This window comes from Corynebacterium minutissimum (assembly GCF_000805675.1).
Taxonomy (GTDB): domain Bacteria; phylum Actinomycetota; class Actinomycetes; order Mycobacteriales; family Mycobacteriaceae; genus Corynebacterium; species Corynebacterium minutissimum.
The window spans coordinates 339280-396950 of record NZ_JSEF01000006.1 but is presented as its reverse complement, the minus strand read 5'-3'; the positions used below and the strand labels follow the sequence as shown (position 1 = coordinate 396950).

The 57671-nt window shown below is 59.4% G+C and carries 53 protein-coding genes, 2 tRNA genes and 1 other RNA gene (2 of these 56 only partly in view); 23 read left to right on the top strand and 33 right to left on the bottom strand.

Annotation, left to right across the window (positions count from 1 at the left end; genetic code table 11):
* Positions 1–1357: the 5' portion of an AbgT family transporter gene (locus NX84_RS04860; RefSeq protein ID WP_039674314.1), read on the bottom strand. It extends 314 nt beyond the left edge of the window; the window shows 1357 of its 1671 coding nt (coding positions 1–1357); its start codon is at positions 1355–1357; its stop codon lies beyond the left edge, outside the window.
* A gap of 268 nt (positions 1358–1625) precedes the next feature.
* Positions 1626–2267, bottom strand: a complete 642-nt coding sequence (locus tag NX84_RS04855) for a DJ-1/PfpI family protein (RefSeq protein WP_039674311.1) — start codon at positions 2265–2267, stop codon at positions 1626–1628.
* Between the two features lie 156 nt (positions 2268–2423).
* On the opposite strand from NX84_RS04855, the gene NX84_RS04850 reads away from it, so the two are divergent.
* Positions 2424–2957 carry a hypothetical protein gene (locus NX84_RS04850; protein WP_039674309.1) on the top strand — a complete coding sequence of 178 codons (534 nt, stop codon included), beginning with the start codon at positions 2424–2426 and terminating at the stop codon, positions 2955–2957.
* 72 nt (positions 2958–3029) lie between these two features.
* Here NX84_RS04850 and ssrA read toward each other — a convergent pair.
* Positions 3030–3409: a transfer-messenger RNA gene (gene ssrA, locus NX84_RS12605) on the bottom strand.
* A gap of 212 nt (positions 3410–3621) precedes the next feature.
* Between ssrA and NX84_RS04845 the strand changes: the two genes are divergently transcribed.
* Entirely contained in the window at positions 3622–4893 is a 1272-nt protein-coding gene (locus NX84_RS04845) for an SLC5/6 family protein (protein WP_039674306.1), read from the top strand.
* Positions 4894–4934: 41 nt separating this feature from the next.
* Here NX84_RS04845 and NX84_RS04840 read toward each other — a convergent pair whose 3' ends face one another.
* Genes NX84_RS04840 through prfB form a run of 5 tightly spaced genes read right to left on the bottom strand, consistent with a single transcriptional unit; the run spans position 4935 to position 8565 of the window.
* A complete protein-coding gene (locus NX84_RS04840; RefSeq protein WP_052319666.1) occupies positions 4935–5246 on the bottom strand; it encodes a DUF488 domain-containing protein in 312 nt (103 codons plus the stop codon).
* Positions 5247–5271: 25 nt separating this feature from the next.
* Positions 5272–5778 (bottom strand): SsrA-binding protein SmpB, encoded by a 507-nt coding sequence (smpB, locus tag NX84_RS04835; protein ID WP_039674304.1) that lies wholly within the window; start codon positions 5776–5778, stop codon positions 5272–5274.
* Between the two features lie 54 nt (positions 5779–5832).
* A complete protein-coding gene (gene ftsX / locus NX84_RS04830; RefSeq protein WP_039674302.1) occupies positions 5833–6735 on the bottom strand; it encodes a permease-like cell division protein FtsX in 903 nt (300 codons plus the stop codon).
* On the bottom strand, positions 6736–7425 hold the full coding sequence (gene ftsE, locus NX84_RS04825; RefSeq protein WP_039674300.1) for a cell division ATP-binding protein FtsE: 690 nt from the start codon (positions 7423–7425) through the stop codon (positions 6736–6738). It lies immediately after the preceding gene.
* A gap of 33 nt (positions 7426–7458) precedes the next feature.
* The gene (prfB, locus tag NX84_RS04820) at positions 7459–8565 is read right to left on the bottom strand and encodes a peptide chain release factor 2 (RefSeq protein WP_039674298.1); all 1107 of its coding nucleotides are present in this window, start codon (positions 8563–8565) and stop codon (positions 7459–7461) included.
* 69 nt (positions 8566–8634) lie between these two features.
* Between prfB and NX84_RS04815 the strand changes: the two genes are divergently transcribed.
* Positions 8635–9462 (top strand): inositol monophosphatase family protein, encoded by an 828-nt coding sequence (locus NX84_RS04815; RefSeq protein ID WP_039674295.1) that lies wholly within the window; start codon positions 8635–8637, stop codon positions 9460–9462.
* Positions 9455–10228, top strand: a complete 774-nt coding sequence (gene hisN, locus NX84_RS04810) for a histidinol-phosphatase (protein WP_039674294.1) — start codon at positions 9455–9457, stop codon at positions 10226–10228. Before NX84_RS04815 ends, hisN begins: the two co-directional genes overlap by 8 nt.
* A gap of 156 nt (positions 10229–10384) precedes the next feature.
* On the opposite strand, the gene NX84_RS04805 is transcribed toward hisN, so the two are convergent.
* Positions 10385–11575 (bottom strand): S1 family peptidase, encoded by a 1191-nt coding sequence (locus tag NX84_RS04805; protein ID WP_039674292.1) that lies wholly within the window; start codon positions 11573–11575, stop codon positions 10385–10387.
* A 188-nt stretch (positions 11576–11763) separates the two neighbouring features.
* On the opposite strand from NX84_RS04805, the gene NX84_RS04800 reads away from it, so the two are divergent.
* The 4 genes from NX84_RS04800 (at position 11764) to NX84_RS04785 (ending at position 14078) form a co-directional block, all read left to right on the top strand.
* Complete coding sequence (locus tag NX84_RS04800; RefSeq protein WP_039674290.1) at positions 11764–12192, top strand: NUDIX domain-containing protein; 429 nt, start codon at positions 11764–11766, stop codon at positions 12190–12192.
* Positions 12193–12217: 25 nt separating this feature from the next.
* Positions 12218–12922 (top strand): DUF4232 domain-containing protein, encoded by a 705-nt coding sequence (locus NX84_RS04795; RefSeq protein WP_039674288.1) that lies wholly within the window; start codon positions 12218–12220, stop codon positions 12920–12922.
* Positions 12923–13107: 185 nt separating this feature from the next.
* On the top strand, positions 13108–13674 hold the full coding sequence (locus NX84_RS04790) for a hypothetical protein (RefSeq protein ID WP_039674286.1): 567 nt from the start codon (positions 13108–13110) through the stop codon (positions 13672–13674).
* A gap of 95 nt (positions 13675–13769) precedes the next feature.
* Entirely contained in the window at positions 13770–14078 is a 309-nt protein-coding gene (locus NX84_RS04785; RefSeq protein WP_039674284.1) for a hypothetical protein, read from the top strand.
* 7 nt (positions 14079–14085) lie between these two features.
* On the opposite strand, the gene NX84_RS04780 is transcribed toward NX84_RS04785, so the two are convergent.
* Positions 14086–15291, bottom strand: coding sequence for a DUF418 domain-containing protein (locus NX84_RS04780; protein WP_039674282.1), 1206 nt, complete (start codon positions 15289–15291; stop codon positions 14086–14088).
* Positions 15292–15350: 59 nt separating this feature from the next.
* On the opposite strand from NX84_RS04780, the gene NX84_RS04775 reads away from it, so the two are divergent.
* Together NX84_RS04775 and NX84_RS04765 are read left to right on the top strand one after the other, a co-directional pair.
* Entirely contained in the window at positions 15351–15797 is a 447-nt protein-coding gene (locus NX84_RS04775; protein ID WP_039674280.1) for a DUF1990 domain-containing protein, read from the top strand.
* Between the two features lie 71 nt (positions 15798–15868).
* On the top strand, positions 15869–17872 hold the full coding sequence (locus NX84_RS04765) for a vWA domain-containing protein (protein ID WP_231913699.1): 2004 nt from the start codon (positions 15869–15871) through the stop codon (positions 17870–17872).
* A 30-nt stretch (positions 17873–17902) separates the two neighbouring features.
* On the opposite strand, the gene NX84_RS04760 is transcribed toward NX84_RS04765, so the two are convergent.
* Positions 17903–19660, bottom strand: coding sequence for an alkaline phosphatase D family protein (locus NX84_RS04760; RefSeq protein ID WP_231913700.1), 1758 nt, complete (start codon positions 19658–19660; stop codon positions 17903–17905).
* 225 nt (positions 19661–19885) lie between these two features.
* Between NX84_RS04760 and NX84_RS04755 the strand changes: the two genes are divergently transcribed.
* Positions 19886–22009, top strand: a complete 2124-nt coding sequence (locus NX84_RS04755; protein WP_082013902.1) for a purple acid phosphatase family protein — start codon at positions 19886–19888, stop codon at positions 22007–22009.
* A gap of 368 nt (positions 22010–22377) precedes the next feature.
* Here NX84_RS04755 and NX84_RS12600 read toward each other — a convergent pair whose 3' ends face one another.
* Positions 22378–23604, bottom strand: a complete 1227-nt coding sequence (locus NX84_RS12600; RefSeq protein ID WP_231913701.1) for a tyrosine-type recombinase/integrase — start codon at positions 23602–23604, stop codon at positions 22378–22380.
* Positions 23605–23660: 56 nt separating this feature from the next.
* Between NX84_RS12600 and NX84_RS04745 the strand changes: the two genes are divergently transcribed.
* Positions 23661–24044 carry a hypothetical protein gene (locus NX84_RS04745; protein ID WP_039674274.1) on the top strand — a complete coding sequence of 128 codons (384 nt, stop codon included), beginning with the start codon at positions 23661–23663 and terminating at the stop codon, positions 24042–24044.
* A gap of 989 nt (positions 24045–25033) precedes the next feature.
* Complete coding sequence (locus tag NX84_RS12595; RefSeq protein WP_345968999.1) at positions 25034–25306, top strand: helix-turn-helix transcriptional regulator; 273 nt, start codon at positions 25034–25036, stop codon at positions 25304–25306.
* A gap of 44 nt (positions 25307–25350) precedes the next feature.
* On the opposite strand, the gene NX84_RS04740 is transcribed toward NX84_RS12595, so the two are convergent.
* From NX84_RS04740 to NX84_RS04710, 7 genes are all read right to left on the bottom strand, one after another.
* Positions 25351–25414, bottom strand: a tRNA-OTHER gene (locus NX84_RS04740).
* A gap of 74 nt (positions 25415–25488) precedes the next feature.
* On the bottom strand, positions 25489–26544 hold the full coding sequence (locus NX84_RS04735; protein WP_039674272.1) for an ABC transporter ATP-binding protein: 1056 nt from the start codon (positions 26542–26544) through the stop codon (positions 25489–25491).
* A complete protein-coding gene (locus NX84_RS04730; RefSeq protein ID WP_111689423.1) occupies positions 26544–28067 on the bottom strand; it encodes an ABC transporter permease in 1524 nt (507 codons plus the stop codon). The genes NX84_RS04735 and NX84_RS04730 overlap by 1 nt, the downstream gene beginning before the upstream one ends.
* A gap of 163 nt (positions 28068–28230) precedes the next feature.
* Entirely contained in the window at positions 28231–29289 is a 1059-nt protein-coding gene (locus NX84_RS04725; protein ID WP_039674270.1) for an ABC transporter substrate-binding protein, read from the bottom strand.
* A gap of 89 nt (positions 29290–29378) precedes the next feature.
* Positions 29379–29912, bottom strand: a complete 534-nt coding sequence (locus NX84_RS12590; RefSeq protein WP_082013901.1) for an LURP-one-related family protein — start codon at positions 29910–29912, stop codon at positions 29379–29381.
* A gap of 79 nt (positions 29913–29991) precedes the next feature.
* A tRNA-Met gene (locus NX84_RS04715) sits at positions 29992–30068 on the bottom strand.
* Between the two features lie 156 nt (positions 30069–30224).
* The gene (locus NX84_RS04710) at positions 30225–33209 is read right to left on the bottom strand and encodes a UPF0182 family protein (protein ID WP_039674268.1); all 2985 of its coding nucleotides are present in this window, start codon (positions 33207–33209) and stop codon (positions 30225–30227) included.
* A 123-nt stretch (positions 33210–33332) separates the two neighbouring features.
* Between NX84_RS04710 and NX84_RS04705 the strand changes: the two genes are divergently transcribed.
* Together NX84_RS04705 and NX84_RS04700 are read left to right on the top strand one after the other, a co-directional pair.
* Positions 33333–33896 carry a PPA1309 family protein gene (locus NX84_RS04705; RefSeq protein WP_039674266.1) on the top strand — a complete coding sequence of 188 codons (564 nt, stop codon included), beginning with the start codon at positions 33333–33335 and terminating at the stop codon, positions 33894–33896.
* Between the two features lie 77 nt (positions 33897–33973).
* Positions 33974–34654, top strand: a complete 681-nt coding sequence (locus NX84_RS04700; RefSeq protein ID WP_039674264.1) for a hypothetical protein — start codon at positions 33974–33976, stop codon at positions 34652–34654.
* Positions 34655–34701: 47 nt separating this feature from the next.
* Here NX84_RS04700 and NX84_RS04695 read toward each other — a convergent pair whose 3' ends face one another.
* Positions 34702–35778 carry a YlbL family protein gene (locus NX84_RS04695; protein WP_039674262.1) on the bottom strand — a complete coding sequence of 359 codons (1077 nt, stop codon included), beginning with the start codon at positions 35776–35778 and terminating at the stop codon, positions 34702–34704.
* 93 nt (positions 35779–35871) lie between these two features.
* On the opposite strand from NX84_RS04695, the gene NX84_RS04690 reads away from it, so the two are divergent.
* Positions 35872–37311, top strand: coding sequence for a zinc-dependent metalloprotease (locus tag NX84_RS04690; RefSeq protein WP_039674260.1), 1440 nt, complete (start codon positions 35872–35874; stop codon positions 37309–37311).
* On the opposite strand, the gene NX84_RS04685 is transcribed toward NX84_RS04690, so the two are convergent.
* Entirely contained in the window at positions 37308–37805 is a 498-nt protein-coding gene (locus NX84_RS04685) for a M48 metallopeptidase family protein (RefSeq protein WP_039674257.1), read from the bottom strand. The genes NX84_RS04690 and NX84_RS04685 overlap by 4 nt on opposite strands.
* Before the next feature lie 79 nt (positions 37806–37884).
* On the opposite strand from NX84_RS04685, the gene NX84_RS04680 reads away from it, so the two are divergent.
* The gene (locus NX84_RS04680; RefSeq protein ID WP_039674255.1) at positions 37885–38712 is read left to right on the top strand and encodes a TOMM precursor leader peptide-binding protein; all 828 of its coding nucleotides are present in this window, start codon (positions 37885–37887) and stop codon (positions 38710–38712) included.
* 35 nt (positions 38713–38747) lie between these two features.
* On the opposite strand, the gene NX84_RS04675 is transcribed toward NX84_RS04680, so the two are convergent.
* The 8 genes from NX84_RS04675 to NX84_RS04640 all read right to left on the bottom strand — a co-directional run bounded on the left by NX84_RS04675 (position 38748) and on the right by NX84_RS04640 (position 51050).
* Entirely contained in the window at positions 38748–40799 is a 2052-nt protein-coding gene (locus NX84_RS04675) for an ATP-dependent DNA helicase UvrD2 (RefSeq protein WP_039674253.1), read from the bottom strand.
* Positions 40768–41502, bottom strand: a complete 735-nt coding sequence (locus NX84_RS04670) for an NAD(+) diphosphatase (protein WP_039674251.1) — start codon at positions 41500–41502, stop codon at positions 40768–40770. Before NX84_RS04670 ends, NX84_RS04675 begins: the two co-directional genes overlap by 32 nt.
* On the bottom strand, positions 41502–42614 hold the full coding sequence (locus NX84_RS04665) for a potassium channel family protein (RefSeq protein ID WP_039674249.1): 1113 nt from the start codon (positions 42612–42614) through the stop codon (positions 41502–41504). The genes NX84_RS04670 and NX84_RS04665 overlap by 1 nt, the downstream gene beginning before the upstream one ends.
* Before the next feature lie 42 nt (positions 42615–42656).
* Entirely contained in the window at positions 42657–45878 is a 3222-nt protein-coding gene (locus NX84_RS04660; RefSeq protein ID WP_039674247.1) for an ATP-dependent helicase, read from the bottom strand.
* A complete protein-coding gene (locus tag NX84_RS04655; RefSeq protein WP_082013900.1) occupies positions 45871–48927 on the bottom strand; it encodes an ATP-dependent helicase in 3057 nt (1018 codons plus the stop codon). Before NX84_RS04655 ends, NX84_RS04660 begins: the two co-directional genes overlap by 8 nt.
* Positions 48928–49038: 111 nt before the next feature.
* A complete protein-coding gene (locus NX84_RS04650; RefSeq protein ID WP_039674245.1) occupies positions 49039–49812 on the bottom strand; it encodes a hypothetical protein in 774 nt (257 codons plus the stop codon).
* A gap of 27 nt (positions 49813–49839) precedes the next feature.
* Positions 49840–50796 carry a DUF3152 domain-containing protein gene (locus tag NX84_RS04645; protein ID WP_039674243.1) on the bottom strand — a complete coding sequence of 319 codons (957 nt, stop codon included), beginning with the start codon at positions 50794–50796 and terminating at the stop codon, positions 49840–49842.
* A 32-nt stretch (positions 50797–50828) separates the two neighbouring features.
* A complete protein-coding gene (locus NX84_RS04640) occupies positions 50829–51050 on the bottom strand; it encodes a DUF3107 domain-containing protein (protein WP_039674240.1) in 222 nt (73 codons plus the stop codon).
* A gap of 114 nt (positions 51051–51164) precedes the next feature.
* Here NX84_RS04640 and NX84_RS04635 point away from each other — a divergent pair, with 114 nt between their 5' ends.
* Both NX84_RS04635 and NX84_RS04630 read left to right on the top strand, forming a co-directional pair.
* The gene (locus NX84_RS04635; RefSeq protein WP_039674238.1) at positions 51165–52556 is read left to right on the top strand and encodes a DEAD/DEAH box helicase; all 1392 of its coding nucleotides are present in this window, start codon (positions 51165–51167) and stop codon (positions 52554–52556) included.
* Entirely contained in the window at positions 52553–53854 is a 1302-nt protein-coding gene (locus NX84_RS04630) for an Rv3212 family protein (RefSeq protein WP_039674236.1), read from the top strand. The genes NX84_RS04635 and NX84_RS04630 overlap by 4 nt, the downstream gene beginning before the upstream one ends.
* A 64-nt stretch (positions 53855–53918) precedes the next feature.
* On the opposite strand, the gene NX84_RS04625 is transcribed toward NX84_RS04630, so the two are convergent.
* A complete protein-coding gene (locus NX84_RS04625; protein ID WP_039674234.1) occupies positions 53919–54419 on the bottom strand; it encodes a membrane protein in 501 nt (166 codons plus the stop codon).
* 536 nt (positions 54420–54955) lie between these two features.
* Between NX84_RS04625 and NX84_RS04620 the strand changes: the two genes are divergently transcribed.
* Both NX84_RS04620 and NX84_RS13325 read left to right on the top strand, forming a co-directional pair.
* Entirely contained in the window at positions 54956–55213 is a 258-nt protein-coding gene (locus tag NX84_RS04620) for a WhiB family transcriptional regulator (protein ID WP_039674232.1), read from the top strand.
* An 81-nt stretch (positions 55214–55294) separates the two neighbouring features.
* Positions 55295–55369, top strand: a complete 75-nt coding sequence (locus NX84_RS13325; RefSeq protein ID WP_369707509.1) for a 50S ribosomal protein bL37 — start codon at positions 55295–55297, stop codon at positions 55367–55369.
* Between the two features lie 106 nt (positions 55370–55475).
* On the opposite strand, the gene rsrA is transcribed toward NX84_RS13325, so the two are convergent.
* Both rsrA and NX84_RS04615 read right to left on the bottom strand, forming a co-directional pair.
* Positions 55476–55748 (bottom strand): mycothiol system anti-sigma-R factor, encoded by a 273-nt coding sequence (gene rsrA / locus NX84_RS12585; RefSeq protein WP_082013899.1) that lies wholly within the window; start codon positions 55746–55748, stop codon positions 55476–55478.
* A complete protein-coding gene (locus NX84_RS04615) occupies positions 55748–56383 on the bottom strand; it encodes a sigma-70 family RNA polymerase sigma factor (RefSeq protein WP_039674230.1) in 636 nt (211 codons plus the stop codon). The genes rsrA and NX84_RS04615 overlap by 1 nt, the downstream gene beginning before the upstream one ends.
* A gap of 37 nt (positions 56384–56420) precedes the next feature.
* Here NX84_RS04615 and ybaK point away from each other — a divergent pair, with 37 nt between their 5' ends.
* Positions 56421–56924: a Cys-tRNA(Pro) deacylase gene (ybaK, locus tag NX84_RS04610; protein WP_039674227.1), complete on the top strand. Its 504-nt coding sequence runs from the start codon at positions 56421–56423 to the stop codon at positions 56922–56924.
* A 30-nt stretch (positions 56925–56954) separates the two neighbouring features.
* Here the strand turns inward: ybaK and NX84_RS04605 are convergent, their stop codons facing one another.
* Complete coding sequence (locus tag NX84_RS04605; RefSeq protein ID WP_039674225.1) at positions 56955–57617, bottom strand: SOS response-associated peptidase; 663 nt, start codon at positions 57615–57617, stop codon at positions 56955–56957.
* Between NX84_RS04605 and aroA the strand changes: the two genes are divergently transcribed.
* Positions 57616–57671, top strand: partial view of a 3-phosphoshikimate 1-carboxyvinyltransferase gene (aroA, locus tag NX84_RS04600; RefSeq protein ID WP_039674223.1) — the 5' portion only. 1249 nt of this gene lie beyond the right edge of the window; 56 of the gene's 1305 nt are visible here — the first part of the coding sequence; it begins with the start codon at positions 57616–57618; its stop codon lies beyond the right edge, outside the window. The two genes, NX84_RS04605 and aroA, sit on opposite strands and share 2 nt — an antisense overlap.

Below are 57671 nucleotides of genomic sequence, written 5' to 3'. Positions count from 1 at the left end.
CGGAAATGATCAGCAGGTTCAGGCAGGAGGCCAGCGCGATGAAGGCGAAGATGGCCGGGAAGCCGGTAAGACCGATGGATTCGAGGAAGGCCGCACCTTTGACCGCGGTGAAGGTACCGATGCCGGTCCAAGCAAACAGCGCCACAAACTGGCCCAAGATGAACGCCAGAATAAGGAAGCTCATCATGTCCTTGAGTGCGCCGATCATCATATTGACGACGTCATTGATCCCCTTGACTGTGCCGACAACCCGGCCGTAGACCACACCGAGCACCAAGAAGTAGGCAAAGACAATGAAAACGATGGAGTTCAGCAGCGGCGATTTGGGCAAGAAGCTGCCCTCCTCGTTACGCCAGGGGGATTCTGGTAGAAGGACCGCGAAGAGGATGACGGCGGTGAGAATAACCGTGGCAACACCGGACCAGATAAGACCCTTGTTCTCCTCTGGGCGCAGCTCGGCGGTCAGCTCTTCACCGTTCTCGTCACGATCACCACGCTCAGCGGCGTCCTCGGGATCGATATCCTCCTCAGTAGGAACCTCCTGCTGCCACATGCGCGGCTCAATCACCTTGTCGATGATGAAACCGGCAAGCACACCCAAAACAATGGAAGAGGCCACGTTGAAGTAGTAATTCGACATCGCGTTGACCGGAGCAAACTCCGTGTTCGGCAAGGTGTCCATGACTGCGGTCGTAATTCCTGCAAACAGGGCATCCAGCGAGGTGGGCACCAAGGCGGTCGAATAACCTGCGCCGACGGCGGCGAAACCACCGATAAGGCCGGCAACGGGGTGGCGGCCCGCGGCCTTAAATACCATGGCAGCCAGCGGCGGGACGATGACGAACGCAGCATCTGCCATCACGGACGCCGTCACGCCAATAACGCCCACTGCGTACGGCAACAGCCACGGCTTCGCCGAACCGAACAGCTTGCGGATAAGGGCTGAGAGCATGCCGGAGCGCTCCGCCACACCCACGGCCAACATGATGGGCAGCACCGTGACCAGCGGCGGGAAGTTGATGTAGTTCTCACCCATCGTCGTGGTGAACCACGTCAGCCCCTCACCGGTAAACAGGCCTTTGACCGGCTGGATTTCATCTGAGCCTGGAATCTTAATCTCCACGCCCATCTTCGCCATGATGGTAGACAGCACGCCCGTAATCAGGAAGAGGATTAAGAAGATGGTGAAGGGCTCCGGCAGTTTGTTGCCGATGTATTCCACACCGTTGAGGAACTTGTCCAGCATTCCCCCGCTAGGCTGCGGGCTCTTGTTCTGCTCTGCCTTGACGGAATTCGCCTTGGGCTTCTCCGCGGTACCAGCGCCGCCTTGTGGCGCTGCGTTGGTCGGGCTGTTCATAGGTACTCCTGTCGTAGGGGTCAGTCCCAGTGCTCCACGTCACACTGTTGGGGAAAGGCTACCACGGGAATGTAACTCAAGTAACAAATATTTCGGACCCACGTCACATTTTTCTCCGACTTGCCTTAGTCCGCTTTTCCGGCCCCTACCCCATTACAAGCTTTGCCCCCGCTACATTCACGGCAGATAGCGGCGAAAAAATCGCCCATTTTAGCCCCTTATATACCGTGAGCGTCACAGAATCTGCCCGAGAGCCACGACGCCCCCCTCACTCAGCATCGTCGCCGCTCGACGACGCCAGCCCATAAAGCCGCGCGTAAGGATCCCACTCGCTGTCGCGGTGCGGCTCATACTCTGCAAGGTTGGCAGCAGCCAGCGCCACTTCTTCAGATCTGAGATGAGCAATGAGCGCGACCGTCATATCCATCCCAGCCGCAACACCTGAGGAAGTCCATCGATTTCGGTCGTGTACCCACCGTGCTTCCGGCTGCCAAGCCACAGCCTCCCCAAAGGAGCTCGCCCACGCAAACGCGCGTTTGTTGCTCGTTGCGGCATAGCCCTCCAAGAGCCCCGCCGCCGCTAGGACCGCAGAACCCGTGCACACGGCGGCAACCATAGGCGCCTGCGAGCCCACGCCACGAAGCCAAGCCAGAAAAGATTTGTTCGTTACGAGCTGCCGGGTTCCTTTGCCGCCTGGGACAAGAATGATGTCAGTCTGCTCAATCTGCTCATAAGAAATTGTCGGCACCACTTCCACGCCTTGAGAGCTAGCAACTGGCTCGCCCGTGGGCCCGGCGAAATCCACGATGACGTCAGGGACGGCTTGAAGCAGTTGGACGGGCCCGAAGACGTCGAGAAGCTCAAAGCCCTCGAACAAGACAACAGTGACGCGTTGTGGCTCAAAAGTCATGCAGCAATACTATGTCCGACGATGACCATTCCCCGTGAGGAACAGTTGCCGTGGCGGTTATGGCTAACCTGACTGGCATAACCACTGCCGCACACAAATCCGACGACACTCGCCAGACCTCGAGATCTAGCAGTTTCCTCCCGAAAGGACATCAGCATGAAGAAGCTCACCATCGCGCTTACCGCACTTGCCATCGCCGTGGCTGGGTGTAACTCCAACACTGAGCCTGCTCCGGCTCCACCGAGCAGCGCGGCTTCATCTTCACCTGAGACGTCCGATGCGCCCTCGAGCACGGAGCACACTAGCGCGATAGAGATTACAGAAGCGGAGACCACGAAGCCAGAAGCCAAAGAACCCGATCCCACCATGGCTTCCCCACAAGCTGATAATCCAGTAGCTGAGGCTCCCGCGGTCGAGCAAGCCCCCGCAGAGCCCGTTGTTGTGGAATGCCTCGAGGGCACCCCAGGGTCAGCACGCTGGTCTGACGGCACCGTCTCCTATTCCCAATGGTGTTTCGACACCATGGGTGGTGAGCAGCACCTCGAAGACGAAGCAAACGCAGGCGTTCCGCCCACGCCAGAACAGCAACAGCCGCGCAAGCCTAGCCCATGGGTACAGGGGCAAATTGACTGGGCAAACTGCCTCGACTCCGGCAAGACCAAGGAACAGTGCCGAGAAGAGCTGAACTAAAGCGGCCTCCCCTCACCACATCCCATAAACGAAAAGAAACCCCAGCTAGAACGCTATCTAGCTGGGGCTTCACGGTGGAGCCGCCGGGAATTGAACCCGGGTCCTTCGTCATCTTGCCAGGGCTTCTCCGTGCGCAGTCTGCACAGGATCTCTACTCGGCCCTCCGGCTCGGGCAAACACGCTCCGGATGATGGGCCCAGTTGCTCTAAAAGTCCCCAACCGGCCGAACAACAAACCGGTCAGGCAAGTTCCCTAGTCGATGCCAGGATCTAGGTCAGGAACCAAACCTAGGCTGACAGACACGCGTCGCTGGAATTAGGCAGCGAGGGCGTAGTCACGCTGAGAGTTCTTCTCTGCGTTTATTGGTTGCTACGACGCTTAACGGTGGTCTCTAGCCTGCACCGGCACGCTTCCCCTGGCTCAATGTACGAAGTCGAAACCAAGTCGACCCCTTGTCCGCAACTGTGCGAAAACATTGCTGCGAAAAGCGCTGTAAAGAAAGCTCGCGCTTCCTCTACGGTTTGTATAACGCTAGTGCATTCAGGCTTATTCCCGCAAGAAGCGCGTTCCACAGTCTCTTTAAATCCATCCTTGTGATCTGAAATAAATTCATCGTTGCTAAGGTGTGCTAGTCACATCCGTCAAAATAGTTGAAGGTAGCGAAGTGAGCTCAACGACCGAGAACTCTGCCTCCGTACACACCGACCAGAAACAAGCCAGCAACACCGAATGGGCGATTTCGCTCTTCGGAACCGCCGTGGGCGCCGGCATTCTGTTCCTCCCCATCAACGCCGGCAGTTTCGGATTTTGGCCACTGCTGGTAGCCACCCTTCTTATCGGTCCGATGACGTACTTCTCCCACCGCGGACTGGCACGCATGATTTGTGTGTCACCGCGCCAGGGTGAGGACATCACTGCCGTGGTGACCGACTACTTCGGCAAGACCGCAGGTCGTATCATTTCGGTGGTATATTTCTGCGCGATCTTCCCCATCGTGCTGATTTATGGCGTGTCCATTACAAATACGGTCAACAGTTTCATCGTTAACCAGCTGGATGGTCCCACCATTTCCCGCCCTCTGCTGTCCTTCCTGTTGGTGGGCGTGATGACCATCGTCTTCGCCTTTGGCCAGCGCATCGTGCTCACCGTCACGCAGTTCTTGGTCTACCCGCTGATTTTCTGCCTCGGCGCGCTGTCTATTTATCTCATCCCGCGCTGGGATATTGCCTCCTTCATGGAGGTGGGCAACAATGATTGGCGCGTCGTCGGCGCGGTGGCGCTCATCATTCCGGTGCTGGTGTTTTCCTTTAACCATTCGCCGGCGATTTCGCAGTTCTCCCTCGCTATGGTCGCTGCACACGGCCGAGAGAAGAGCTCCGAGAATGCCTCGCGCGCACTGGCGCTCACCGCGATTCTGCTCACCGTGTTCACCATGTTCTTCGTATGGTCCTGCACGCTCACCCTCGGCGCGGATGGTCTGGCTGAGGCCCGCGAGCAGAACCTGCCGGTGCTGTCTTACCTGGCCAACGTCACCGGTGTGCCGGTCTTGGCTTTCATCTCCCCCATCGTCGCGATGGTGGCCATCATTTCTTCCTACTTCGGCCACGTACTGGGCGCGACCGAGGGCGGTAACTACCTCCTGCGCACCGCAGCTCCTCGAGCTACGAAGAAGCTGTCAGAAAAGCAGTTGACCTCCATCATGCATGGCATCATCTTTGTCTCAGCGTGGGTCGTTGCCATCATCGATCCATCGATTCTTAGCCTCATTGAGGCCATCGGTGGCCCCTTCATCGCCTCGATCCTGTACCTGTTGCCGATGTACGCCATCCACCGAATTGATGCTCTCAAGCAGTTCCGCGGCCGCCCGAGCAACGTATTCGTTGTCGTTACGGGCCTCATCGCCGTGGGCGCCGCCATCTGGGGGCTTTTCGTCTAGCGCTCGTCGAGCCACGCCTTGAGCACGACGGCGTGGTTCACCTAGCGGTCTTTGGCGGCGAAGAGGAGGGTGACGTCGCCAGCCGCGGCAAACTGGCGCAACTGCTTCAGCTCCTCACTGTCGTTGTCGTCGAGCTCCGCACGGTAGCGCTGCGCGAACTCCTCAAAGCTGTCAGCATCGTGTCCCCACCACTTACGTAGTTCCACGCTGGGAGCCACGTGCTTGAACCAGTGGTCGTAATCGAGGCGCTCTTTGGCCACGCCGCGGGGCCAGAGCTTATCGACGAGCACCGCTTCCCCACGCAGCTCCTCGTCACCGTGAATAATGTCATGAACCTTGGCCGTATAAATCATGGCACCCAGGCTAGACGTCCACTGGTTAGGCGTTGATGCCCTTCACGCGGCGGCCCAGCTCACGGGTGATATCGCGGTCTTGGTCGCGGCGCTTGATGGCCTCGCGCTTGTCGTAATCCTGCTTACCCTTGGCCAGTCCCAGCTCGCACTTGGCGCGGCCGTCCTTCAGATACACCTTGAGCGGGATCAGCGTCTTATTGCCATCGCGCACCTGACCCATGAGCTTGTCAATCTCACGGCGGTGCAGCAGCAGCTTGCGGGTGCGCTTGGGCGAGTGATTCGTCCACGAACCTTGGGAATACTCCGGGATGTGGAGGTTGCGGATGTAGACCTCGCCGTCGTCGATAGTGGCGAAGGCATCCGCCAGGGAAATCTTACCTTCGCGCATCGACTTGATTTCGGTGCCCACGAGCACCATGCCGCATTCCAGGGTGTCAAGGATGGTGTAGTCGTGGCGGGCACGTCGGTTGGTGGCCAGTGTCGAATTGTTATCGGCCACTGCCCCTTTTTTCTTCTTTGCCTTCTTCGCCATAGTTCGGACTATATTACGCCACAGCCAGGCAAAAACCACATCGCGTGTGCGAGCTTAGGTCCGAACGTAGGCGCGCATAGTGACCTGTGCCGTGAGCGCCGCCAGAACCAGCGCCACAATGCCGACGAGGGGCAGCACCGTCCACACATCGGACGAGGTCACGGGCGCCAAGAGTTGCTTCTGATACAGGTCCTTGAGTGCCGGGTCAATGACCAGGTTCTTGCCCAAGACGATGCCTGCCCCGGCGAAGATAACGCCGCCAAGCGCACCTAGGAGCGCCTCGACGATGAACGGGGCGTGTGTGATCCAGCGCGATGCGCCCACCATGCGCATGATGGCGGTTTCGCGTTGGCGCTGGAAGGCGGCAATCTGCACCATGTTGGCGATGAGCATGATGGCCGCCAGCGCCACCACCCCGGCGAGGATAAAGGTGGCATTGCGGATCGCGTCCAGGTTGCCTGCGGCGCTGCGCACATCTTCCTGCTGGTCGATGACGTCGGTAACGGCGGGGTCATCCGCGATGGCGTCGATAGGCGCGGTGTCCGTCGGGTCCTTCAGGCGTACGTGGAAAGCCGCGGGCAGCGCGTCCGGTGATGTTTCCTCCACCATGACTGGGTCAGTTTCCTTGAACAGTTCAACGAAGCGCTCATAGGATTCTTTCTGGCTGCGATAGCCCACGGATTCAATCTCATCGTCTGCCTCCAGTTTTTTCTTCAACCCAGCGCAGGCAGCGTCCTTGCACTCTGAGTCGTTAGCAGAGATGTCCTCGTTGAGCTGCACCATGACCTCTACCTGCTCAAGGTAGATATCCTTGGTGTCCTTGGTCATCTGGGCCACGAGCACGCCAGCGACCACCAGTGCCACCGAAATTGCCGTGGTGATCACCATGGCGATGGTCATGGTGATGTTGCGGCCGAGCCCCTTAAAGGCCTCGCGAAAAACAAAGCCTAAGTTCATCTAGAGCGCCTCCCCGTACATCGCGTTCTTTTCGTCGCGCACGAGCGTGCCGTTGTGCAGCTCGATGACGCGCTGGCGGGCGTCGTTGACCGCGCGCGCATTATGCGTCGACATCACCACGGTGGTTCCGCGGCGGTTGATTTTCGTCAGCAAGGCCATGATCTCCGCAGCAGTAGCGGGATCGAGGTTGCCCGTGGGTTCGTCGGCAAGCAACAGCTTGGGACGGTTCACAAAGGCACGCGCAACGGCCACGCGCTGCTGTTCACCGCCGGAAAGCTCGTGCGGCATGCGGTGCTGCTTGGCGCCGAGGCCCACCATGTCGAGGACCTCCGGAACCTGCTTCGCAATGCGCGACTTCTTCTTGCCGATGACCTGCAGAGCAAACGCTACGTTGTCGTAGACATTGAGCTTGGGCAGCAGACGGAAATCTTGGAAGACATAGCCGATGGACTGGCGCAGCTGGTTAATCTGGCGACCCTTGAGCGCGTTGACGTGGAAGTCCCCGAAGTAAATATCACCGGAGCTCACATTTGTTTCGCGTACCATGAGCTGCAGAAAGGTGGACTTTCCCGAGCCCGAGGGACCGATCAGGAAGACGAATTCGCCGTCGTCTATGTCAAAAGACACATTGTCCAATGCGGGCCGGGTTGACGTCGCGTAGACCTTGGACACATTCTCAAAAGTGATCACTTAAGCAACAGTAGCAACAATTGTCACTGAAGCCTAGGCCTCGTTGCCCTCCATGCGCCACCGAATGCCCGCCTCCAAGAAGCCGTCAATATCGCCATCCAGCACCTTGGACGGGTCACCGACCTCAAAGTTTGTGCGCAGATCCTTGACCATCTGATAGGGGTGCAGAACGTAGGAGCGCATCTGGTTTCCCCAGGACGCATTGCCGCCCGCGCCCAGCGCATCGAGCTCCGCGCGCTCCTCCTGGCGCTTGCGCTCCAGCAGCTTCGCCTGCAGCACGCGCATAGCAGAAGCTTTGTTTTGGATCTGGGACTTCTCGTTCTGACACGTCACCACGATTCCGGTCGGAATGTGCGTCAGGCGCACTGCCGAGTCCGTGGTGTTCACCGACTGCCCACCCGGTCCCGACGAGCGGTAGACATCCACGCGCACCTCCGAATCCGGCACCTCGATGGAGTCGGTCTGCTCCACCACCGGAAGAACCTCCACCTCAGCAAACGAGGTCTGGCGGCGCCCCTGGTTATCAAAGGGCGAGATGCGCACGAGGCGGTGCGCGCCCTGTTCCACGGAGAGCTGGCCGTACATGTATTCACCGTGGACAACGAAGGTGGCGGACTTGATGCCGGCTTCCTCGGCATAGGAGATGTCGTAGACATCCACCTTGTGGCCGTTCTTCTCCGCCCAGCGGGTGTACATGCGCATGAGCATTTCCGCCCAGTCCGCGGCATCGACGCCACCGGCGCCGGAGCGAATGTTGATGACAGCCTCGCGCTCGTCATACTCGCCGGAGAGCATGGTGGTGATCTCGAGTGATTCGATGGCGGCGCCCAGCTCCTTCAGCTCGGTATCCACCAACTCCTGGGAGGCCTCATCGCCTTCTTCTTCCGCCAGCTCAGCCATGACGGGTAGATCCTCGATTCTTCCTCGCAGGGAGGTCAGCTTGCGCAGCTTCGCCTGTTCCGCCGAAAGGGCTGAGGTCACCTTCTGGGCATGGCCGGGGTCGTCCCACAGCGACGGATCCCCCGCTTGAGCCTCGAGCTCGCGCACGCGCTCGGACACCGCCTCCGGGTCCATGACCTTCTCAATCGAGGTCAAGGTGGCGCTGAGTTCCTCAAGTCGTGCTGTTTGTTCCGGACGCATAGCCCCCTACTTTACTTATTCTCACTCCCTGATTAGCCATCGGCCGCATTTAGCGCGACAATAGGCGGCATGAGTGACCAGCCAAGCCTCACCGAGATGATCGATGCCATCATCAAGACCTTCATCGTCGCCCACGCGGACGATACCGATGCCCACCTTGCCCAGGCGCTTGTCTACAACGCCGGCCGCCTGGCCTGGCGCCTGCGCGAGCAGGGCGTAGATGTATCCCAAAAGACTGACCGCGCGGATGTCGTCACCAATGCCGATTTCGCCGCCGAGCGCTTCGTCGCCGGAGTACTTGAGGCCCTGCGCGGCGAGGACGGCATCGTGGGCGAAGAAGGCGCCAACCGTGAGTCGAAGTCCGGCCGCACCTGGGTCATCGATCCCGTCGACGGCACCTACAACTTTGCCTCCGGTTTCGACTACTGGTGCTCCGCACTTGCGCTTACCGACGCCAACGGGGTCATCCTTGGCGCCGTCCACCGCCCCGCCATGGGCTACACCTGGTTCGGTGGCCGTGACTTCCCCACCACCTTGGACAGCAAGGAGGTCACCCCGCTGGCCGATGCCCCCGCGGAAGACCTGTGCCTGTCGACCTACCTCCATCCTTCCTGCATCACCGATCCCAAGATTTCCGCAGCGTGGGAAAAGGTCGCCCCACACTTCGCCACCGTGCGCATGCTCGGCGCTGGGTCTGTGGATCTTTCCTCTGTGGCCGATGGCACGTGGGGCGCTTGGATGCAGCATTCTGTGAAGGACTGGGATTGGTATCCAGGCCAGGCGCTGGTCATCGCCGCCGGCGGCGCGGCACGCAAAGTTGAAGCCGGCGGTGTGGAATGGTGTATCGCGGGTAATAAACAGGTAGTCGATCAGATGGAGGAATGGCTCCGTGGGTAAGTACAAAGAAGACCTCGGCCTGGCCTTGGAAATGGCGGGCCATGCGGATGCTGTCACCATGCACCGCTTTGAGGCTGCCGACCTTTCCGTGAAGGAAAAGCCGGACATGACTCCGGTCTCGGATGCGGACTTAGCCTGCGAAAAGGCCATCCGTGAAGCACTCAAGCGTTCCCGCCCGCGCGATGAAGTCTTGGGCGAAGAGTTCGGCGGCGAAGCCTGCTACGAGGGCCGCCAGTGGGTCATCGACCCTATCGACGGAACCAAGAACTTCGTGCGTGGCGTCCCTGTCTGGGCCACGCTTATCGCTCTTCTGGAAGACGGCGAACCCGTCGTCTCCGTCATCTCCGCTCCTGCTTTACGACGTCGCTGGTACGCCGCCAAGGGCGGCGGCGCCTATCGCGTTTTCGGCGGCGAGCCGAAACGTCTGCGCGTCTCCGAGGTGGCCAATCTTGAGGATGCTTCCTTGGCCATGAGCTCCCTGGCCGGGTGGGGGCTTCACCGCGACACCTTCATTTCCCTGACCGACAAGGTCTGGCGCCTGCGCGGCTACGGTGACTTCTGGAACTACTGCCTGGTAGCCGAAGGTGCAGTCGACATCGCCGCCGAGCCTGAGGTTTCCCTCTGGGATTTAGCAGCTCCGGCTCTCCTTGTCACCGAGGCCGGTGGCCGCTTCACCAACGTCCGCGGTGAAGACGGCCCCCACGGCGGCTCGGCACTGGTCACCAACGGCACTCTGCACGAGGCCGCCCTCACCGCCCTCTCCTAACCCCGCGTGGCGCCCCAACGCCACACGCCGGCTTCGCTCCCCTGCGAGCCGCGCCGCGTAGGTCACTTCGATGGGGTCACTTCGATAGGGTCACTTCGATCAAATAAGGCCCCAGATCTTTAAAGATCTGGGGCCTTATTTGTTAGAAACGTACTTCTAGTTCTCCGGAAGCGTGAATCCAGAACCCACCTCACCGCGGCGGTTCAGATCCGCAACAATGGCATCGGTGTTGGAGACGACCGTCGGGTTGTGCAGCGCTCCTTGCCACGGAGTACGGCAGGACGGCAGTCCTGGGAACAGTCCACGGGAGACGGAACCGACGATGCGACCATCACGGAAAACTGGTGCACCGGAGTCACCCACCATGGCGCAGACCTGGTTCACGGAGATCTCCTTGCCGTGCTGGAAGGTCATACCGCAGGTGGTACCAGTGGCGACGCCACGCTTGCAGGCAACCTCACCCGGCTGTGCCGCGCCGCCGACACCGTAGGCGGTCACGCCGTTGTAGCTGCGGGTTACCTCAGCCTTGGAACCAAACTCAATAACCGAGTAGTCCAGGTAGGTGTTCTTAGTCACCAGGGTGCCGGTAGGGCCAACCTGCCAGGAGTCCGCCGACGACACAGGATCACCCACGTTGCCGCAGTGGCCAGCGGTGATGCCAACCTTGCGGCCTTGGGCATCGGTACCTGCTGCAGTCAGCGTGCACATCGTGTCCTCGCTGATATACAGCGGAGTGCCCGGGCCGTAGAGGGACTTACCCTCGGTCATCGCAGTGTTGGATTCCTCGGGTATCTGCGGTGCATCGTAGAAGGAACCAGGTACACGGTGCAGCACGTAATCTGCCTGCGGCTTGCCTGCAGCTAGTTTGGAGAACGAGTCGTTCTTCCACACGTAGTTCGGATCCGTGCCCTTCGGCACGAAGTCCGGCTGCGTAGCCTCCTGCAGCAGCCCAATCGGCTCCGGGTTGGTCAGCGGGTCGCCCGTGATGGCATCAGCACCGGTGTAGGCAGGAGCCTCCGGGAAAGCCGGCATCTGTGCTTGGTCCGCAACCTGGCGTGCTACTGGAGAGTCCGCCGCGGACGCCGCTGCGGCGGAAGCGTCTTGTGCTGCTTGAGCGGCGGCACCGTTGACGGCGGTATCGATGGCGTCGGTAAGCTCGGCGTCCACCGGCTTGGTCTCAATACCCACAGACGCCAAATCCGCTCGCACCTGGTCCACGATGCCCGCCGAATCTAGCTCCGGGATGGTGGGAAGTTCCTGGGCGCCGGCCGCCGGGTTGCCCAGGAAAAACGCACCTGCGAAAGCCGAGCCCACAAGGACTTTCTTAAGGTGCGGGATTCTTCGCATTACGCAATTCCTCTTTCACTTCTTCTCGTATTGGTCTATAAGACCTACCCATGATGGCACGTCCACTGTGGCGTGTGTTTCAACCGCGTGGGACTGTGTCCAACCCGTTACATTACTGACAGCTTTCGGGTGCCCCCTCTTTTCTTTCACCACAGTCCCCTACCCCCGCCCAGACCTACAATGGAGGTATGTCTGAGAACCCCACCTCGCCATCATCAGCTGCAGACATTTCGGAAATTGTCGCCATTGTCCTGCGTGATACTCACGGCCGAGTTCTTGTCATTCGCGCTACGTCCACCCCAGAATTCGTCCTGCCTTTCGGCTCCATTGACAGCACCCTCAATCCCGCCCGCGCGGCCCAGCTCATCGCCCACGAAGCCATACGCGCGGTGGTCGATATGTCCAAGCTGCGCCGGCTTGCCACCTATATCTCCCCAGCCGCCAACGACGCCCCACAAACTATCCACGCGCACGTGTATGTCTACGAAGAAGAAATCTCTGTTGCGCACCCCGACAAAGAGATTGCCGAGCTAGCATGGGTCGATCCCGCCGCTCCGGATGTCGATATCGCCCCATTACTCAAGGAGAGAGTATTCCCCGCCTTGCAGGATCTCTAACCTCCTAAACCCTAGACTCCACCCCATGACTACGCAGCGACTACTCCCCGTTCTCGCCGCCGGTTCCCTTGCCCTCGTGTTGACCGGCTGCAGCAGCGATGACAGCACGGACGCCACGCTTTCCGACGTCTCCCCCGCCCCCGTTTCCCTCTCCCCGAGCCCCGAAAGCCACGCCACTCCGCAGGCTTCCGATGACACTGATGCCGTGTCCACACCGCTTGCGTCAGCAGACAGTCCTGCGTCGGATGCTTCGTCGTCTAAGGCGACGCAGGAGGACACAGCTGAAACAGTTCCAGCCAGCACCGAGGACGGTGCCTGCGCCACAGCGCAGCTCGATATCAGCCTCAACAATGAGCAGGGCGCAGCCGGTTCTCGCTTGGCTGATATCGTCTTCACCAACACCTCCAACGCTCCGTGCACTCTCACCGGATTTCCCGGTGTGTCCGCAGTGACGAACGACGACGGCACGCAGCTAGGCGCAGCCGCTGAGCGCGAAACCGGCCTCCCCAGTGCGACAGTAACCCTCGAGCCCGGCAAATCTGCCCGTGCGGGCCTCAAGATGACCGTCGTCGACGTGATAGATCCCGCCACCTGCCAGCGACAACCCGCCGATGGTCTCCGCGTGTACCCACCAGGCGAAACCGCCAGTGCCTTCATCCGCGTCGAAGGCCTCCAGGGCTGCGCTGGCGAGGCAAACTACCTCTCCGTCCAACCCGTCACCCCTGCCTGAACCCCACCCCCGGGGGCACGAGAAAATAGGCCTTTTCGCTTAACTGGCCACCACTTGAGCGCACCCCTGCACCTCCTGCAACACTCTTCACACCTAATCCCTGACAGCTATTGCACAGTGGACACACAGGAGGCATTATAAATCTGCCACATACTGGCGATTCTCTTCTCTCTCAAGGAGCTCTCATGATTCATCTTTACAGGCTTGAGCAAACCCTGCCGCAGATTATTGGTGCCATTATCACCATCATCGCCATCATCGCCGGTGCCGTTAACGGTGCTGGCAGCTCGAATCCTAACCCCGGCAACGCGACCCAGCCAGCCCCGCGCCCATCGGTGACAAGTGAGAACCTTATTCAGCCAAACTCGAGCCAGTACCTGCTGAACATGGACTACGTCAACAGCATTACGGTCAATGGCCAAACCATTTCCGACACCATGGTCCGTACCCGCACCACATCGGACAGTGAAGCGTACGTCGGACGAGGCGATCTGAATGGCAAGTACAACACCCTGACCTTTAGCCTTGCTTGGGATGAGAACATCAAGCGCAGGGAAGGCATCGACTCTGCCGTCGTGAAGGTCTACCTCGGCAAGAACCGTGCAGAGTACGCGAAGTCTTACGTTGTTAAGCCCGGTCAGGTAGTTAACTCCGGCCCCATCAACATCAGCGGGCTGGACAAAGTGCTTGTTGAGGTGGAGCCAATCCACGGCCCTGGTCTTGCCATCTTTAACGCACGCCTCCACCGCTAAACAATATATTTCCCAGTGACCCAGAACGTTCTAGTTCTGGGTCTTTTCTCTTTCCAGCACAACGAAACCGGTGTCAGAGGTCTACACTCGCGACCATGGAATCCAAGAAGCTGACATCGCTGGTCTTTGGGAACGTAGTGCTGGAATCGCACATGACGAAGACCATCATCGTGGTCTACTCCCAGGACATGCGATCCTGGTACTTCCGTCCTAGCCCGTATACAGAGCTCAAGGTTCCCCTCGATGAGCTGCGGGGGAAGCTGAGCAGAGAACGCGCGGAGCTCATTTCAGAGCGCATTTTTGATAACGTCAAGCTGGAGCTCGAGGAAAGCTACGCCGGAGGCGTCGACCGCGCCCAAAAGGAGCTCTGCGGCTGGCTCTTGCATGAGGAATCAGCCGCTTAAACCATCGTCAGGCCGTTGTAAGTGCTGATTTAGGCTCGATGCGGCCCGTTGGACCGTATGCTAGCCGGCGATGTGCCCACTCGAATGGGCCGGGTTTGCCCCAAGCCTCAAGCAAAGCGGCAAGAAGCAGCGTCAGGACAAAGACCAGCAGACCGATTCCGAGCTTGCCACTCACCGAGGCATCCGCACCTAGCCCTAAACCAGCTGGGGTAACCAGGACAATGAAAAAGATCGACTGCGCAATGTAGCCCGACATTGAACGCTTGCCCAGAGCCACGAAAGCATAGGCCCACCTGGGAACACGGTTGTTGAGGTTCTCCGTGAGCAGTGCCAGTACAGCCAGAATGCCCGGACCAGTGAGAAAGCCGAAGGCTTGGTTCAGCATGAGGAAGACCGGTTCCAGTTCGGATGGCACGACACCAGCAGCCGCAAGACCCCACGGCAGCCCAATAAAGACGATGATCACGCCTGCAATGACAACCCAGGTGACTAGGGTGCGACGGTGCGCAGAAACGCTGGCCAGCACGCCCTCCCGCGCCCAGATGTACCCGATGAGGAAAACACCGGTCAGCCCAAAAAACATCAAGGGGATCTGTCCCAAAGCAGCGACCTCACCGCGCACGTTGCGGGCGAAGAAATCACCGAAGGTGACAAGCTCCCTGGTCATCGGCCGCGAACTGGGCAGAAGATTCAAGTAGCCAAAGTAAGCAGCCACCGCACCCGAACCGGCGAAAACCGCATAGCCGCCGAAGAACCAGTAGGCGATGCGCCGAAGCGTACGTGTCGAGAGCGTCAAGCACCAGGCCATTGCGAGGGCCATGAGGCCATAGACCAGCATGATGTCTTGATTGAACAGCAGGAAGCCATGTGCCAGACCAAACACTGCCAACAAGCCGTAGCGGCGGATGAGCACGCGGCGGGATTCCTTATCGGTGTAGCCCTTGCGATGCAGGCTGGCCGTAATAAGACCAATGCCGAATCCCGCCAGCATGCAAAACATGGGCAGTCCACGCACACGCACAAACATGCCGGTGAACACTGCAGCCACGACGTCGAAGGTGCTATCGGGACGCACACCGCCCACGGAGGAGCTTGGCCCCACGGACCACTCGTTCACAATCCAGCTTTGCACGGCGTTCGCCATGGCAATCCCCAATAGAGCCGTACCGCGCGCTAAGTCAGGGACGATCAGACGTTGTCGTTTCTCCTGCATACACCCTATTTTACTTCGTCAAAGCATCACCTGACGGTGCTTTGACTAGGCTAAATCCCATGCTTGAGCCACTGTCGTACTCTTCAACTGAGGGCTTCCCACAGCTGCACATGTCCCGCATCATCGATGCCGATTTCGACGCCGCGGCAGACAAGCTCTTCCGCTGGGGCCTGCAGCGCAGCGGCCTCTTCCGCGTGCGCGCTACTCATGACGTCGTGGAGGAAGGCGCAGAGGTCAGACTCGGGTTGGGGCCGTGGGAGTTTCGCTGCCGAGTGGTGGAAGTATTTAGGGAGCCAGGCCGCTGCGGCTTTACCTACGGCACCCTCCCCGGCCACATCGAGCGCGGCGAAGAAACCTTCACACTAGAGCGCCTGCGGGATGGGCGCACGCTGCTGCTTGTCGACGCCTCCTCCCAGCCCGCCCGCCTTACCTTCCTACGCCCGCTGCTCGATATTCCCCGGCGCGCATTGATCCGGTGCTTCTATCTGCGGGCGTTGGACGGTTAACAGTGGGGGCCACTCCCCTCGCGAGCCGCTGTCGACAGCAAGGCCCCCGCGCATAATGTAGCTTGACTCACATGAATACAGCGCCTCGCTTCTCGTCGTCATCACGATTCACCGCGTTACTTGGCTTCCTAGCCGCCATCGCCATTGCCATTGTGGCTGGGATCTTTCCAGTAGCCGCTGCCGACGACAAGACAGTAGAATCCCCCAGCCCATCCACGTCGAATGCTCCGTCTGGCTCCAGCACTATGGCCCCCACCATGGTGGTCTTCGATTCCTCCGGTTCCATGATCACCAACGACGCCGGCGGCCAGACCCGCATCGATGCTGCCAAAGAGGCCGCCCGAACCTTCATTAGTGAAGCCGGCGACGATGCCCCGCTGGGCCTTGTCACCTACGGCGGCAATACCGGCGAGGCGCCCGAGGATGAGGCGGCCGGTTGTCAAGACATCACCGTGGTAACACCACCCGAGGCAGGCAACACTGAGAAGATGATTGCCCACATGGACGGCTTGCAACCCCGCGGCTTTACCCCCATCGGTGAGTCCCTGCGAAAAGCCGCGGCCGAACTGCCAAAGGAAGGCCAGCGCAGCATCATCTTGGTCTCCGACGGCGTGGCCACCTGTACCCCGCCACCAGTGTGTGGCGTAGCCAAGGAGCTTAAGGAACAAGGTATCGATCTCGTCATTAACACGGTGGGCTTCAACGTTGAGCCCGAGGCTCAACAGGAACTGCAGTGCATTGCCGACGCCACCGGCGGCACCTACGCCGATGCTTCCGACGCCGATAGCTTGGCCAAAGAACTACGCCGCGCCGCCCCGCGCGCTTACAACGCCTACGAATCAGACTTAGAGGAGATCGAAGGCGGCAAATCCGAAGGAGCCGCAGCCAAGGTGGACCGTGACGTAGAGGCCTTCTCCACTAGCCTTCCGCCGACGGAAGGTAAAAGGTACTCCGCTGAGTCCACGACCTTCTTCACCACCCCCATTGCTGAAGGCGAGCGCGTGGTCATCAGCGCCAACACGACGCAAGAGCCGAGCATCAACAACTTCCGAAAAGGTGGATCACTCCATTTAGCTGTTAGATCAGTTGAGCTATCCTGCGAACTCGACACCGCTACCGATAGTGATATCGCGGTGAACCAATACCAGACCGCAACCTTGTATAGCACCCAGGGCGGTGAAGAGGGATGTGATTCCGATGAACTCGCCTTCACTATCGAGCGGACAGGCGACTGGAAGCAGGATGAAGAGCTCGGCGTCGAAGTGACCATCACCCGCTTTGGCGAACCGAATATGGACGGACAGCCAGATCCAGCTGAAGAAAAGACCGAACCAGGCCACATCACGGCTTCCAGCGACCCCGCCGAGGTAACTCCCGGAACGTGGTTCACTAATGCAACTGAGCTCACCCCTCAACAACCTGTACGCGCACAGATTGTTCCCGGCGAAACGCACTTTTACCGTATCCCTGCCGAGCACGGGCAGCAGGTTGCCGGCACGGTTTCCATGGTCGAAGAGGCCGAAGACTTTGAGAACAACGGAGCGGGTGACGCCCTGATCGTTACCGCGTACAACGAAGCCCGTGCACAGATTGACGTTGAGGGTTCCCACACAACCATTCAGAAAGACAGCAAGAACGATTTCAGCTACCCAGCGCCCATCCTCTTTGCTAACCGCTACGGCGGCTCGAACGGCAACGGTTCGGTGGGTCTAGGAATTGAAAAGGTGTGGCAGGGCGGCGAGCAATACATCGCCGTCAACTACGAACAGTTTCATTCTGAACAAGAAATCGACGAAACCACCCAGCTACCTGTTCTTACGTATGACCTCGTTGCCGATGTTCTCGGCGACCCAGTTCCAGAACCGACCTTTGCACCGGTCAAGCTTGAGACTGAGAAACCCTCAAAGGCACCGGAGCTAGCTACACGAGACAACGCCGATAACCAGGCGCAAAGCAAGGACGACTCCTCCTTCTTCTCTGCTATCCCTCTTCCTCTTATCGGTGGTCTGGGATTGTTAGTCCTACTCGGGCTCATCATTGCTCTGGTTGTGGTTATTCGAAGCTTGAACCGCTAACCACTCCACGGCGCCCACCCGGATCGGGTATTAGGAGTCAAAGCCGCCCTCAGGGGTCCATGTCTTTGTCACGGCCAAGGTCACCGAAGCGTCGGGGTCTTCGACGTCAGAGACGCGATAATAGTTCATGTCAACTCGTCCCGGGAACAGGTTGGCAACGGCATAGCCATGGGAGTCGTAATCCAAGTGCTTGACCCACGGGTTGGCGCTCTTAATGGCATCCTCAATAAGCAGGGACGTGGAATTGTCTTCTGCATGGTAGATGCCAGTGTAAGTGGTGAGGATTTCGTCGATGTTCGGCGCCGAAGTCGACGTGGTCACCATCTCACACGCCACGCGGTTCTCACCGCGATAGATGTCGTTGGCCCATTCAGAGTGAATGTCACCGGTGATAAACAAAGAATTTCCCTCACGCGCCTCAAGGGCTTCGAGAAGGCGGTCCCTATCCGCGGTGTAGCCATCCCACTGGTCAGAGTTGACAGCGAAACCTGAGGTATTTCCCTTGACGAAGCGCAGGCCCTCGTTCGCTGCGTCGTTGCCCGGAAAAGTCATGATGCGCATCGGGGCCATCATCACGGAGTTGCCCATCACCATCCACGTCGCGTCCGACATCGAGATGGTGTCGCGCAGCCACTGCAGCTGTTCATCGCCCACGATGGTTCGGTTCGGATCGCCAAAGTTGGCGGAGGTGGTCTCTTGGTCACGGTAGGTACGCAGGTCCATCATGGTGAGTTCCATCAGGGATCCGAAGCGCAGATTGCGGTAGAGTTTTCCACCCTCACTCAGCTGCTTCTGGCGCAGCGGCATCCATTCGTAGTAGGCCTGCAGCGCATCGTTCCAACGCCTTGTCCATTCACCTTCCACAAACCCCGGGGTATGGTTTTCCGCTCCCTCGCGCCACGAGTTATTGGCGGTCTCATGGTCATCCCACACCACGACCCACGGTGCTGCTGCATGCGCTGCTTGGAGGTGCGCATCCGTGCGGTAACGGCCATAGCGGATGCGGTAATCCTCGAGAGTGACGATTTCCCACACTGGGTGGTGCGGGCGGGCAACTCCGCTCTTACCAGCATATTCACCGGTGGGGTACTCGTAGATGTAGTCACCGAGGAAGACCACGAAGTCGATCTCTCCTGAGCGGCCGCGCTCCGCCATGTCCTTGTAAGCATTAAAGAATCCGGACTCGTAGTTAGCGCAGGATGCCACAGCGAAGGTAAGACTTTCCACCTCAGCATCAACCGCCGGAGCAGTCTTCGTTCGGCCAACCGGGGACACTGCTCCTTCGTGCGGGCCGGATGCTACTCGGAAGCGGTAGAAGTACTCGGTATCAGGGGCGAGCCCAAAAGGATCGACATGGACGGTGTGATCGTGATCAACGGACGCAGTGACCCTGCCTTGAGCTACCACGGAGTTCATGGACTCGTCGGTCGCGATTTCCCAGTCGACATCGACGTCCTCGCCCATTCCGGACCCCGGCAGGCAATCTCTGTCCGGGGTGACGCGTGTCCACAGCACCACTGACGTGGGTAGAGGATCACCCGAAGCGACGCCATGGAGGAACGGGAGTTGTGCGTCGGAATCCTGGTTGTAGGTATCCAGCGGTGCGGTTCCTGTTTCGGTGCGTTGCGCTGCGGCAGAAGCTAGGCCAAATCCAGCAGCTGCGGTGGTAGCGCTGGCGGCACCCCAGCGCAGTGCTGTACGACGATTGATACGAGACGGAGTTAAAGAATTAGCTGAGAAATTGCTCAAGTGTGACGGCCCGTTCATGGACCCAAATTCGTGGGACATGAAGCTTAACCTAAGCCCATCAAAAAGGTGCCTTCAACACATACAAACCCGTTGCAACCCCCATTGTAGGGGACTTTCTCTAGATTTTTACTCCGATTAACCAAGGATTCATCTGTGCGTGTTTCTGTATGGAAGTCATCTTCGACTCTCCGTTTTCTCGGCGGAGTTCCCTGCTGACGGACAGCTCCCTTAAGATTTCTCACACAAAGGCATAACAAGACAATAATGAAACTTTTCCGTTTTTCTCCGGCATCAGCAGGCGTAGCCGTCGTCACTGCAGCCGCGCTCACGTTCACCGCACAAGTTGGCGTACCGTTTGAAGCTTCAGCACAGACTGATCCGACGTTCCGCATGGTGCTCCAGCCAGGAAGCGATGAGAGCTCTGTGATCGTGTCTTGGCGCACCAAGGGCCCAGCCGATAAGGAAGTTCTCGAAATCACCGGGCCGGAGGGCACGCAGACCTTCGATGCCCAGGAAAAGGATGCCGGTGCCGTGGCGTATGTCTCCAACAACGCCACCGCGACCGGGCTAAAAGAAAATACCGAGTACACGTACCGTGTTGGTTCGGATGAAGGCGGTTGGTCTGCGGAAGAAACCTTCAACACCGGTAGCTTCGGGGAAGACTGGCGCTTCATCACCGTTGCCGACGCCCAGATCGGCGTCGATACAGATATAAAGGGGCAGACGGATCAGTGGAACACCACTATCAAGAATGCCACTGCAGACTACCCAGACGCCAACATGATTTGGTCCTTGGGCGATCAGGTCGAAGGCTGGGGCTCCACCGTGGCGCAGTATGACGGCTTTTTCTCTGCACCTGCGATCCGCAACTACCCTACAAATGCGATTCCAGGTAACCACGAGACCTACCCGTCAGACTTGGCGATGAAGCACTACGACGAGCACTTCATCAACCCGAATCAGGATTCAGATCTGCGCAACTTCTACTTCGAGCGCAACAACGTCCTATTCATCGGTTTGGACACTAACGCCCATAGCGAAGCCGATATTGATCGCCATGCGGAGTTTCTACGTAAGACCATTGAGAACCGTGGCGCCTTTAACGACTGGGTCATCGTAGGCATGCACCACTCCTTCTTCTCTCAGGGAACCCACTACACGGATACTGACGTCACCGTCCTCCGCGAAAAACTAGCTCCCGTAATGTCAGATCTAGATGTGGATGTTGTCCTCAGCGGCCATGACCACATCTACACCCGAACCCACCTCATGGACGGCCTTACCCCAGTTGAAACCCCGGGCAAGCGTGGCGATGTCCTCGACCCCAACGACGGCGAGGTCCTTTACATCACCACCAGCTCCGCCGGTGGCGGTAAGTTCTATGATTTCCAGGGCGAAGACGGCAAAAAGTACCCCAATGCCCGCATGGAGAACATGGATCCAGCGCTAGTGCACGATTCCACTGCGTTCTGGCGCCAGGACTACGACGAGGACTACATGGTCGTCGATGTGACCGGTGAGACCCTCACCTTCCGCACCTACAACGCCAACAATCCGTATCTGGTGGATAAGGTCACCATCAACAACAATGACCGCGCTATCCCTGAACCTCGTGAAGAGGAGCCCACCACTCCAGCACCTGCCACGACCACTGAGGTCGTCACGACTGTGGTCCCTACGACCATCACCACCACCGAAACCAAAGAGGTTCCCACCACGGTAACCACTACTCTCCCCGCAGAGAAGACGACCAAAGTCATCACGACGACGGTCCCGACCACCGAAGTAAAGACAGAAACCAAGGACGTGCCCACGACGATCACGTCCACTGTGAAGGAGCCTGCACCGGCCGAAGTCGAGACCAAAGTAGTTCCCACTACAGTCACGTCCACTGTAAAAGAACCAGGCACAACCAAGGTAGAGACCACAGTCGTTCCCACTACCGTCACTTCCACTGTTAAGGGAGACGGTGGAACCAAGGTGATTACCAAGGAGGTTCCAACGACGCTTACCTCCACGGTCGTGGTCCCCGGTGGCACACGGACCGAGACCAAGGTAGTGCCCACCACGATTACCTCTACTGTGGCTGGTAAGCCGCAGGAACCGTCCGAGCAGAAACCACGCCCCTCTGAGGAACCGTCTAAGGAGCGGATGTCCTGCGAGGAGATTTCCTCGGGGTCGTCGGGAAGCTCGGCGCACTCTTCTGAGAGCTCCTCGGACGAGGATTGCATGTCTTCGCGCGGCGGCGTCATTGGATTCCTGCTCGGTGCAATCAGTGCACTAGTCGTCACCGGCGGCGCGGCTGCCTTGGCCCCGAACAGCCCACTTCGCGATAACATTCAGCACATGCTCAACTCGATTTTCGGGATCTACATCAGACTGTTCTAATCACCCCCTAGACAACGGTGGTGCCTTGCAGAAATGTCCCTTAAGCCTAGCCGCGCTCACGACGATCGTCGTTCACGGTAAATAGTGCCCCGAATCTGCAGGCGCAAGATTTCGGGGCTTATTTACGGCGACGGTAAGGTCTAGCCTTGGAGTCGGCCTTCGGGCCGAGCGGTCCGAGGCCGGCAAAACGAGAAGACCCACCAGCCGAAGAGACTGGTGGGTCTCGGAAGTTGGTAGCGGAGGCAGGATTCGAACCTACGACCTCTGGGTTATCGGATTACATTCGAGCCTAACTGGTGTTATTCGATTCTGGCCATGCAGTTTAAGTGCGTTTTCGATCATTTAGAGCCATTTAGAAACATCCAGAATCATGCCCCTAGTGCACCACCTAGTGCACCACCCTCAAGCGCGGACTGCATGGCCGAAACGTCGGTGAGATCGGTGTAGTTTCGAGCGTTCATAGCTTCAGTGTGGCCGAAGAAGGCGCTGCGGATCTCAGCAGGAACGCCGCGAGCGATTGCGCGGTTGTTGAGCACCGTGCGCCACGCGTGTGATCTCATGGAAGAAACGGCCGGGTCTTCAAGTTGGACGCCAATGTCTTTGTAGAGCGCCGCACACGCCTTGACTGCGTTATCTGTCCGCCAGTGCGAGTGCTTGTCTCCTGGTGCCGGAAGGAGCGGATCGCCGGGGCCGATTGCCTTGATTCGCTCTAGCCAGAATTTCTCGCACCGCGCATCAAGCATCGGTACGGTTCGCCCCCGGTGAGTCTTGGAGTGTTCTGCCTGCACTGTTACTGCCAGTGAGCCTTGGTCCACCGTCACGTCCTCACGGGTGAGCGCAAGCGCTTCACTAATGCGCAAGCCGGTACCCGCCTGTAGCACGGCCAGCGCCACGGTGATTTCGTGCTTCTTAATGGAAGTGTGCCGCCTATCCGTCCCCGGCGGAATCGGCCCGGAGGTATCGCGTGCTACGAGATGATCAACCACTGCGTCATACTGTGCATCAGTGAGCGCGGGCGACTGGCTTGGCTTGCTGCCTTTTCGGGTGTCCCCGAGGTCGATAGAAATACCCCTCAGCAGGTTGTGGTCGATAATGCCTTCGCGGATCAACTGGTCAAGAACGTACTTACTCAGCACGGTACGTGCCTGCCGTGCAGACTCGGCACCGTGGTCACGGCCGATATCTTGGAGCGCTCGCTCAAGAGTCCTGAACCTCACGGCGTCGCCGATGGTCAGCCCGTCTAACTGTCGGCGTAGCTGCGACAGTGCCAGCTCATAGCGCTTCTTCGTATTGGGCCTCAGACGCGCGGCACTTACGGCTGGTTCGCTGACCTCGTCGATGAAGACTGTTATGCGTCTTGCTTTCGTCCAGTCACTTGTGGATGTGTTGAGATAACCGTCGATCATCTCTTTGGCCTTAGCCCGAAATTCGCCCTTCGTTGCCGCTCGGACATGAAACCGTCTGGAGCGCCCTTCCCAGTTCTTGACGGTAAAAAATTCGTCAAACGGTCCTCGCGTGCGCGTGTCAAGGACGCGCTCAACAGTATCTTCACCCGGTTGAAGCGGTGCCCTCGATGCTTGCTGTTTCTTTGCCATGCACACAACCATAGCACCACTTTTGTATAGGTTCGAATAATGGTAGAGTTGGGTGCATGAGCACACAACGTCCTGCCGTCTGGGATTCTCCCGAACTGGTACAGCTCCGCCTGGATGATGGTGCAACATCTGTAGAAGAGCGGGAAGCTGAGCGAGCAGCTCTTGCACGGGACCTCAGGGAGATCAACGCTCGTCTTGAAGAGCTGAGTGCTGCGATCAAGGCTGCGCGAGGCGACAGTGCGCTTGCCGCCAATAAGCGTGGACTCAAGACGCTAAAGAAGGCACTCACGGACCGGCTACGCGAGCTTGAACACGGCGGACTGCCTGCACCTGGTCTTCAATCTGGAGCAGCCACGTCGGCACATGCAGGCGCACACTGGGGTACGGCCTCAAAGACCGATCTTCCCTACAACGAATGGCTTCCGTCTCTGTTCAGCTGATCGCGAGGATTTAAAACGGAAGTAACGAAACATGTTACCGCAGGCTACAGGGTGTTTTGCAGGACGTTTCGTAAACACCGAAAAGTAAAGAAACAAATTACGAAACGAAAAAACACAGTGTGAGCAGCGGAAATGCAATCCGCTTCGTTATTTTTCACTCTTTTGAAGAACATCTAAATAAAGAGAGACGCTGTACTTCTTTTTCTGCGTCACGCCACGCGAAGGCTGCGTGACTGTACCCATACTCTATAGAGCGCGTTTTCATGTGATATGCATCACTGCTGCTATGCCACTGCCGCTATGCCACACGAAGGCTGTGCGACTGTACCCATACTCCGTAGAGCGCGCCTTTGTGTGATGTGTCTCACTATCTATGCGCCACGGCGGCAGCAGCTGTCGTAAAACAGTAGGGGGCAGGGGATAAGGGGGCTTCTATACCCCACGCGTAAGGAAAAAGAAGAAAGACATTAATTGGTATTTACCAACTAATACGTTTTTTACTTTTCTAGGCTTCAGGGGCAGAACCATCCCCCGTATCTCCCTATCCCCCTTCGGGCCCTTATACTCCGACACCCTTCACGTGTGGGTCACGTCATATGCAACATCTATGTGTCTCTGCCCTAAAAGAGTTGAGCCGAAAAGTAGCGAAATTACGAAACACGTACGCAGCCATGTACCTCTATGCAGGTCACAGTCCTGTGGCATGTTTCGTAATTTGGTTCTTCGATTTTTCTGTGCTTACGAAACCGCAGGTCAGGCGTTTCGTAATTTTTTCGATGCTTGAACGCCAAATTACGAAAGGGCGCGTACTACGAAATATGCTGCATCAGCAAAGTGCTTCAACTTATCTCGCAACACCCCTTTTTCAAACAGCCCTAAATGGGCTAGAATGGTTACCAGCCTTCCGGGTATCGCCAGCGAGGTCCCGTCCTCGAAGTAAGTGGAATAACGATTTAGAACCGGACATGAAGTAGCCCCTAAGCACAACGGTGCAGGCTGGGGTGAATTTTCCATGTCTGGAGTTAATCGTGAGTACTCGTGCAGATATCCCCCGTCTTGCCGTGAAACCTACTGCCGCCGCTGAGATGCTCGGCTTGTCGCGTGGCACCCTGTGTAATTGGCGTGCTGAGGGTCGTGGTCCTCGCTACATCAAGTCTGGTAAACAGATCCTCTACCGCGTCAGCGACATTGAAGCCTGGCTCGACGCTCAGCCTAGGTTTCCCGATTTCCGACCGCAAACCCAAAAAGTCCGGCACCACTGAGCCGTGAAGACTGCGTGGTGCCGGACTATTTCGGTATTTCTTTGTACCCCGTACGGGATTTGAACCCGTGTTACCGCCGTGAGAGGGCGACGGCTAGACGAACGGGGCGCGTTCGCTGTTGATTGCGACTTGATAAATGTAAAGGACAGTCGGAAAAGAACCAAATCGGCTGGTCAGAACATCTATTTCGGGTACACCAACGGAGTGGTGATGCGCAGGCCAACGGTATCGCCGACCTCAGGCTTCGGATCAGCCGCCATGCGGGCTCGAAATTCCACGCCACCAGCCTCGAGATTCACCGAATAGCTGCTGACCTCGAACAGCACGGATGTCACGGTCGCCTCCACATCGCCTTCAGCGGAGGACACGACGTTGACTGCATCGGGAAGGACAGCGACGGTGACCGCCGCGCCGTCGTCAAGCATTCCTGCGTCGCTGATGGAGCTCACCTCGCCACGCTTCCACGTCAGAGCCGGCTTATCGACGACCACCTCTCCCCCGCGCACCGTGCCGTCGAGAAGCGTGGCGTCGGAGATGAACGATGCCACCCATGCGCTTGCGGGCTGGGTGACCACTGCGTGTGGCGCGTCGAATTGCTCGAGTGTTCCGTCGCGCAGCACAGCGATGCGGTCAGCGATCGCGATGGCTTCTTTCCGGTCGTGCGTGACATGCACCGTGGTCAGCTCATTGTTGCGGGTCAGCGAGACGATCTCGCGGCGCAGCGCATCGCGCAAAGGTTCGTCGAGGGCGGACAGTGCTTCGTCGAGAAGCAAAACGCGCGGTTCCGCGACAATCGCGCGGGCGAGCGCCACGCGCTGCCGCTGGCCGCCCGACAACGTCGACGGCTTGCGCTTTCCGTACCCCGCGAGGCCGACGGTCTCAAGTGTGCGCTCTACGCGGCTGGCGACCTCGCTGCGCTTCACACCCGCGCGGCGCAGCGGGTACGCGACGTTGTCCGCGACGCTCATGTGCGGCCAGACGGCATGCTGCTGAAAGACCATGCCCATGTGACGCTTCTCCGGCGGTGTTGCCGAGACGTCCTCACCGCCTAACGCGATGGTGCCCTCGGACGGGTCGATAAATCCCGCGATGGTGCGCAATAGCGTCGTCTTTCCCGAGCCTGACGGTCCGACGAGCGCGACGAATTCGCCGCTGGGAATGTGCAGCGTGATGTCGTTAAGGCCGCGTGTGCCGTCCGGGAATGTGACGCCGAGGTTGACGATATCGATGTCGCTCATCATGACTCCTTAGCGGGATTGCGCACGGTCAGCGCGAGGGCGGCGATGCCGATCGCCACGAACATGAGCGCGAGTGCGGAGGCTTGGTTGTAATTACCGGACTGCTGCAAATTGAACAGCTGCACACCGATCGTGGTCGTGCCGGGAGCGACGAGCAGGATCGAGATGGTCAGCTCGCGCACGGCTGTCACTGCGACGAGTACAGCGCCCGAGGCGACCGCGGGCAACGCCATCCGGCCAGAGGTATCCCACATCGCACGGAGCCGACCCGCACCAGAAACCTGCGCGGCCTCCTCCACCGCCGCCGGAACCTTCCGCAACGGCGCGCGCACTGCTTGAAGCACCATGGACGTGAACGCGCAGACATAGGCGAACAGAATCACCCAGCGGGTGTTGTACATGTCCGTGTAGCGCGACACAATCACCCAGCCGACGCCGATGATCAATCCGGGCAGCGCCGACGGCAGCAGGGTGACCAAGCTCAGCGCCGTATTCGACCGCGCTTGGGTGCGGGTGACCAACAGCCCGATCGCCCAGCCGAAGAGCCCGCACAGCAGCGCCGCCCCGGCGGCCAGGGTCACCGAGTTGATGAAGCCTTCCTGCACGCGCGGATTCGCCAGCGTGCGCGAGAAATTGTCGAGGGAGATCGTCTCCCACGTCAGCGGCACGCCCGGGGCAGGCAGGAACGCGCGACGCGCCAAACCCAGCACGGGCCCCAGGGTGATCGCCAATGCGATGATCCACGTCACCACGGTCACCGGCCACTTCGCGTTGCCGAGCGAGAGCTTCATCGTCCCGCCGCCGCTCACCGTCGACGACGCTCGCCTGGACACCAGGTAGTCCGCCACGACGGCGCCGATGCCCAACAGCATGAGCACAGCACCCACGGTGGACACCACCTGCAGCGGATTGCTCACCGTGCCGGATTCCATGAAACGGTAGACCATCGTGGCCAGCGTCTCGAAGCGCACGGGCGAACCGATAATCGACGGAATGCCGAAATCCGCCAGGTTCGCCACCGCCGTCAGCGTGAAAGAGCTCAGCAAGGCCGGGCCCAGCAAAGGAATCGTCACCGTGCGCAGCACCGTCCACGTGCCGGCCCCGCCGACGCGTGCGGCGAGCTCCAGGTCGGACGGAATCGACCGCAGCGCCGCCGCCACAATCACGTACACCAGCGGGTACGAGTGCAGCATCATCAGGAAAATGATGCCGTCGGCGCCGTACATGTCCCACAGCGGGCGCCCGAACACCGCGTTGAGCCCTTGATTACGCCCGAAGAGCTGCAGCCACGAGATCGCGCCAACGAACGGCGGCACGAGCAGCGGCGAAAGCAGAAACAGCCGCAGCGTGCCCGCGCCCGCAATATCGGTTCGTTCCAGCAGGACCGCGACAGCGGTTCCAACGAGCACAGCGCTTATCGACGACGCCAATGTCGTGTACACCGAATTCCACGTCGCCGTGGCTAGGCCCTGCTCCACCAAGACCGGAAACTGGTTGCCACCGAGCGCGAGTGAGATGACCATTGCCAGCGGCGCGATGAAGATCGCTGCCGCCAGCAGCCAGATGCCCAGCCGTGCGAAAGCGACGCCGCCGGAAGAAATACGTATGCCCACTATGTTTCGACTCGTCCCGTTTGAGTGACCGTGACAGATTTAGAGGAAGGCCGGGGACGGTCTTCCCGCTGATTTACTTGACTGCGTTCTGGAAGAACTCGACGGAACGCTCGCGGTCGTTCGACAGAGTCTCATCGTCGACAGTCATGAGCTCGATCTCCTCGAGCTTCGGTGCGCCGCCCGGGGTGCCCACGGAGTCGATTACCGGCAGGTAGTTCTGCTCGACAGCGATCTTCTGCGCTTCCTCCGACAGGATGAAGTTGATGTAGCGCTGGGCTGCTTCCTTCTTCTCAGAATCTTTGAACACGGCGATCGGCTCGGTGATGTACGGGGAGCCCTCGGTGGCGTAGACCTCCTTGATCGGAGAGCCCTTCGCCGCCAGGTCGCGCACCAGGTAGTCCACGACGACGCCGACCGGGTGGCCGCCGCCGGCGATCTCCTGCGAGGTCGGGCCGTTGGAGGCCGCGATCATCGGCTTATTCTTGCCCAGGTCTTCCACCCAGGTCTCGCCGAGTTTCTCGTTGTTCATCCACACCGTCGCGTTAAATGCCGCGGCGCCGGAGACAGCCGGGTCCGGCATGACGATCTTGTCCATGAATTTCTCGTCCGTCAGGTCCGCCCAGGAGGCCGGAGCATCAGCCTGGTCGACGACATCGGTGTTGTACGCGATGACCGTCGGGATGAGGCGGGTGCCCACATAAAAGCCGTCAGCGTCGACGACCTCCTCGAGCACGCCGTCCGTCTTCACATCATCGAATTTGGCCAGCAGGTCCTCGGACTTGAAGCCTTCGAAGGTCGGTGCGTCAGCGGCCCAGATGATGTCGCCCTCGACCTTGCCGGAGGACTTCTCCGCGTCGATACGCGCCTTCAGATCGCCAGTGCCCGCACGGTAGACCTCGACCTCGACATCCGGGTTCGCCTTCGTGAACGCCTGGTTGATCTCATCGACCTTCTCCTCCGGCTCGGAGGTGTAGACGGTGATGACGGTCTTCTCGCCGGACTTTTCTGCGGTGCTGTCGCCGTTTCCGCCTGCGGCAGAGTCATCGGTGCTCGGCTCGGAACAGCCTGCCAGAGCGATTGCTGCGGCGCCGCACACGGCGATCAGGGACAAGGGCTTACGGGAAATGCGCATGACAGTGTCGTCCTCTCAGATAGTTCTCAGACAGCGCTCACTGTAGCACCGACCGCCCCACCCCGCTCGCCAAGTGACGTATCCCGCACCTAGCTGTCGCGCATCTTCTCTCTGCGCATATCCAGCGCGATAGCGATGCCGATGACCGCAGCGTGGACATTCTCGTCGAGCCCCGGTTCAAAGGCGACGCGGTACGTCGTCTTGCCCATCAGCGCCCTGCCCATGCCGGAGAATTCCGCGTCCTCGCGAGCGATCGTGCGCCCCTGGCACGTCAACGCGTAGTTGAGCTGGAAGACCTCTCCTTTGATTTCCACCTGTGGGTAGCCCGCGATATCCACATCGTATTTCGCGCCGATCCAGGAGAAGCGCTTGGTGATGTGCGCGAGTACAGCGTCGCCTCCGGTCTGGGGGTCGACGCGGTGCACGCTGTACTTGTCGCGAATGAAATTCACCGGATCCTCGATCGCCAGCACTGGTGCACCTGCCGGATCGAATACTTCGACCCCGCGGGACGCTTTGAAGAAATCACTGAGTTTCAGAGTCTGCCGCGCGAGGCCGAGTTGTGTGCCCCGTGAGTCGGAAATGGTGAATTCGTCGCGGCCGATCGCCTTGGACTGGGAGATAACGAGGTCGGGGGTGTGGCGGGCGAGGACAGCAAAACGAAAACCCCACCAGCCGAAAAAGCTGGTGGGGTTTGGAAGTTGGTAGCGGGGGCCGGATTCGAACCGACGACCTCTGGGTTATGAGCCCAGCGAGCTACCGAGCTGCTCCACCCCGCGTCGAGATGTACTTCCACACATCAAGCGCTCTGCACACTGTCCCGCGTGCTGGCGACGGATGTAACTATACAGACACCATGGCGCCCACCCAAATCCCCTGGGCAGGCGCCATCTTACGCTGAGGCGCCAGGCTTGATTCCCGGCGCTAGTTTCAACTTACTGGGACTGCAGCGAGCGGTAGTCCTCCACTGCCTTGTCCAGCTCGTCTAAGGCCTTGCCGTACTCCTCGAAGGAGCCGCCCTTGGCCTTGTCCACACCGTCGAGCGCCTTGTTGATGGCGTCGATGGCCTCGCCTTCGTTGGATGCCTTCGGAGCGGAAGCCGGTCCGGATGCCTCAGAACCCTTGTCATCCTTGGCGTCCTTCTGGTCGCCCTCGGACTTCTCCTTGTCATCCTTGTCGGTCTTCTCACCCGAGTCGCCTTCGATCTCCGTGATGTCCTGGGCCGCCTTCGGGTCGATGCCCACCTGTTCCAGGGCCTCACCAATCGTCGGGGCATAGCCCACGCGGCCCTTGTAGGACACCAGCACGCGCAGCAGCTTCGGGAACGCGGATTCCTGGCCCTTACGCTGCGAGTAAATCGGCTCCAAGTAGAGGATCTCTCCCCCGCCCACCGGCAGTGCCAGCAGGTTACCGTTCTTCAGGTCATTCGAGCCCTGCCACAGCGTGCGGTCACGAGCCACCTGGTCGGAAGACATCATGGCGTCCTGCGCCTGCTTCGGGCCCTGAGTCTGGGTATTCGTCGGCAGCACGCGCACGGTGATATCACCGTAGGTCTCCGGGTCAGAAGACACTGCCATGTGTGCGGAGAGGAACTGACGGTTCAGACCACGGTAGGAGGTGATGAGCTGGAAGTTCGGCTTGTTGGTCTCCGGATCGGAAGCCAGCACGTAGTACGGCGGCTGGTTCAAACCCTGGGACTCGCCGGCGGTCGGGTCCTCCGGCACGGACCAGAAGGCGTCGTTATTGAAGAACACACCCGGGTCATCCACGTGGTACTTAGCCAGCAGGTTGCGCTGCACCTTGAACATGTCCTCCGGGTAGCGCAGGTGCTGGCGCAGCTCGTCGGAAATCTCCGACTCTGGCTTGACGACGCCCGGGAAGACACCCTCCCACGCCTTAAGCACGGGGTCTTCGGTGTCGAACTCATAGAGATCGACGGTGCCATCGTAGGCGTCGACAGTCGCCTTGACCGAGTTACGAATGTAGCCCACCTGATCATTGACCAAGCGCTGCGTCGTGCCCGTCGGGTTCTGGGTATCCTGGGTGGTCTCCGTCAGCGAGGTGCGCTGCGAATACGGGAGGGAATCCAGGGTGGTGTAACCATCCACAATCCACTTGATGCGGCCATCGATGACTGCCGGGTAGGTGGAGGAATCCGTCGTCAGCCACGGGGCGACCTTCTCCACGCGCTCACGCGGGTCACGGTCATAGAGAAGCTTGGATTCGGAACCGACGCGTTCCGACAGCAGGAAGTTCAGCTCTTGATACTTCAGGGCAAAGGCTGTGCGGTCAACGATATTGCCAATATCAACGCCGCCTTTACCGTCATAGGTGTAGGTGGAGGTATCGGTGTCATACTCCACCGGCTGGTCACCGGTCTTGCCCACGATGGCGTAATCCATGCCATCACGTGCACTAGCAATCACCGGACCATAGTAGGTACGCGGCTCGTCCACCTTGATGCCCAAGGATTCTTCAGCGTTTTGGGTCTCACCCTCGCCTTCAGCGTCCTTGCCGGACTGAGTCTGCAGGTCAGCCACCGTGAAGATGGGGAAACCACCACGCGCAGAGCCTGCATCGCGGGCCACCTCATCCACCTTGTTGGCTTGCGCGGCGATAAAGCCGTTGCCGTGGGTATACACGGTGTGGCGGTTAATCCAGTTCTGCTGGTTTTCCTGCAGCTCATTGGGATCCAACTCGCGGGCGGCCACAACGAAGTCACGGATTTCGCCGTCAATCTCGTAGCGGTCCATCGCCAGAGTCTCCGGGAAGCCATAGAAGTTCTTTAGCTGCTGCATCTGAGTAAACGTCGGCGCCAGAATGTCTGGGTCCAGCAGGCGGAGGTTTGAGATGGTGGAGTCATCTGAAGCCACCTTGTCATCGGAAACGTCTCCTGCTCCCCAGTTCTCCTCGTAGGTCACCTTGTCCTCAGTAAGCCCGTACGCAAAGCGGGTGGACTCGATATTGCGGGAGATCGATTCAGCTTCTTTTGCCTGGCGGTTCGGGTTAACGGAGAAGCGCTCCATGATGAGCGGCCAGCCCTGACCAATGACCAATGCGGACAGCACCATAAGCACCACGGCCAGCCCTGGGATGCGCAGGTCCTTAATGACCACAGCAGAAAAGATTGCTACCGCCACAAAGATGCCGATGATCATGAGGATGATTTTCGCCGGCAGGTAGGCGTTGATATCGGTATAAGAACCACCGGTGAACAGTGAGTGCTGATTGTAGAGCAACTGGTAGCGCTCCAGCCAGTAGCCAGCCACCTGCAGCAGCATCCAGATACCGGCGGTCACTGCCAGCTGAGTACGTGCCGGCTTGGACAGCGATCCGCGCACGCCGGCCGCACGGTTACCAATGCGGATTCCACCCAGGATGTAGTGGCCCACCAGCGCGATGAGGAAGCACACCGCAAACAGCATCGAGAATGCATTGACCAGCATGGACCACACCGGCAAACGGAAGGCGTAGAAGCCCAAGTCGTGGTGGAACTGCGGGTCATTAAATCCGAAGTCATGCGAGTTGAGGAAGAGCATGACTGAGCGCCAGTTTGCCTGGCCCAGCAAGCCCGAGACGACACCGACAAGCAGCGGGATGGTCTTGAGGAAGACCCCCATGGTGCGCTCAATGGACTTGCGGTACTGGTAGACCGGCGAGTTCAAGTCAGCCATGTCCAGCGAACTACCCCGGCCGCGCCACACCAGTAGCCCGGCGACGTAGGTGATAGCGGCGGCAACGAGTCCGAAGACTACGAAGAGGATGATCCGGGTAATCAGGGTCTTGGTGAAGACCCCGCGGTAATCAATCGCACCGAACCACTTCCAGTCCGTGTAGAAGCCCACGAACATGGGGCCGATGAACAAGAGGACAGCGATGATGGCGACGACCCAGGACAGTGCTCTGGGAGGACGTTTCATCGGGGCGGCGGGTCGGTTCAGTCCGGAAGCCAACTCCAGCTCCAATCAGGTCTCGTGCGAACATAGAGGTATCAAGCTTCTAGTCTAGAGAAGCACTATCACCGTCAACGAACAAGGACGCTTATGAGTTCCCAACCCAATTCCCAGCCAGCTGTCAACCGCGCGCTCAACAAGGCGATGCGCGAGGCCGTCGACTTCATTCACGCCGAGGGCTGGGATGCCCCACCTACTCTTTTTGCGCTCGTACCTACCGAGTTAGTCGCTGCCCAGCTGGGTGATGTGGATGACGAGTCACCGCTTACCCTTGTCGTCCAAGAGCTACCGGAAGGCATTGAGCCAGGGTCGGAGCACTTAGCAGAATACGTAGCTCGCCTGGCATGGCCGCGCGAGATTGCCGGAGTCATCCTGGCACAGGAAATCATGTTTAAAGACACGGAGGACGCCGCGTTTAGCGACGCCCACCCGGCCCGCCTCTTCTCCGGTGTCCTGCGCGACGGCGTGGGCGAGGACGGCTCGGACGGCGCTGAGCTGACCCTCCTGCAGCTGCGCCCCACGGAGGAAGAGCTGGAAGCAGCTGGCCCCTTCGCCGAGGACGACATTCAACTGCGCGGAGGGCCAAACGTAGCACCGGGCGTTATCGCTGCGCTGCGCTACGGTTTGGAGCAGGATCCAGACGAGCTTATTTAATCGTCTAAACTGGGCAGATAGCATTAAGCATTATCGAGTTATTCAGCAGTACCGCTTTGTAGAGGAGCCACCCCACCGTGCGTTTGACCACCCGCCTCACCGCCGCTGCCTCAGCCGTGCTCGCCACCGGCGCGCTGTTGAGCGCATGTGGGAATAAGGAAACCCCCGAGCCATCGCCGGCTACCTCGCCTGTTGCGTCAACAGATTCAGAGAAGCCCAGCTCCGCGGCCGCTGCCTCGACCTCTGAAGAAAAGAGCGAGACCAGCTCTGCGGAAGAAACCACGTCCGCCAAGGACTCGGAGTCAGCACCGGCCTCGGAGTCTGAATCCAGTTCCGATGACGCGGACGAGTCTGACTCCGCTGAACCGAGCTCCGCATCGGGAGGGAAGTTCGAGGCTTCGGTGGACAAAGCCTATGCCATCTTCGGCGGCTTGGTTCCCGAGGAAATCTTTGAGGAGTTTGATCGCTGCGACCCGAACGGCGTGACGGATTCTTTCAATTGCTCTGGCTCCAAGGTGGGCCAGTTCCAGTTCTTCAAGTCCAAGGCCAAGGCTTCCCAGACCACCCAGGTGCTCACGGAACTGCGCAGCTCGCGCGTCGTGGAGGACAGCGGCAACCGCGTAGTGGGCTGGTCCATGTTGGGCAACACTGCCATCCTTACCGTCGTGGATAACGACGAAGGTCTCATCATGCAGCAGATGATTTCCACCGACCAGGACGATCCGGAAGAGCGTCTGAAGGAACTAGGCCTCGTCTAGTCTCTCCGTCTAGTCTCACCGCACGCGGTTAGCCAGACCGCGTGCGATTACTTCGCACACGTCTCGACCTCATCACCAGCCGCAAAGTCGTGCATGGCTGTAATGGCGTCGTCGAGAGTATGCACCTTGGCTACCACCATGTCACCGGTATCGCGACTGATGGCCTCGGCACAGTTTTCTGCTGGGGAGAGGAAGAGCTGCGCGCCCGCATCCCGGGAGGCACGAACCTTGTGGACAATGCCACCGATAGGGCCGACCTGTCCGTCCTCACCGATGGTGCCCGTGCCAGCAACTGTCGTGCCGCCCGTAAGGTCTTCGGTGGACAGTTTGTCGATGACCGCCAGCGTAAACATCATGCCCGCCGAGGGACCACCGATATCCTGCAGGTTGTAATCCACCGTGATGTCTTCGGTGGGAACCGACGTCATGAGGATGCCAAGGAGCGGAATGTCCTTGTCCTCTGGGTGGGCACCGAGCGTGACCTTTTCGGTGCGGTCCTTACCGTCCCGGGTGATATCGAGCGCGACGTCATCGCCGGGAGCCAGCCCTCGGATCTTCTGTTGGACCTCGCCGGGTTCGGTAACGGGTTCGGAATTGACGGCGGTGATGATGTCGCCGTCGTGAAGCGTGGCGGCTGCGGGGGCGTCGTCAAGCACCTGCGCCACCTCGATACGCACGGGTTTGTTGAGGTAGTCCATGGCGGCGACCGTGGCAGCTGACTCAGACTGGGTAAAGGCCTGCTGGTTCGCCTCCTGTACTTCCTCGTCGGTCCTGCCTTGCGGGATGATGTTTTCGATAGGCACGAGGGTGTCATCCGTAAACAGCCAACGCCCCAGTGCCTGAGCCATCGTCATGTTGGTGCGCACCGATACCGTCGTCATGTTGAGCTGGCCGGTGGGCTGGTACGTCTCCGGCGCTTCCACGTCGACGACCTGCATACCCTCAACCTCACCGAGCGTGTCCACAACAGGCCCCGGGCCTTCTGCGGCATACGGAACCGTCAGAGTAATGTCCGTCCCCGGGATACGGTCCACGCTGAGCAGAGCGCCCGTAAGCACCACCGGAATCGCTCCCCAGGTCAGGGTGCGGAGGCGGCGAGTTCGAGGGTTCTGCTGTTGATTCACGGAGAAACAGCCTACAACGTTTGATGGTCTGTTCGCTCTCAGCGTTGCCGAGAACCTAGAATCCGTGACCCGGAAACCGGTAGATTGGGGCGCATGAGCAACGGATTCGGTTTTTCCTTCCCCAACAACGATGATGACGACGACAAAGATCGTCGCGACCAGAACCCGTTCGGCGCCTTCGGCTTCAGCGCGGGTGGCGCTGGCGGTGGCGGTGGCCTAGGCGATCTTCTCAACCAATTTGGTCAGATGCTATCCGGTATGGGTTCCTCCATGAACTCCCCGGAAGGCGCCGGCCCCGTCAACTATGACCTGGCTAAGCGCATTGCCTTGCAGCAGATCTCCGGCGATAAAGAGGTCAATGACAAAGACCGCACCGCCGTCCAAGAATCGGTACGCTTGGCCGAGCTGTGGCTTGATGACGCCACCTACCTTCCCACGGCCTCGGGTACCGTGACCGCATGGAACTCTGCCCAGTGGCTCGAGGAAACCCTGCCGATGTGGCAGCGCATGGTGACCCCCGTGGCGGAGCACATGAACAACGCGCAGCTTGAGTCTTTGCCGGAGGAAGCCCGCGACATGATGGGCCCCATGACCTCGATGATGAATTCGATGTCCGGCATGAACTTCGGTATGAAGCTGGGCCATGCTCTTGGTGACCTCGCCTCCCAGGCGCTGACTGGCTCCGACTTTGGCCTGCCGGTCTCCCCCGCTGGCACCACGGCACTCTTGCCGCACAATATTCAGGCCATCGCCCGCAACCTCAACGTTCCGGGCCAGGAGGTGCTCGTCTACATCGGCGCCCGTGAGGCTGCCCGTCAGCGCCTGTTCAAGCACGTGCCGTGGCTGGTGGAGCGCCTTGTGTCCTCCGTCGAGGAGTACGCCATGGGCCTGGTCATCGACACTTCCCACATTGAGGAAGCTACCCGCGAGCTCAACCTGGAATCCGGTGACCCGCAGGCAATTCAGGATGCGATGGGCAAGCTGCAGGGCATGGACCTCTCCCCGCGCATCACCTCGCGCAACGCCGGTGCCGCTTCCCGCCTAGAGACCCTTCTGGCACTCGTCGAAGGCTGGGTCGAGCACGTGGTTACCGAGGCCCTGGGTGAGCGCATTCCGTCGACGAAGGCGATGAATGAGGCGTGGGCACACCGCCGCTCCACCGGCGGTTCTGCGGAAAAGGCCTTCTCCCAGGTCGTCGGCATTGAGCTCAATGCCCCGAAGGTGGAGGCTGCTGCCGAGCTGTGGCGCCGCGCCACCGTGGCCGTGGGCCCAAACAAGCGCGATTCCGCGTGGGATCACCCAGACCTGCTGCCAACGGCGGAGCACATCGACAACCCGGCCTCCTTCATTGATGGACTGCTCGATGACAGCACCGACGAAGGTTTTGAAGAGGAATTCTCCAAGCTGGAGGAAATGCTCAAGCAGCAGAACGATGACTCCGCGCAGGACACTGACGCGGACAGCGAGGACACTGACGCGGAGAGCGAGGATCCTGACAAGGACAAGGGCGGAGACGACGACTCCCGCGACTAGCGGAAGCGCTGATAGGCCTCCAAATAGCCCTTGGCGCGCTCCGCTTTGGGCGCACGATCTGCCCATTCCCAAAAATCCGGGCCATGACCGGAAATGAAGGTGTGGGTCAGCTCGTGGATAATAACCGCGTCGAGAACGTACTCGGGTACATCTTGTAGCCGGTCTGAAATGCGAATATCTCCCGTTGAGGTAGTGCAACTGCCCCAACGGGATTTTTGATTGCTTACCCAGCGAATAGATCCTACGGTTGCGCGGCCGTCGAGAAATCGTGCATTCAGTGAGCGGGCGCGGGCTGTGAGGGAGGCGTCGGAAAGCTGCGCCGATGAGTGCTTCTTCTGCACCTTCGCCACGATGTCCGCTACGGCTTTCTCTTCCTCCGCCGCCGACATCCATGCCGGAATACGTACTTCCAGCACACCGTCGACAGTGCGGGCTTGGACGGTGCGCCGGCGCCGGGCTGAGCGAATGACGCGGACTTCGGGGTTACTCGACATGACAGGGCATTCTACCTGTGATGCAATAGAGACCCACCGCGGCTAGGAGGGATGCCGCGCGACGGGGGGGAGAGAATTTATGGCGGCACAAACCTATATGTTGGCGCCAGACGTGGCCGTTCTCGAACGCGAGCCGGGAATGGTGCAATGCGGAATGGACGCCACACGCGTCGGGGTGCTGGAGGCACACCCACAATTGGCGAGTGTGCTCAACCGACTTCGAACACCGCTGACCAGGCAAACGATTGAGAACTTGATTGCCCGTACAGGGCTATCACCTGCTGCTGCGCGCAGTCTTGTCGAGGACCTTATAAGCTACAACATCTTGTGGCCAGAGCCGCGACTCCAACGCATCGCGGTGCTGGGTAGTTCGGTGTTAGCCGATGAGCTTCGTGACGCCCTTATGGGCGACCACTTCCAGCCACGCACTCCCCTCCATACCGAATCTGCCTCCGATTACATCGACAACGTGGCAGGCTACCTTCCCATCGTGGCGGTGGACATGCTCGGTGGTGCTGTGGAATGGGCGCAGGCACTCCACCGAAGCAAGGCGACATGGTTGCCGGTGTCCATGTTGGATGCCCGGGGCATCATTGGGCCGGTCCGTGTCAATGGTGCAGGTCCTTGTCCCATGTGTGCGCACTTGCACCGCATTGATGCTGATGCACAGTGGCATGGGGTGGCCCAACGGGCTGATGCAGCCGCGCGGCCAGGGGATCCCATAGTGCGCACCGCCGTTGTGATGCACGCGGTGGTCACCATTCGCCGACTCATGGGCCGGCCCTCCCCGCCTGGGGCTCCGACAGCACGGCCACTTGCCGGGGAGCTCAAGGAAATTGATCTCTACGGTATGGAACAACACCGCTTCGTGCTGGAGCATCCGCGCTGCCCGTATTGTTCGGGCTAAAGCCTTCTGCTTGCTTGTTATGTGCGTAAGCGCGTTTAACGTGTTGAGGCGATAATCTGCAGAACCTCCGCGCCGTAGCGCTCTAGCTTCGTCGGGCCAACGCCTGAGACGTCAAGCAGCTCGGCTTCCGTGGCGGGAAGCGCCTCCGAGATAGCCTGCAAGGTGGCATCAGAAAAGACGACATAGGCAGGAACTTTAGAGTCCTTGGCCACCGAGGCACGCCATGACCTCAGAGCGTTGAAGACGTCCTCGTCTCCTTCGTACTCGCACCATTCGTGGCGGCCCAACACCTTTTCCGCAGGGCTGGTGAGCTCGCTGGAGCAGACCCTGCAGCGCCGCGGGCGGTAACGGCGATTGCTCGACTCGCTTTCCTCAATCCCCGGCACGAGGCCATCGAGGAAACGGGTCCGCTCGCGCGATGCCCGCGAACCAGTGGTTTTTGCCAGCGCCCACGACAGGGCCAGGTGCTCGCGGGCACGAGTAATACCCACGTAGAACAGTCGGCGTTCCTCCTCCACCTGTTCATCGCCCGCTTTGATGGCATGGTTAATGGGCAATAGCTTTTCGGTGAGACCAACGAGGAAGACCGCATCCCACTCCAAGCCCTTGGCAGCGTGAATGGTAGCTAAGGTAACCCCCTCCATGGTGGGGTTGTGTTTGTTTTCTGAGCGGCGGTGCAGCTCTCCCAGCACGCCATTGAGATCAATGCCCTCGTGGTCCTCCACGATCTGGGCAATGAGATCCACGAGTGCGCTCAGTGACTGCCACCTCTCGCGCGCCTGGGCACCCTGTGGTTCCGTAGCCGTCAGGCCCAGCTCTACGAAAGCTGCGCGGGCAACGGCAACCGGATCATCCGGAAGATCGTCACGACGCGATGCAGCGATGAGCACACGGATAGCCTCCAAGATTTCGGGGCGCCGGAAGAAACCTTCACCGCCGCGGACTTGGTAGACCACTCCGGCATCCGCAAGCGCCTGCTCAAACTGTTCCGACTGCGCATTGATGCGATAGAGGATGGCGATCTCAGAGGCTTTCACACCTTGGTTGAGCAAGGTCAGTACCTGGCCCGCAACTTCCTTGGCTTCTACTTCCTCAGATTCATAAGCCTTAAAGGTGGGTTCTGGGCCGGGCTCGCGCATACCTTGCAGTTCCAGCCTGGTACCGGCGGCACGGCCGCTGGCCTTGGCAATGACCTCATTAGCCAACTGCGTAACCTGCGGCGTGGAGCGGTAGTCTCGCTGCAGTTTGATCATGGTGGCCTGCGGGTACGTGCGGGAGAAGTCCAACAAGTACTCCGGTGAGGCACCGTTGAAGGAGTAAATGGTCTGGTTGGCATCACCCACGACCGTGAGGTCATCACGGTCCCCCAGCCAGGCTTCAAGCACACGCTGCTGCAGTGGAGTGACATCCTGGTACTCATCCACGACAAACGTGCGGTACTGCTCACGGAATACTTCCGCTACCGATGGCACATTCTCAATAGCCCCGGCAATGTGCATGAGGAGGTCATCAAAATCGAGGTACATGAGATCCGGGGTGGATTTCATGTCCTCATAGCGGCGGAAGACCTCGGCGACGGCCTGCGGATCACCCGGGGCCTCGCGGTCTGTGCTTTCGATGACGCCTGGATAGCCCTCGGGGCCAATGAGCGATGATTTGGCCCACTCGATTTCCCCCAGGAAATCACGAATAGTGTCCTTGGTATTGTCGAGGCCTAATGAACGGACTGCGCGTCCGACAAGGCTGAATTTGTTATCAATGAGCTGCCACGGCAAGTCCCCCGCTACTTGCGGCCAAAAATACTTCAGCTGCCGGCGGGCAGCGGCGTGGAAGGTTTGCGCCTGCACTCCCCCCACACCCATCTGGTTAAGCCGCTCGCGCATCTCACTTGCCGCACGGGTGGTGAAGGTGACAGCGAGAACACGCTGGGGATTGACAAAACCCTGGTCCACCATGTGGGCAATGCGGTAGGTAATCGTGCGGGTTTTACCCGTTCCTGCGCCCGCCAGGATGCACACGGGGCCGCGCGGCGCCGTAGCAGCGGCGCGCTGGTCCTCATCGAGCAGGGACAGATCCGGTCTCATCACCGTGGAACCACTCCATAATCATCGTGTGTGCAATTGAGCCCTTGCGGGCAATGGTCATGCTCGGCAGGTCAGCGCGGGTCACCCACCGTACTTCTGCAAGCTCTTCGTCAGTATCGCACACGGCCTCGACATCCTCCGTGACGGCAGAAAAGCCCACCATAAGGGACCCACTTGGCGGCCACGGCTGGGAGCCCCAGTACCGCACGGTATGCAGACGGCGACCGGTTTCCTCGAGAGCTTCGCGCTCCATGGCGGCCTCAAGGGTTTCACCTGGTTCGACGTAGCCTGCAATGAGTGAGAAGAATCCTGGCCGGTGGCGGTTGCGCGCCAGAAGAATACGCTCCGACTCTGGGTGGTGAATAATGCCGATCACCGCTGGGTCAAGACGGGGAAAGACATAACGATCTCCAACGCGCCCTACCACGCCGGGAGCGGGGTACTGCAGTTCCTCGCCCGTGCGCGGATCGAAGCGCGCTTCACGACGATTCCGGATCACATGTACAGCTTTGAGGATGTCACTCTGGCCGTTGAAGAACGAGGCATCCTGCAGCGAGCCGAGTTTCTCAGCAATTGCTGTATCCAGTAGGAAGGCGTAAACAGCGCCAGCTTCGACGAGAATGTCACCGGCAGGTTCTGCCACGAGGACTGGCTGGCCTTGGGCATCAACTGGGATGCGGCCGGTCTCGGTGACTGGCAGGTACATTACTTGTCGTCGTCCTCGTCCTCATCGCTATCGTCGATGGACTGAGTCACTTCGTGCTTGATGTACAGCAGACGGTCACCTGGCTTGAGCGCGTAGGCATCTGCGGTATCAACGCGGTGTAGTTCGTTATTGCGCAGGACCGCCAGCACAATATCTGCCAGGTGACGCGGGTTGGAGCCAACCTCAAATTCGCGCACAGCGCGCTCGGCAACGGAGAAGCCCTCATTCGGGGAGAGCAAGTCTTCCATCATTTCCACCACCGTCGGCGTAACGGTGGCAAGACCAAGCAGACGGCCCGCAGTCTCAGCAGAGGTCACCACTGAGTCTGCACCTGATTGCAAGAGAAGGTGGCGGTTCTCGGATTCACGGACTGAAGCCACCACCTTGGCTTTGGGGTTGAGCTCGCGCACGGACAGCGTGCACAGCACCGCGGTATCGTCCGTGGATGGAGTCACAACAACGGAAGAGGCATTTTGCACACCGGCGATGCGCAAAACATCCTGCTTGGTGCCGGAACCATAGATGGTCACAAGACCGTGGTGCTCCGCGTTAGCCAGTGCTGCGCGGTTGGTATCGACGACCACGATCTGGGAGGCAGGAACATCATCCGCGATAAGTGCGGACACCGCACCGGCGCCCTTCGTGCCATAGCCGATAACGACAGTGTGGTTACGCAATTGCTTTCTCCAATTCTGGATTTCAAAAGTGCGACGGGCTCGGTCAGTGAGCACCGACAAGGTCGCTCCAACCAACAAGACAAGGAAGAGCAGGCGGGCCGGGGTAACAATGGCGAGGTTGATGAAACGCGCCTGCGGAGTAACGGGAACGATGTCACCATAGCCCACTGTGGTCAGCGAGACCGCCGAATAATAAGCGGCATCGAGCAGGGACAGGTCCTCGCTGTAGCCATCACCGTCGAAGTAGACGATGATAGTGACGAAGACGAGAAGGCCAAAAGCCCACAGAACGCGGCGTGCCAACTGCTTCCACGGGTTGGTGCTCTCCGTACGGGGGAGAGTAATGACGTCAATCAACGCATGGTCAGGCTGCGAGGTTAACTCAATCTGCGGCAAGAATCGCGATGTCAAGCGTTTGCCTAAGTGCTTGGCCACTAAGCGCCAACCTCCCTTAAACGGAGCGAATGTACCGTGAGACTACCTTAGACTTAACCCGGGCGGAGTGGAAACTGCAGAGTCCAAAAGCTCAGCTAGCCGAGCGCCAGTAGGCAAGTTCTCCGGCTCCAGCAGGAAGTTCTCATGAACGTAGAAGAAGGCTGCGCGAACCGAGTCGACTCCGTGGATACGGCGCCATGCTTCTGCGTAGACAGCAAGCTGAATCTGCGCTGAGGTCAGCGCAGCGCCCTGGGGGCGCCGGCCCGTCTTCCAATCCACGATGAGCCAAGTTCCGTCAGGCTGATGGAATACCGCGTCCATACGTCCACGCACAACGGAATCACCGATGGTGATTTCGAAGGGGGCTTCGACATGTGCTGGGGTGCGCTGTGCCCACTCGGAAGCCAAGAACGCTTCCTTGAGGGATTCAAGGTCGTGGTCTGGCTCATCGTGGGAACCTGGTAGCTCATCCTCACCCAAGAGCGCCGGTGCGCCGAAGCGGTCTTCGAGCCAGGCGTGGAACGCAGTACCGCGCTTGGCGTAGGAATTTGGTTTGAAGGGAATGGGGCGACGCTGACGGCGTGCAAACTGAATCGGGTCAGCCGACATGGCCACCATGTCGGAGGCCGTCAACTCACTCGGAAGCTCAACATCGACCACTGGGGCTTGCAGCGCCTTGTGCTCTTCAATAAGCGCGCTTGCCTCCTGCTCCCACAGCTCGAAAGTTTCGCCATCACGCAATGCTGGAAGCTCCTCCATCGCGGCGCGAACCGCAGCGGCGGCATCAACCGCCTGAGGCTGCGGAGTCAGCGACGGGAAGTGAGCTTCACGCTCCGCGCCTTCCTCAGCCTCGATGGGAAGGTCCGGCACCTCCCAGTGGACAACAAGTTCTGGGTGCTTATCTGCCAGCAGCTGTAGATAAGAGTACGGGCCCTTCTTGCTCTTTCCCTTTGCCTTGTTCGTACCGGAGCCCGTCACTGTCAGCGTGGACTCTGTGCGTGTCATCGCTACGTAGAAAAGACGCGCTGCTTCCTCTGCTTGGAATTCACGGTCAAGCTCCTTGAACGCCTCACAAGCCTTACCAAACTCCGAGCGCTTCACAGCATCATCGGGCAGTTCGATGTAGTCATCATCGCCAGGCGCCTTCTCAATCTTCGTAAGGAAGGTCTCTGCCTGAGCTTTGTAGCTCGAGGAGTCTGCATGTGCCACGCACACGTGCTCCCATTCCAGGCCCTTAGCTTTGTGCACGGTCATAATCTGTACGCGGTTGCGTACAACCGGCACCTCGCCCAGGGCGAGCCCGTCCTCTTTCTCCTTGGCCAGTTCGAAGTAATCCAGCAACGCGGCCAAACTATCTCCATGGAAACCGGCTACGAGGTCAGCAAAGGCATCAAGGTGCGTTGCTCCTCCCGGCTTTCCGGCAGCGAGAACCTCAGTGCGCACACCAAAGACGAGCTCAATGTCAGCAAAAATGTCATTCAACGATTTGCCCAGTGAATATGTTCGCAGATAACGCAGCTTGGCAGCGACCTCCTCCATTCGCTCGAGGCCTTCAGCGCTGTAGCGATCAAGTTCGCCTAGATCAGCAAGGGCGTCCGCGAGTCCCAACACTTGGTCCGGCCCTTCAGCAGTGATGGACTCCACCTGAGCAGTGAGGTACTCCAGCGGGTCGCCCCCTTCCCACCGCAGGCGGCCATCAGTAGTACCGGCCAAATTGCGCTGACGTGAGTGGAGGGCCTGAATATCGGAGATGCCTAGGCCACACATCGGCCCAGTGAGCACGCGCAAAGCTGCTGTGGTGTCCTGGGGACGGACCAGCAACGTTGCGACTGCGACGAGGTCTTGAATTTCGGGGCGCCACAGGAGGCCACCGACTCCAAAAATCTCATTCGGAACACCAGCCTCATCGAGGGCTGCCGCGATGAGAGGTGATTGTTTGTTGGTGCGCACCAACACTGCCGCACTAAATTCCTCGCCTTCGCGAGTGGCTTCATAAAGCTCGCGCAAGTGTTCCGCAATGAAGGTTCGTTCTTCTGTTTCCGTGGCAAAGTAGCCCAACTCGACGGTTCCTGCCGGTGCAGTCGGCTTGGGCGAAAGCTCATCGACGGGGCGCTCCCCTGGGCTTTCAGAAAAGAGCTTCGCAGCCACATCATTAGCCAGCTCTAGCACCGAGGAGGGGTTGCGCCACGAGGTGGTGAGCTGGTCCTTCGGTGCATCCGAACCATCCGGTTGAGGGAAGTCGGTGACAAAGGCCGCAAGGTTTTCCGCAGTGGCCCCACGCCAGCCATAAATCGACTGCATGGGATCACCCACTGCGGTCACCGACAGGCCCTCGCGCGGCCCGCCGAAAAGAGAGCGCAGCAAGATGCGTTGTGCGTGAGAGGTGTCTTGGTATTCGTCGAGCATGACAACGCGGTAGCGCGCGCTTTGCTGCTCGCCCAAGAGTGGGAAGTTCTTCGCCAAAGTCGCAGCAATAGACATCTGCTCACCAAAGGTGATGACTCCTCGCTCAGCTTGCTCCTTCTTGAGTGCTTCCACCAGAGGCAGATACTCCAAGCGGAGACGCTGCGTGTCCAGGTAGCCCTGCACCTTGTCGCTGAATTCCTTGCCGTTCTTCTGAGTCTTCTCAAGGTCCTCTGCAGTCTTACGGAAAATCTCCTCGTGTTCACGCAAGGCATCGGGATCCTTGAGTTCGCCATCCATGGTCTGTGCGAGGTTCAACAAGGTGGCAGTCACCGTTGCCACTGCGTGATCAGTACTTAGGGAGCCGGCGTAGTTACTCACCACCTCATGAGCAATGGCGTAGCGTTCAGCCTCCGTGATGATGCGAGCACTCGGCTCCACCGGCATGAGTAGTCCGTATTCACGAACCAGGTCTCCTGCGTAGGAATCATAGGTAGACACCTTTGGCACAATATTTTCCACAGCTTCGTCAGCAGCGCTGCCGGGGCTAAGGATGCCTGACGAGCGCAAGGTCAACAATTGTCGGCGAATACGCTGCTCGAGCTGCTGCGCCGCTTTACGCGTAAAAGTCAATCCGAGGACCTGTTCAGGACGCACAAGGCCGTTGGCGACTAGGGACACGACGCGTGAGGCCATCGTCTCAGTCTTGCCCGCGCCAGCACCGGCAACGACCAGCTTCGGTCCAAGTGGCCCATCGATGACGGCAGCTTGTTCCTCGGTAGGAGGGAAAGGCTTGCCTAGGACAGTAGCCAGTTCCTCAGGACTGAAGTGGTGAGTGGGGTTCTGAGGGTGATTAGGCATTGGTCACCAGACCTCCTTCGTTCATGACAGGGCAGATGGAGCGGATGGGGCAACGATCGCAGCCGTCGTTCTCACGTGCAGTAAGTCCTGGCCCCCGCATTTCCGCGACGAGGGCTGGCAGCTGAGCTGCAAACTCCTCAAGTTCCTCCGGTGGCTTAGCCGTTTGTTCACGTACCGTCACGCTCGCTGCTGTGGTGCGTGGATACACCAACCGGCTCGTAGCGCGAGGCACACCTTCACCGGTGCGAATTGCCTTTACCTGTTCCTCGTCAGCAGAGTCCTCCCTGACGAGTTCTCCGTGGGCAAGAGCTAACTGATATGTCAGCAGCTGGGTGTTGTCTCGTGCTGCTTGCTTCGTTGCTGCCTGCGAACCCGTCTTGAGATCGACTACGGCGTACTCATCGCCTTCTTTCATGAGCCGGTCGATATACCCGCGGATAGTCACTTCTGGAGAAATGTCGACGGATACGGGAACTTCGACACCTACCGGTTCTAACGTGGTGGTCAACGACCAGCTATGGGTGCGATCGATGAGGCGCTCGAAATCAGCAAGCTCAGCATCGCGGCGCCACAACGGGCCATCGAGCATCGTCGCGAAGGCTTCCACCACGAGTTTTTTCGCTGCCCCTGGCTCAACACCGCGACCTAATGCTTCGAGGAAAGCATGGGCAAGGTTGCCGCGCACAAGGTTGATATTTGTTGTCTCTTCTTCAGCGAGACTACCCAACACTGCGTTCAGTGGACAGGCCATGAGCTCCTCCACGCGGGAAGGCGACAAGCTGTTAGAACCAGTCAGCGGCTGTTCAGACGCCACCGAGCGCGCAGCCCACCACTGATCCGGATGTGCCCCAGGAACACCGGCCTCCGCGAGACGGGCAAGCTGCCGAACTGCCTGAGAACTCTCGGCTTCGCCAGACTCTGGATCGGTAGCACAGCGACGCAATTGTGCCACAAAGGAAGGGACCGAGAGCACTGAAACTTCCAGAGGATCCAGCTCCTCATCAATGCCGGTACCACCGCGTAAGGTCACCGGCCCCAGCTCCGGAAGCTCAAGGCCTAATTCGCGTGGCAGTGCTTGCCGCGCCCACCGCTGACTGGCTTCCCGGCGCGCCTGTGCACCGGGTACATCCACGCCTTCAGCAGACAAAAACTCCTCAATGAAGCGGGAAGGTTCTTCCACTTCATCGCTTTCTGGAGAATCCACCGCGACAACCAGCAAACGGTGGCGGTGACGGGTTGTCGCGACGTGGAAGAGGCGGCGTTCTTCCGCCAAACGTCCAGATACATGGCTGACCGGAGTTCCAGGGGTGATATCACGGTCCAGCAGGTCAATGAGGTCTTCCTGCCCGAAGAGGGAGCCGGTCTCCCCCACTGAAGGCCACGTGCCTTCCTGGACACCCGCGACGATGACCGTGTCCCATTCCCGTCCCACCGCGCCATGCGCGGTGAGAATCTCCACGGCATCTGGCAGAGCCGAGCGGCGATCACGCACGCCGGTGGGGAGCTCTTGCTCGGTGATGTGGAGGATGAAGGATTCCAACGATGCGGAAGGGCGACGTTCGGCGTAGTCACCAGCGGCATCGAAGAGGGCCATCATGGCATCAAGATCTCGGTCCGCTTGGGAACCGGCAGCACCGCCGCGCAGGGCCGCGGCTTGGAGGCGGGTATCGAGCCCCGTAGCCTGCCACACCTCCCAGAGGATTTCTTCCACGGCAGCTCCTGCACGCAGGGCCTCGCGGCCAGCAGACAGGACGCCGCGTATGCGGGCAAGAATGGCTTCTTCGCGCTCCGTAAGCAGGTTGTCGAAGTCCGGCACGTCGCCTTCAAGCAACTCACGCAAGGTGTCCATACCGCGCTGCTCCGGCTTCCAGCGACGCAGACCACGGATAAGTCGGCGCAAGGTAACCGGATCAGCGCCACCTACGGGGCCAGTAATGAGGTCCTCAAGTTCCACCGGATCGAGTTCGGTTTCCAGTGCACGCAACGCCAGCATGACGGCCTTGACCAAACGCTGTTCTGCAAGCACCACATCTGTTGGGTTGATATGCACCGGAACTCCGGCGGCCAGCAAGGTCCGGCGGGCTGGGCCAATGTCTCCTGTCGAGCGCACGATGACTGCAATGTCACGCCAGCTCACTCCGTCCTCAAGGTGGCGGCGACGCACTGTATTAGCCAGAACATCACGCAGGGTTCCACGGGAGTCGACGACGCTCACACAGGCAGGAGACGGCCTGCGATGCGGTGCTTCCAAGTGGAGTTCGTTTTCTGCTTCCCACGAGGTGAGGAATTCAGAATTGGCACCACGGAACGCAAAAACGGCCTGATCTGGATCACCACCGATCACGGTCAGCCGGGCGTTCTTAGCCAGCTCAGCGATGAGCTGTCCGGAGGTGGGGTCGAGCAGCTGAGCATCATCCACCACGATGGTGTGCCATGGGTGGTCCTGCAGTAATTCGGGGCGCAGGAGGACCTGGCTGACTAGTTCCGCTGCAGAGTAAGAATGAGAACCAGCAAGAGCCTGGGTGCGCTCGTACTCACGGAGGAAGTCACCCGCGGCAGACCACATGGGACGTTGATAGCGGGAACCAAGTTCTTCCAAGTCACCTGGACCAAGCCCACGTTCAATCGCGCGCAGCAGCAAGTCACGTAATTGTCGCGCAAAGCCAACGTACTCCAGCGCTGGGCGCACCTCCGCAGGCCACGAACCACGGCCATCCGCTGCATGGCCCGCCAGTAGCTCCCGGATGACAGCGTCCTGCTCCGCACCGGTAATCAGGCGCAGCTCCTCTTCACTGCCGCGGCGTAGCAGTGCAAAAGCTAACGAGTGCACGGAGCGCACCATGGAAACCTGTGCCGCATAGTCATCGAGATGCTCAGCTAGTTCTCGGCGCAGCAATGAGCCTGATTCTTTCGACGGCGCAACAACGAGAATTCCGGAGGCATCAGCACCGCTAGTGAGCTGTTCTAAGACAACATCGATAAGCAGGCTCGACACCCCTGAACCTGCAGTGCCCAGAACGCGCCACGTGCCTTCCTTCGGCAGCGGCATGTCCCAGGAGCGCTGAGTAGCGCTCCGAGTTCGGGGAATTAGGCGGACGTCGGGCGAGGGAGGAAGGCTAACGCCGGCGCGGACGGTGGACTGACTGCTGTAATTCACGCCTTATAGTCTGTCAGATGCGGCGGACACGAGGGTCTCTTCCACCTTTTCAATGTTCGAACGAACGGTCGATTTGGAGTTCGGGTGCAGCACGTTCACATATCGCCTGTAGGCCACCGCACGCAGCAGGAGCTGGTGTACACCAGGAATCGACTCAAAGCGAGTACAGATGTCTGCATCAACGGCATCCGCAATCAATCCATCGACCATCGCTATTGCCGCAGACCAGCCCTGTGGGCGCGGTGCCGCGGAAGGGACGATATCGGTTAGTGCTGGCGGATTCGCTCCAGAAAAAATCGTGGTGCCCAGCACGTCCATGTGCGCAGTTACCAGGGGAAGCTCGAACAGCTCCTCATCGGAATAGGCCTCGCCCGTCTCCTCCCACGCGGCGCGTTCGGCGCGGGCAAAGATATCGTCACGCTGACCTAGGCTCGGCAGCGGCACAGTTGCAAGCGCACTATCGAGTCGCAACGCTACCTGCACCGCTTCATCAATACGCCCACGTACCTGGCCGGGCACGAACTGCGTAGCTTTCCAGCCGGCGGCCGTGTAGCGGCCATCAGTGGTCAGTACGGGACGAGCGATTCGCACCCCTGGGACGCTGAGCTTGTCACGCACTTTGGCAGACCACCCTGACCATTCGCGGGCCTCGGCAAAGACAACATCCCCCACGAGGATCCCGTTATCCCAGGCAGGACCCATCAGTTCGCCCGTCACGCGGCGCGGTCGGGTTTCAGCGTTAAAGGTGGCTAGAACGGGTTCGGGAGGCAGCGGCATGAGTACGTCTTCGTCTTTCTCGTCGGGCTATTCCGGCTTAGCGTGATCGTGGTCGGCTGAGATGGGATACGGCCACGGGTTGGGCTCACACGTCACATCCTCGTCCGGATAAACCTCTTCGGAATCCTTGGCATAAAGCTCAGCATTGTTCAGGCTCAGTGTTTGCTGCATCATGACCGGTGCAAGTTTGCCATCGCCACCGCACGGCTGGTGGGAGGCATAGCCGATAGCGTGGCCGAACTCGTGGTTGATGAGGTACTGGCGGTAGTTTCCTAAATCGCCTTCAAAGGGAACTGCACCGCGTACCCAGCGCGATTCATTGAGATACACCGCTGATTCGCCCGCAATTGTCGTGTGGCAGGAAGTCTCTGATTGCAACTGCGCGCCGCACAGTTTTGCAGTCGTGCCCAGTGACGTGAGGCGAATGTGGGTATCTGGGTTGTCATCCGCTTTCACGTGGATGAATTCGTAATTCCCAGCGCCGGTCCACCCGCGGGGGTCAGCCAGGGTGGCGTCGACAAGCGCGACAACAGCACTGTCGCCCCCATAAGTGGAAGTATCCACGCCATCTTCAATCTCGACTGAGAACCGGATGGTTTGTGTTCCGCCCTTGCCCGCATGCATCGTCGACGGGCCGGCGTCACGGTAGGTTTCCTCGCCCTGCTCAGTGAAGGTCCCGCCTGCGGGAAGCTCATCCTTAGCTGCTTCAACGGCGCTGGCGTTTGCCGGGTCGGGCCCCTTCCGTGCGGATGTAGTGGCAGCAACACTACTCGTTGCCTGCTCCTCCCCTGCCGTCGGTTCAGGCGACTCTGCTGACGGCGAGCGGAGCACATCAACGAGAACCCAGACCGTGATGACAACCATGACGGGGATTGCCACGACCCGCCACCAGCCGTAGTCGCGTGCAAAACGCGTCAGCGCTGAGGTGTGCGGGGAATGCTGCTGCGGGCGCTGATCACTGTGCGCAGGATTGTCCATGGCCATTTAGGCTACCCGCTGGCGAAGCTCGTGCGTACTTAACCCGCGAATCCCACGGTATGGGCGCGGGCAGTGCCGATTTCGACGTAGACGACGCGGTCCGTCCGCACAATGAACTTACGCCCCTTAGCGTCTTCCAGTTCGAGAGTGGAGTTGTCCGCCAAAGCACCATTGATCGTCTTAGTCAGCTCTTCCTGGTCACCTTCAGCGTGAATAACCAGCTCGCGGGCGGTATCGGCGAATCCAAACTTGATGTCCATACTGTGCATGCTCCTTCGATAATTCTTCAACGTCCTGCCGAAGAGGCGCGTTTTAGCACCCGTGCTCCGGCGCTCTAATGGCCCCACTATAGCTACGTCCTCTACTATCAAGGTGTGCATTCCCCGAAATCCTCGAACGCTTCCCGCGATCAGCGCGGGAACACCAGTGAATCGCCCACCTTTGCCGCACTTGGCGTCGCCGCAGAAATCTGCGATGCTTTGGCCGCGCGTGGAATCACGCACACTTTTGCTATCCAAGAACTGACTCTTCCCATCGCGCTCAGCGGCCAGGATCTCATTGGCCAAGCGCGCACCGGTATGGGCAAGACCTATGGCTTTGGCGTCCCACTACTGGATCGGGTCTTCGACGATGCAGATATTCCAGAGCTCGATGGCACTCCCCGAGCACTGATTATTGCTCCCACCCGCGAGTTGGCCATTCAGGTCAGCGGTGACCTCGAGGTAGCCGCCGCACACTTGCCGCTCAGCGTCATTACGTTGTGCGGTGGCCGGCCGTACGAGGAACAGATTAAACAGATTAAAGCTGGCGCGGACGTCGTCGTGGGCACACCTGGACGTCTTCTCGATTTGTGCCAGAAGAAGCACCTGTCTTTTGACAAGGTCAGTGTCCTCGTCCTAGATGAAGCAGATGAAATGCTGGACTTGGGCTTTTTGCCGGATATCGAGAAGATTCTCACGCTTCTGCACGGAAACCCGCACCAGACCATGCTCTTTTCTGCCACGATGCCGGGGCCCATCGTCACGCTGGCGCGCACCTTCCTCACCAAACCGGTTCATATCCGCGCCGAATCCGGTGATGATCAGCAGACTCACTCCTCTACCCGCAAGATCACCTTCCAAGCTCACCGTATGGATAAGGTTGCGGTGTTGAGCCGCATCTTGCAGGCAGAAGGACGCGGACGGACCATTATCTTTACTCGCACCAAACGTGCCGCCGCTTCTGTAGCGGATGAGCTGGCACAGCGAGGTTTCAGCGTGGGCGCAGTCCATGGCGATATGGATCAGTCTGCACGCGAGCGCTCCCTTACTGCTTTCCGCGAGGGCACCGTGGAAATCCTTGTGGCTACCGACGTCGCCGCGCGCGGTATCGACGTTGATGACGTCACGCACGTAATCAACCACCAAGTCCCCGATGTTCCTATGACGTTCGTGCACCGCATCGGCCGTACCGGTCGTGCAGGACACACTGGAACTGCTGTCACCCTCGTGGGCTACGATGAGCTGAGCAAATGGCAGATCATCAACGATGAGCTCGATTTGGACCAGCCGGAACCGCCCCAGTGGTTTAGCACCTCGCCGGAGCTTGCCGCGGCCCTCGATATTCCCCAAGGCGTTGAGGAATCCGTCGGACCACCCACCAAGGTGCTGGGCGCACCACGCCGGTCCGGCTCGAATCGTCGCGCTGCCGCTGATTCCGCACGCGCATCCCGCCGCACCCGTACCCGTACCCGAACCCGCACGACCCGCCAAGGAGGACGCCGATGAGCTCGGAGGCACAGGAGAATAGCTCCGCGCAGCCGCAGAAGAAGGCCCCAAAGGCTTCACAGAAGGCCCCGATTCTGCGCTCCTCGAAGGCGGATTGGCAGGCCGTGGGTGTCATCAGCGCGGTGTGCGCCATCGCCATTGGTGGCGCATTTGTCACCGCCCCGATTCACAAAGCGGAGCTCACCCCAGCCGTCGAATCGGCTGTCGATACTGACCCGGAGACTCTCTCCTCCATCCCTCCTGCCCTGACCCAGTCCTTCTCATTGCCCAATACCTTGGTGCCGGGTCAGACGCGGGCAGTGTCGTCGAAGGGGCTGGTAGTGACACACGAGGGCGATACCCTCACCGCCACTAATGCCGCAGGTGACACGGTATGGACGTACGAGCGCCGTGATGCCGACTTGTGCTCACTGGGCACGGCGTGGAACAAGATCGTGGCTTCCTATCGCACGGGTGTGGGCTGCGGTGATGTCGTAGCGCTTGATGCTGCTTCGGGCGAGTACTCAGATACACGCAGCGCACGCAGCCCTGAGGACGTTGTCCCAATTTCCTCTAATGACCGGATAGGAACTGTCTCTACCGAACGCATCGAACTCTGGCGTTCGGATTTGGTCCGCACGGTGGAATACGGCGATGTGGACGCCAAGCAGGAGCCCAATATGCAGCCGCACGAAGACTGCGCCATTTCCTCTGCTCTGACGCGTACCGAAACGCTCGCCGTTACCGAGTCTTGCCCTGATTCCCCTACGTCGACCTGGCTGCGCATTCAGGAGGCTACCCCGGAGGACTCACGTAAGCCGGAAATTACCAAGGACATTGAGATTAATGATCCGGGCGCACGGCTGGTCGCCTTCGGACAGGAAGCCGCCGCGGTCTACCTGCCCGCAGGTTCACCACGAATTGTCTCCTACAATTTTAACGGCGAGCAGCTATCCACCACGGACGTCGAACCGTCCCAGGCCATTACGGATTCGGCCTCGCCCTTTGCACCGGCCGTCGCTGATCTCCCCCATCACATGACCTGGTTTGATGGTGAGCGCCTTTACCTGTTTACTCCGACCGAGTTGAAGGTAGACCATGTGCTGGATAATGCTGTAGGAACCGGCATTGCGCTTGATGAACGCCTCCTAGTCCCCACTGAGGAAGGCATCGACGTGGTGGACTGGTCGAGCGGTCAGACCGAGCGCACCATCCCTGTGGACCGTGAAGGTTATACCGGCCCCATTTCGCTAACGCTCGCAGGAACAGTGATTATTGAGCAGCGCGGCGACAGGGCTGTGGCGCTCAAGGCCGACTAGTCATACACCCACCGCCGCCATACAGCACGGTCGGCGCTGACGGGCTTCTACGTAAAACGGATCCTTAAAAGTTTCGTTCTGCCCACTGCGCCGTCTCCGGCACCGCCATGAGAAGGTAAAGCACAATAGCCGCGCTGGCCAGGGTCACAGCACCCAAGGCCAGGGAGCCGCCGTTAAACATCTGAAAGGCCATCGCCGCCAAAATGAACTCGACGAGGACGATGGCACCGCGCCCCCAGCGCCGCCCCTTTACAAAGGCCCGCGAAGCCACAATGACGAAGCCGAAGACGATAAAGAGGAAGATGGCCGTGCCCAACCCCACGTAGCCAGCTGCACCAGAATCAGAGACCATCGAGGCATTCTCAGCTCCAGTCACTTCGCGGACAATAAGGAAGATGCCGAAAATGATGACCGCGATGGATTGAATCACAGCAATGCCAGCGGACACGACGACCGAGCGCGGCGCGCGTGCAGTCGTGGTCTCCTTCGGCGCTGCCTGCGACTGCGCCTGAGTGGTCTTTCGGGAGGACGTCGAATTGCCGGTGTTTTTCTTCTTCTTAGTCACGTCTGTTTAGTCTACTTCTACTGTCCACTTCCTCTTCTTTCCGCGGCATTCACCTAACCGGCGGGCCGATAGCGGGGGCAGATCCTCAGTTTTGGATTTGACGCGATCCAGGTCACCACACTCACCTCAGAAAAGTCATTACTGCAGGTAGAGTACTTTTTGACAGGATTCTTACAGCGCACCGACGGAAGCGTAAGCGCGTAGAGGAGCAGTTATTTTAGTGACGTTAGACACTTTTTGGCGTTTACCCCTAGCGGACTTGGAGTAAACATGTCATTATTCTCAGGTAGCAAAAACAACGAGCTGTTAAACCAGTTCGAAACTCGGAGGAAAATCCGAGTAAACACAAGGTGAACCATGGCGGCGGCGACGCTGGCCCGACCTCGAGACAGGGCCCCACTGACCGCAGACCAGTCCACCTTCCCCCCTCTAACACTCGGGGCAGTTTACTGCTGTGAATCACTGCTGTGGGTCACCTCTGTGAACTGTTCTAAGTGAGTCCACTGCTGTCAGAATTTTGTTAGGAGATTTCAATCATGGATTGGCGCCACGAAGCTGTTTGCCGCGACGAAGACCCGGAGCTGTTCTTCCCGGTCGGTAACTCCGGCCCCGCACTTACCCAGATCGCAAAGGCCAAGCTGGTCTGCAACCGCTGCCCGGTTGCTTCCTCTTGCCTCAAGTGGGCCCTCGAGTCCGGCCAGGATGCCGGCGTGTGGGGCGGCCTGTCTGAGGAGGAGCGCCGCGCTATCAAGCGTCGCAACCGCAGCCGCAACCGTGCCCGCGTATCTGCTTAATCAGACCCCCGATTTCCACTTCGGCATCACCTGCCGCTACAGTTGAAGAAGTTCATTTACCCTTAACAGAAGGAGTACGCGATGAGCAAGCGTGGCCGTAAGCGCAAGGATCGCCGTAAGAAGGCCGCTAACCACGGCAAGCGTCCTGGCGCATAAAGTCAGCAGTAAAAAGGCCCGTTCCCCCACTACCGTGAACACACGGCGGGGTGGACGGGCCTTTGCTGTGTCCGCAGGAGCCGCGGCGGTTTAGGGTTTATCCACCTTATCCCCACGTGATTTCAGTGCGCGTAATCTGCACAGAAATCCGCTGGCGCAATGACTGCGGTGCTGATTGACCACCACAGCACTTGCGAACAAGAGCTCTCACGACCTCTTCGCTTTCTAGGCGCTCCTGGCACACATCGCATTGTGCGATGTGCTCGCGGATGGCTAGCGCCCGTGCATAGCTCGTCGATTCATCGAGCAGCTCCCCAAAGAGTGCATTCACCTCCGGGGAGTTACACGCACCGCAGTTACGTCCTGTTGCGCGTTCCATTACTTCTCCTCCGTCTTAGAATTCATATCTGGGTGGTCGCGGCCAATGCCTTTTTCTCGTGCCACGTCCTTCAACGCAGTGCGGAGTAATTTTCTTCCACGGTGCAGTCGGCTCATCACCGTCCCCAACGGGGTGTCCATCACCTCAGCGATTTCCTTGTAAGCCAAGCCCACCACATCCGCGTAGTACACCACCATGCGGTAATCCTCAGGGAGGTCGTTCATGGCGTCAGAAATTTCCGAGTCCGGCATCTGCTTCAGCGCTGCCACCTCGGCGGATTCTAGGCCAGTCGAGTCGTGGCCCGCAGTGGTGTACAGCTGGAAATCACTGAGCTCATCCGCCGAAGACTCCATCGGCCGGCGCTTCGCCTTGCGGTAGGAGTTGATGTAGGTGTTCGTCATGATGCGGTAGAGCCAGGCTTTGAGGTTGGTGCCTTGCTTGAAGGAGCCGAAATTGCTGTAAGCCTTCAAGTAGGTCTCTTGGATCAAATCCTCTGCGTCCTGCGGATTGCGGGTCAGGCGCATTGCACCACCGTAGAGCTGGTCCAGCAACGGCAGGGCTTGTTCCTCAAACAGCCTCTGCTGTTCGCGCTGCTTTTCTGAGGTTTCGCTCGCGCTCGTCGTGTCTGTGGCCATAGAAACTATCCTAGCGCCCGGGACTAGGGTGGTTCCTATGGCTAAGAAGACCCCGCATGCAGCTACCCCCGCCCTCAAGCTCTTGGAGGAGGCTGGTGTTGAGCACCGCGTCACCACCTTCGACGGCGGCAGCGACCATTTCGGTGATGCGGCTATGAAGGCTCTCGATGTCGAGCCGGAACGCATTTTCAAGACTCTTGTCATCGATCTCACCGCCGGTAAAGGTCCCAAGCGCCAGCTCGCTGTGTGTGTCCTTCCAGTAACCCACCAACTTAGCCTCAAGAAGGCCGCTGCTGCCTTCGGCGCCTCCAAAGCCTCTATGGCAGATCCTGCCGATGCTTCCAAGTCATCCGGCTACATCCCCGGCGGCATTTCACCCCTCGGCCACAAACACGTCCTCCCCACAGTCATCGATGAAACAGCGTTGTTGTGGGACACCATCTATTTCTCCGGCGGCAAGCGCGGCCTCGACATCGAAATGAACGCCGAAGATTTCTCCCAGGTCCTCGATGTCTCCTTCGCCGACGTCCTAGCCGAATAGGCGCCCCGCCTCAGGCACGCTAGATAGCTTTTAGAACAAGGTACTCGGCGGTTGTTCGGCAATAAGCTCCGCATAGTCATTGCGGACGTTACCCACGGCCGGATCCGCTGGGCGAGCGTTGAATCCTTCTACTGAGCTCGGCTCGAGCAAGGCTTCCCCAGCGAGCCACGGCGCAATCTCTTCCTTGCGCAGGAACTTAGGCAAACGGTGGTGCAGCCACGCCATTTCCTCAGTTGCCTCAGTGGTCACCATCGTGGCCGATAACCTGTCCATGCCCGTGGCCCACAATCCTGCTGCCCACAACAGGCCCTCAGGACCGGTGACGTAATAAGGTTGCTTCTTCGCCTTCGGGTCATCCCCTGCTTTCCATTCGTAATAGCCATCTAAGGGGATAACGCAGCGCTGGGCTTTGAAAGCATCGCGGAAGGAGGGTTTCTTCGCCACGGTCTCAGCTCGTGCGTTGAAAAGCGGTGGCCCATCCAGGTCCTTCTTCCAATGCGGGAGAAGTCCCCAGCGCGCCGGATCTACTCGCGCGGTGGTGTCCTCAACACGGACGATGGCCACTGGTTGGGTCGGGGCAATGTTGTAGCGAGCGGGAGGTAAACCCTCGGGCGCATGGACTTCGGTGATGGATTCCCACTCACCGACCTCGTCGAGGAGGGACTCGGTAAACAGTACAAATCTTCCGCACATGCCCCCTATTATGGACTACATGTCTGATTTCTGGAGTGCGCCTCAACCCACCGG

Bases quoted from the DNA above. Each gene is read 5' to 3' on its own strand.
- NX84_RS04855 (WP_039674311.1), bottom strand. From the start codon at position 2,267: ATGACTTTTGAGCCACAACGCGTCACTGTTGTCTTGTTCGAGGGCTTT.
- NX84_RS04790 (WP_039674286.1), top strand. From the start codon at position 13,108: ATGATTCATCTTTACAGGCTTGAGCAAACCCTGCCGCAGATTATTGGT.
- NX84_RS04690 (WP_039674260.1), top strand. From the start codon at position 35,872: ATGAGCAACGGATTCGGTTTTTCCTTCCCCAACAACGATGATGACGAC.
- NX84_RS04795 (WP_039674288.1), top strand. From the start codon at position 12,218: ATGACTACGCAGCGACTACTCCCCGTTCTCGCCGCCGGTTCCCTTGCC.
- NX84_RS04850 (WP_039674309.1), top strand. From the start codon at position 2,424: ATGAAGAAGCTCACCATCGCGCTTACCGCACTTGCCATCGCCGTGGCT.
- NX84_RS04680 (WP_039674255.1), top strand. From the start codon at position 37,885: ATGGCGGCACAAACCTATATGTTGGCGCCAGACGTGGCCGTTCTCGAA.
- prfB (WP_039674298.1), bottom strand. From the start codon at position 8,565: ATGCGTCCGGAACAAACAGCACGACTTGAGGAACTCAGCGCCACCTTG.
- NX84_RS04645 (WP_039674243.1), bottom strand. From the start codon at position 50,796: ATGGCCATGGACAATCCTGCGCACAGTGATCAGCGCCCGCAGCAGCAT.
- NX84_RS04620 (WP_039674232.1), top strand. From the start codon at position 54,956: ATGGATTGGCGCCACGAAGCTGTTTGCCGCGACGAAGACCCGGAGCTG.
- NX84_RS04650 (WP_039674245.1), bottom strand. From the start codon at position 49,812: ATGCCGCTGCCTCCCGAACCCGTTCTAGCCACCTTTAACGCTGAAACC.
- NX84_RS04705 (WP_039674266.1), top strand. From the start codon at position 33,333: ATGAGTTCCCAACCCAATTCCCAGCCAGCTGTCAACCGCGCGCTCAAC.
- NX84_RS04735 (WP_039674272.1), bottom strand. From the start codon at position 26,544: ATGAGCGACATCGATATCGTCAACCTCGGCGTCACATTCCCGGACGGC.
- smpB (WP_039674304.1), bottom strand. From the start codon at position 5,778: ATGGCGAAGAAGGCAAAGAAGAAAAAAGGGGCAGTGGCCGATAACAAT.
- NX84_RS04815 (WP_039674295.1), top strand. From the start codon at position 8,635: ATGAGTGACCAGCCAAGCCTCACCGAGATGATCGATGCCATCATCAAG.
- NX84_RS04605 (WP_039674225.1), bottom strand. From the start codon at position 57,617: ATGTGCGGAAGATTTGTACTGTTTACCGAGTCCCTCCTCGACGAGGTC.
- ybaK (WP_039674227.1), top strand. From the start codon at position 56,421: ATGGCTAAGAAGACCCCGCATGCAGCTACCCCCGCCCTCAAGCTCTTG.
- NX84_RS04800 (WP_039674290.1), top strand. From the start codon at position 11,764: ATGTCTGAGAACCCCACCTCGCCATCATCAGCTGCAGACATTTCGGAA.
- NX84_RS04660 (WP_039674247.1), bottom strand. From the start codon at position 45,878: ATGCCTAATCACCCTCAGAACCCCACTCACCACTTCAGTCCTGAGGAA.
- NX84_RS04755 (WP_082013902.1), top strand. From the start codon at position 19,886: ATGAAACTTTTCCGTTTTTCTCCGGCATCAGCAGGCGTAGCCGTCGTC.
- rsrA (WP_082013899.1), bottom strand. From the start codon at position 55,748: ATGGAACGCGCAACAGGACGTAACTGCGGTGCGTGTAACTCCCCGGAG.
- NX84_RS04760 (WP_231913700.1), bottom strand. From the start codon at position 19,660: ATGTCCCACGAATTTGGGTCCATGAACGGGCCGTCACACTTGAGCAAT.
- NX84_RS04615 (WP_039674230.1), bottom strand. From the start codon at position 56,383: ATGGCCACAGACACGACGAGCGCGAGCGAAACCTCAGAAAAGCAGCGC.
- NX84_RS12600 (WP_231913701.1), bottom strand. From the start codon at position 23,604: ATGGCAAAGAAACAGCAAGCATCGAGGGCACCGCTTCAACCGGGTGAA.
- NX84_RS04670 (WP_039674251.1), bottom strand. From the start codon at position 41,502: ATGTACCTGCCAGTCACCGAGACCGGCCGCATCCCAGTTGATGCCCAA.
- NX84_RS04640 (WP_039674240.1), bottom strand. From the start codon at position 51,050: ATGGACATCAAGTTTGGATTCGCCGATACCGCCCGCGAGCTGGTTATT.
- NX84_RS04775 (WP_039674280.1), top strand. From the start codon at position 15,351: ATGCTTGAGCCACTGTCGTACTCTTCAACTGAGGGCTTCCCACAGCTG.
- NX84_RS04765 (WP_231913699.1), top strand. From the start codon at position 15,869: ATGAATACAGCGCCTCGCTTCTCGTCGTCATCACGATTCACCGCGTTA.
- NX84_RS04655 (WP_082013900.1), bottom strand. From the start codon at position 48,927: ATGCCGCTGCCGAAGGAAGGCACGTGGCGCGTTCTGGGCACTGCAGGT.
- NX84_RS04745 (WP_039674274.1), top strand. From the start codon at position 23,661: ATGAGCACACAACGTCCTGCCGTCTGGGATTCTCCCGAACTGGTACAG.
- NX84_RS04780 (WP_039674282.1), bottom strand. From the start codon at position 15,291: ATGCAGGAGAAACGACAACGTCTGATCGTCCCTGACTTAGCGCGCGGT.
- NX84_RS04685 (WP_039674257.1), bottom strand. From the start codon at position 37,805: ATGTCGAGTAACCCCGAAGTCCGCGTCATTCGCTCAGCCCGGCGCCGG.
- NX84_RS04710 (WP_039674268.1), bottom strand. From the start codon at position 33,209: ATGAAACGTCCTCCCAGAGCACTGTCCTGGGTCGTCGCCATCATCGCT.
- NX84_RS04805 (WP_039674292.1), bottom strand. From the start codon at position 11,575: ATGCGAAGAATCCCGCACCTTAAGAAAGTCCTTGTGGGCTCGGCTTTC.
- NX84_RS04725 (WP_039674270.1), bottom strand. From the start codon at position 29,289: ATGCGCATTTCCCGTAAGCCCTTGTCCCTGATCGCCGTGTGCGGCGCC.
- NX84_RS04730 (WP_111689423.1), bottom strand. From the start codon at position 28,067: ATGGTCATCTCACTCGCGCTCGGTGGCAACCAGTTTCCGGTCTTGGTG.
- NX84_RS04785 (WP_039674284.1), top strand. From the start codon at position 13,770: ATGGAATCCAAGAAGCTGACATCGCTGGTCTTTGGGAACGTAGTGCTG.
- ftsX (WP_039674302.1), bottom strand. From the start codon at position 6,735: ATGAACTTAGGCTTTGTTTTTCGCGAGGCCTTTAAGGGGCTCGGCCGC.
- NX84_RS04840 (WP_052319666.1), bottom strand. From the start codon at position 5,246: ATGATTTATACGGCCAAGGTTCATGACATTATTCACGGTGACGAGGAG.
- NX84_RS04630 (WP_039674236.1), top strand. From the start codon at position 52,553: ATGAGCTCGGAGGCACAGGAGAATAGCTCCGCGCAGCCGCAGAAGAAG.